Annotated in this window: 47 protein-coding genes, 8 tRNA genes and 3 rRNA genes (1 of these 58 only partly in view); 52 read left to right on the top strand and 6 right to left on the bottom strand. The window is 53.5% G+C overall.

Translation table 11 applies throughout. From position 1 onward, the window contains the following. Nucleotides 1-307 carry the 3' portion of a NusG domain II-containing protein gene (locus P159_RS0117295; RefSeq protein WP_318253621.1) on the top strand. It extends 53 nt beyond the left edge of the window, so the window shows 307 of its 360 coding nt (coding positions 54-360); its start codon lies off the left edge, out of view; it ends in the stop codon at nt 305-307. A gap of 21 nt (nt 308-328) precedes the next feature. On the opposite strand, the gene P159_RS0117290 is transcribed toward P159_RS0117295, so the two are convergent. Beyond that, on the bottom strand, nt 329-1621 hold the full coding sequence (locus P159_RS0117290; protein ID WP_029546106.1) for an LCP family protein: 1293 nt from the start codon (nt 1619-1621) through the stop codon (nt 329-331). A gap of 375 nt (nt 1622-1996) precedes the next feature. On the opposite strand from P159_RS0117290, the gene purB reads away from it, so the two are divergent. The 8 genes from purB to P159_RS0117250 all read left to right on the top strand — a co-directional run bounded on the left by purB (nt 1997) and on the right by P159_RS0117250 (nt 11850). Then, nucleotides 1997-3301, top strand: coding sequence for an adenylosuccinate lyase (gene purB, locus P159_RS0117285; protein ID WP_029546105.1), 1305 nt, complete (start codon nt 1997-1999; stop codon nt 3299-3301). Between the two features lie 185 nt (nt 3302-3486). Further along, the gene (locus P159_RS0117280; protein WP_029546104.1) at nt 3487-4773 is read left to right on the top strand and encodes an adenylosuccinate synthase; all 1287 of its coding nucleotides are present in this window, start codon (nt 3487-3489) and stop codon (nt 4771-4773) included. Between the two features lie 251 nt (nt 4774-5024). Beyond that, complete coding sequence (locus tag P159_RS0117275; protein WP_051650445.1) at nt 5025-6728, top strand: methyl-accepting chemotaxis protein; 1704 nt, start codon at nt 5025-5027, stop codon at nt 6726-6728. Between the two features lie 188 nt (nt 6729-6916). Then, the gene (locus tag P159_RS0117270; protein ID WP_029546102.1) at nt 6917-8602 is read left to right on the top strand and encodes a methyl-accepting chemotaxis protein; all 1686 of its coding nucleotides are present in this window, start codon (nt 6917-6919) and stop codon (nt 8600-8602) included. 239 nt (nt 8603-8841) lie between these two features. Beyond that, nucleotides 8842-9210: a hypothetical protein gene (locus P159_RS0117265; RefSeq protein WP_029546101.1), complete on the top strand. Its 369-nt coding sequence runs from the start codon at nt 8842-8844 to the stop codon at nt 9208-9210. After that, nucleotides 9207-10295, top strand: a complete 1089-nt coding sequence (locus P159_RS0117260; protein ID WP_080706044.1) for a radical SAM protein — start codon at nt 9207-9209, stop codon at nt 10293-10295. Before P159_RS0117265 ends, P159_RS0117260 begins: the two co-directional genes overlap by 4 nt. A 149-nt stretch (nt 10296-10444) precedes the next feature. Further along, entirely contained in the window at nt 10445-11305 is an 861-nt protein-coding gene (locus tag P159_RS0117255; protein ID WP_185753781.1) for a hypothetical protein, read from the top strand. Between the two features lie 35 nt (nt 11306-11340). Beyond that, nucleotides 11341-11850 carry a hypothetical protein gene (locus P159_RS0117250; RefSeq protein ID WP_029546098.1) on the top strand — a complete coding sequence of 170 codons (510 nt, stop codon included), beginning with the start codon at nt 11341-11343 and terminating at the stop codon, nt 11848-11850. 267 nt (nt 11851-12117) lie between these two features. Here P159_RS0117250 and P159_RS0117245 read toward each other — a convergent pair. Next, a tRNA-Gly gene (locus P159_RS0117245) sits at nt 12118-12191 on the bottom strand. 256 nt (nt 12192-12447) lie between these two features. On the opposite strand from P159_RS0117245, the gene P159_RS0117240 reads away from it, so the two are divergent. The 14 genes from P159_RS0117240 (at nt 12448) to P159_RS0117175 (ending at nt 26712) form a co-directional block, all read left to right on the top strand. Then, entirely contained in the window at nt 12448-13254 is an 807-nt protein-coding gene (locus P159_RS0117240; protein ID WP_051650443.1) for a flagellin, read from the top strand. Nucleotides 13255-13366: 112 nt separating this feature from the next. Then, complete coding sequence (locus tag P159_RS0117235; protein WP_029546096.1) at nt 13367-14023, top strand: 3'-5' exonuclease; 657 nt, start codon at nt 13367-13369, stop codon at nt 14021-14023. 141 nt (nt 14024-14164) lie between these two features. Then, on the top strand, nt 14165-15022 hold the full coding sequence (gene pheA / locus P159_RS0117230; protein ID WP_029546095.1) for a prephenate dehydratase: 858 nt from the start codon (nt 14165-14167) through the stop codon (nt 15020-15022). A 30-nt stretch (nt 15023-15052) separates the two neighbouring features. After that, nucleotides 15053-16087: a 3-deoxy-7-phosphoheptulonate synthase gene (gene aroF / locus P159_RS0117225; protein WP_029546094.1), complete on the top strand. Its 1035-nt coding sequence runs from the start codon at nt 15053-15055 to the stop codon at nt 16085-16087. A 308-nt stretch (nt 16088-16395) separates the two neighbouring features. Further along, nucleotides 16396-17682: a sensor domain-containing diguanylate cyclase gene (locus P159_RS0117220; protein WP_185753780.1), complete on the top strand. Its 1287-nt coding sequence runs from the start codon at nt 16396-16398 to the stop codon at nt 17680-17682. Between the two features lie 87 nt (nt 17683-17769). Beyond that, nucleotides 17770-18102: a hypothetical protein gene (locus P159_RS0117215; RefSeq protein ID WP_029546092.1), complete on the top strand. Its 333-nt coding sequence runs from the start codon at nt 17770-17772 to the stop codon at nt 18100-18102. A gap of 261 nt (nt 18103-18363) precedes the next feature. Continuing rightward, a complete protein-coding gene (locus P159_RS0117210; RefSeq protein ID WP_029546091.1) occupies nt 18364-18816 on the top strand; it encodes a YaaR family protein in 453 nt (150 codons plus the stop codon). A gap of 14 nt (nt 18817-18830) precedes the next feature. Beyond that, complete coding sequence (holB, locus tag P159_RS0117205; RefSeq protein ID WP_037377085.1) at nt 18831-19871, top strand: DNA polymerase III subunit delta'; 1041 nt, start codon at nt 18831-18833, stop codon at nt 19869-19871. Between the two features lie 242 nt (nt 19872-20113). Continuing rightward, nucleotides 20114-21364, top strand: a complete 1251-nt coding sequence (gene ricT, locus P159_RS0117200) for a stage 0 sporulation family protein (RefSeq protein ID WP_029546088.1) — start codon at nt 20114-20116, stop codon at nt 21362-21364. Continuing rightward, nucleotides 21361-22101 (top strand): tRNA1(Val) (adenine(37)-N6)-methyltransferase, encoded by a 741-nt coding sequence (locus P159_RS0117195; protein ID WP_029546087.1) that lies wholly within the window; start codon nt 21361-21363, stop codon nt 22099-22101. Before ricT ends, P159_RS0117195 begins: the two co-directional genes overlap by 4 nt. Before the next feature lie 30 nt (nt 22102-22131). Beyond that, on the top strand, nt 22132-22977 hold the full coding sequence (rsmI, locus tag P159_RS0117190) for a 16S rRNA (cytidine(1402)-2'-O)-methyltransferase (protein ID WP_029546086.1): 846 nt from the start codon (nt 22132-22134) through the stop codon (nt 22975-22977). Nucleotides 22978-23050: 73 nt separating this feature from the next. Continuing rightward, nucleotides 23051-24721: a methionine--tRNA ligase gene (gene metG, locus P159_RS0117185; protein WP_029546085.1), complete on the top strand. Its 1671-nt coding sequence runs from the start codon at nt 23051-23053 to the stop codon at nt 24719-24721. A gap of 228 nt (nt 24722-24949) precedes the next feature. Next, nucleotides 24950-25726 (top strand): TatD family hydrolase, encoded by a 777-nt coding sequence (locus P159_RS0117180; protein WP_029546084.1) that lies wholly within the window; start codon nt 24950-24952, stop codon nt 25724-25726. A gap of 182 nt (nt 25727-25908) precedes the next feature. Then, the gene (locus P159_RS0117175) at nt 25909-26712 is read left to right on the top strand and encodes a 3D domain-containing protein (protein ID WP_029546083.1); all 804 of its coding nucleotides are present in this window, start codon (nt 25909-25911) and stop codon (nt 26710-26712) included. 228 nt (nt 26713-26940) lie between these two features. Here P159_RS0117175 and P159_RS0117170 read toward each other — a convergent pair whose 3' ends face one another. Together P159_RS0117170 and P159_RS0117165 are read right to left on the bottom strand one after the other, a co-directional pair. Then, a complete protein-coding gene (locus tag P159_RS0117170) occupies nt 26941-27360 on the bottom strand; it encodes a hypothetical protein (protein WP_029546082.1) in 420 nt (139 codons plus the stop codon). A gap of 65 nt (nt 27361-27425) precedes the next feature. Then, a complete protein-coding gene (locus tag P159_RS0117165; RefSeq protein ID WP_029546081.1) occupies nt 27426-27629 on the bottom strand; it encodes a DUF1858 domain-containing protein in 204 nt (67 codons plus the stop codon). Between the two features lie 205 nt (nt 27630-27834). On the opposite strand from P159_RS0117165, the gene P159_RS0117160 reads away from it, so the two are divergent. The 29 genes from P159_RS0117160 to P159_RS0117010 all read left to right on the top strand — a co-directional run bounded on the left by P159_RS0117160 (nt 27835) and on the right by P159_RS0117010 (nt 55051). Next, entirely contained in the window at nt 27835-28707 is an 873-nt protein-coding gene (locus tag P159_RS0117160) for a polysaccharide deacetylase family protein (protein WP_029546080.1), read from the top strand. Nucleotides 28708-28887: 180 nt separating this feature from the next. Beyond that, the gene (gene mraZ, locus P159_RS0117155) at nt 28888-29328 is read left to right on the top strand and encodes a division/cell wall cluster transcriptional repressor MraZ (protein ID WP_029546079.1); all 441 of its coding nucleotides are present in this window, start codon (nt 28888-28890) and stop codon (nt 29326-29328) included. Nucleotides 29329-29509: 181 nt separating this feature from the next. After that, the gene (gene rsmH / locus P159_RS0117150; protein ID WP_029546078.1) at nt 29510-30448 is read left to right on the top strand and encodes a 16S rRNA (cytosine(1402)-N(4))-methyltransferase RsmH; all 939 of its coding nucleotides are present in this window, start codon (nt 29510-29512) and stop codon (nt 30446-30448) included. Nucleotides 30449-30498: 50 nt separating this feature from the next. Then, nucleotides 30499-30894, top strand: a complete 396-nt coding sequence (locus P159_RS0117145; protein ID WP_029546076.1) for a cell division protein FtsL — start codon at nt 30499-30501, stop codon at nt 30892-30894. 154 nt (nt 30895-31048) lie between these two features. Continuing rightward, the gene (locus P159_RS20835; protein ID WP_029546075.1) at nt 31049-32563 is read left to right on the top strand and encodes a UDP-N-acetylmuramoyl-L-alanyl-D-glutamate--2,6-diaminopimelate ligase; all 1515 of its coding nucleotides are present in this window, start codon (nt 31049-31051) and stop codon (nt 32561-32563) included. Between the two features lie 12 nt (nt 32564-32575). Beyond that, complete coding sequence (gene murF, locus P159_RS20830) at nt 32576-33961, top strand: UDP-N-acetylmuramoyl-tripeptide--D-alanyl-D-alanine ligase (RefSeq protein WP_029546074.1); 1386 nt, start codon at nt 32576-32578, stop codon at nt 33959-33961. Between the two features lie 337 nt (nt 33962-34298). Next, entirely contained in the window at nt 34299-35207 is a 909-nt protein-coding gene (gene mraY, locus P159_RS0117130) for a phospho-N-acetylmuramoyl-pentapeptide-transferase (protein ID WP_080706084.1), read from the top strand. Nucleotides 35208-35221: 14 nt separating this feature from the next. Then, a complete protein-coding gene (murD, locus tag P159_RS0117125; RefSeq protein WP_029546072.1) occupies nt 35222-36604 on the top strand; it encodes a UDP-N-acetylmuramoyl-L-alanine--D-glutamate ligase in 1383 nt (460 codons plus the stop codon). Between the two features lie 283 nt (nt 36605-36887). Then, nucleotides 36888-37997, top strand: a complete 1110-nt coding sequence (murG, locus tag P159_RS0117120; protein ID WP_029546071.1) for an undecaprenyldiphospho-muramoylpentapeptide beta-N-acetylglucosaminyltransferase — start codon at nt 36888-36890, stop codon at nt 37995-37997. Between the two features lie 16 nt (nt 37998-38013). Then, nucleotides 38014-39405, top strand: a complete 1392-nt coding sequence (murC, locus tag P159_RS0117115; RefSeq protein ID WP_029546070.1) for a UDP-N-acetylmuramate--L-alanine ligase — start codon at nt 38014-38016, stop codon at nt 39403-39405. A 14-nt stretch (nt 39406-39419) separates the two neighbouring features. Beyond that, nucleotides 39420-40361 carry a D-alanine--D-alanine ligase gene (locus P159_RS0117110; protein WP_029546069.1) on the top strand — a complete coding sequence of 314 codons (942 nt, stop codon included), beginning with the start codon at nt 39420-39422 and terminating at the stop codon, nt 40359-40361. Nucleotides 40362-40583: 222 nt separating this feature from the next. Next, nucleotides 40584-41357, top strand: coding sequence for an FtsQ-type POTRA domain-containing protein (locus P159_RS0117105; RefSeq protein WP_051650442.1), 774 nt, complete (start codon nt 40584-40586; stop codon nt 41355-41357). Next, nucleotides 41354-42055, top strand: a complete 702-nt coding sequence (locus tag P159_RS0117100; protein ID WP_029546067.1) for a DUF881 domain-containing protein — start codon at nt 41354-41356, stop codon at nt 42053-42055. Before P159_RS0117105 ends, P159_RS0117100 begins: the two co-directional genes overlap by 4 nt. Further along, a complete protein-coding gene (locus P159_RS0117095; protein WP_029546066.1) occupies nt 42052-42414 on the top strand; it encodes a small basic family protein in 363 nt (120 codons plus the stop codon). The genes P159_RS0117100 and P159_RS0117095 overlap by 4 nt, the downstream gene beginning before the upstream one ends. A 138-nt stretch (nt 42415-42552) precedes the next feature. Continuing rightward, nucleotides 42553-43707 (top strand): cell division protein FtsZ, encoded by a 1155-nt coding sequence (gene ftsZ / locus P159_RS0117090; protein WP_029546064.1) that lies wholly within the window; start codon nt 42553-42555, stop codon nt 43705-43707. A 131-nt stretch (nt 43708-43838) separates the two neighbouring features. Beyond that, nucleotides 43839-43924, top strand: a tRNA-Tyr gene (locus tag P159_RS0117085). Between the two features lie 8 nt (nt 43925-43932). Further along, nucleotides 43933-44009: transfer RNA gene (locus tag P159_RS0117080), tRNA-Met, on the top strand. 503 nt (nt 44010-44512) lie between these two features. Beyond that, a 16S ribosomal RNA gene (locus tag P159_RS18885) occupies nt 44513-46168 on the top strand. Nucleotides 46169-46255: 87 nt separating this feature from the next. Further along, nucleotides 46256-46331, top strand: a tRNA-Ala gene (locus P159_RS0117065). 4 nt (nt 46332-46335) lie between these two features. Continuing rightward, nucleotides 46336-46412 (top strand) — tRNA-Ile (locus P159_RS0117060). Nucleotides 46413-46559: 147 nt separating this feature from the next. Continuing rightward, nucleotides 46560-49472 (top strand): 23S ribosomal RNA (locus tag P159_RS0117055). Nucleotides 49473-49539: 67 nt separating this feature from the next. After that, nucleotides 49540-49656: ribosomal RNA gene (gene rrf / locus P159_RS0117050) — 5S ribosomal RNA — on the top strand. Together the 16S, 23S and 5S rRNA genes with 5 tRNA genes alongside form the textbook arrangement of a ribosomal RNA operon. A 409-nt stretch (nt 49657-50065) precedes the next feature. Next, nucleotides 50066-50141: transfer RNA gene (locus tag P159_RS0117040), tRNA-Lys, on the top strand. 5 nt (nt 50142-50146) lie between these two features. Beyond that, nucleotides 50147-50223, top strand: a tRNA-Asp gene (locus P159_RS0117035). Between the two features lie 4 nt (nt 50224-50227). After that, nucleotides 50228-50303: transfer RNA gene (locus P159_RS0117030), tRNA-Phe, on the top strand. A gap of 197 nt (nt 50304-50500) precedes the next feature. Continuing rightward, nucleotides 50501-51067: a TMEM165/GDT1 family protein gene (locus tag P159_RS0117025; protein WP_029546060.1), complete on the top strand. Its 567-nt coding sequence runs from the start codon at nt 50501-50503 to the stop codon at nt 51065-51067. A 103-nt stretch (nt 51068-51170) separates the two neighbouring features. Continuing rightward, on the top strand, nt 51171-52091 hold the full coding sequence (locus P159_RS0117020) for an LPP20 family lipoprotein (protein WP_029546058.1): 921 nt from the start codon (nt 51171-51173) through the stop codon (nt 52089-52091). Nucleotides 52092-52271: 180 nt separating this feature from the next. Beyond that, nucleotides 52272-53039 (top strand): DeoR/GlpR family DNA-binding transcription regulator, encoded by a 768-nt coding sequence (locus P159_RS0117015; RefSeq protein WP_029546056.1) that lies wholly within the window; start codon nt 52272-52274, stop codon nt 53037-53039. A 44-nt stretch (nt 53040-53083) separates the two neighbouring features. Beyond that, nucleotides 53084-55051, top strand: coding sequence for an LTA synthase family protein (locus tag P159_RS0117010; RefSeq protein WP_080706042.1), 1968 nt, complete (start codon nt 53084-53086; stop codon nt 55049-55051). Nucleotides 55052-55093: 42 nt separating this feature from the next. On the opposite strand, the gene P159_RS18880 is transcribed toward P159_RS0117010, so the two are convergent. Both P159_RS18880 and P159_RS0117000 read right to left on the bottom strand, forming a co-directional pair. Beyond that, nucleotides 55094-55645 carry a Uma2 family endonuclease gene (locus P159_RS18880; RefSeq protein ID WP_037377083.1) on the bottom strand — a complete coding sequence of 184 codons (552 nt, stop codon included), beginning with the start codon at nt 55643-55645 and terminating at the stop codon, nt 55094-55096. 80 nt (nt 55646-55725) lie between these two features. After that, nucleotides 55726-57570, bottom strand: a complete 1845-nt coding sequence (locus tag P159_RS0117000) for a phosphoethanolamine transferase (RefSeq protein ID WP_037377082.1) — start codon at nt 57568-57570, stop codon at nt 55726-55728. Nucleotides 57571-57671 lie beyond the last annotated feature (101 nt).

Below are 57671 nucleotides of genomic sequence, written 5' to 3'. Positions count from 1 at the left end.
TTTGCTGGCAGGAGCACTCTTTTTCCGCCTGGAGGGGGAAAATAACCTCTATGGGGAGATTACCCTGGACGGCGAACTCTATCGGCGCATAGAGTTGACGGGGCACAGGGGGAAGGAATCCTTTGAGATTGAAACGCCTAAGGGAAGAAATACCATTCTGATAGAGGATGAAACCATCCGGGTGCTGGAGGCGGACTGCCCGGACAAAATCTGCGTGAAGACGGGGCGCCTTTCCAAAGCCGGGGAAACGGCGGCTTGCCTGCCCCACAAATTGTTGATAGAAATAAAAGCAGGACCACTGCCCTGAGCGGGTGTGGTCCTGCTTTCATTATCTGGTTTTGCCTGCGCTGCTCCTGCCGGGGGCGGGAGCGTCGCTGGTGTTTGTATCGCGGGTGGGAGCTTCCTCCTGCACACTCTGGCGGGGAGCTTCTTCGGCGCGGCTTTCGCGTTCGCGCAGTGCCCGGTTGCGCTCGGGGATTTCTTCTTCTTCGTCATCCCTGTCAGCCTTGACGGTTTCTCTGCGGCTGCTGCTGGTGGAGCGTTCCTCTCTATCGGAACTGCTGCTGCTATGTTTGATGCTGCTGGCCCTGCCTATGCTGGTGTCGCTTTCCGGCACTTCCGTAGCGGTGGAGGGGATGGAACTTTCATACTCCGCCTCGGCCCGCTCGATGCGGGACTTCATGCTGGCATTCATGGTGATGCCTAAAGTATCTACAAGAGCTGTGCGCAGCTCGGAAACCTTGGGAATCCAGTAGGAAATGCCCTCGATGTAGAGGGGGCGCCCCGGCACCATCTCGGTCTTGAGGCCGTTGCCCTTGGCTTTGTTCAGGGAGCCGGCGAATTCCAAAAGCTGGCGCACAGAAAGGTCGGTCTTGACGGACTCGAAGACCTCGGCAATGACAGAGGGGAGTTTCGGGATGATGGCGGGGGAAGTGACCTTCTCCATGCAGGCCTTCATGAACGCCTGCTGGCGCTTGATGCGGCCGATGTCTCCCTCTTCGTCACGGTAGCGCACATAGGTGACGGCGGTTTTGCCGTCCATGTGCTGCAGGCCCGGCCGCAGATCGATGAGCAGGCCGCCGTCATCGTCCCAGGGGTCTTCGTAGTACATGCGTTTTTCCACATCGATGTCCACGCCGCCCAGAGCATCGATGATGCGCTGGAAAGCTTTGACATTGACGATGATGTAGTGGTCCATGTTCACCCCCAGGAATTCCTCTACGGTATCCTGGGTCAGGCGCTCCCCGCCATAGGCGTAGGCGGCGTTGATTTTGTCGTAGCCGTGTCCCTTGATCTTCACCCGGGTATCGCGGGGAATGGAAAGGAGGGCTGCCTGGTCAAGTTTCGGGTCGATGGTGGCAATCATCAGAGTGTCGGAGCGGCCTACATCGTCAGCCCGCTCGTCCACGCCCATGATCATGATGGTGGACTTGTCCTTGGCGGTGAGGAGTTCTTCCTTTTTTTCCTTAGCCACGGTAGGCTTGTCCTCCAGGCTGGAGGAAGCAAAATAGGCTCCGGCCAGGGCTGCGCCGAGGAAGACGAGCGCTGCCAGCACCCAGGGCCAAATACTTTTTTTATGCTTGTTTTTTCTGGGGGGGATACTGGAGTTTGAAGCTGCCAATAGATAACCTCTTCTTTCTTATTATAATGTAATCAGAATCACTAAAAGTCCTAGAAATAGTCATGCAGGACAATTATACATAGTACAGCACAATTATATATAGTATGGTAGCACTGTGCAATTAAAATTTTATGAAAGCAGGATAATTTTTTCATTAAAAATAAAAGACAGAATGGCTCATTGCCTGGTAAACAGATTGACAGGTGCAGCGTAAAAATGCTATCATTGTCAAGGGATATGTAAATAAGGTATCTTCCAGACTCAAAATGAGGCCGTTGGCTGAAAGTGTTGGCACGGTCAATTTGAGTTTTTTCGTTGTGTTGTTTTCACTTCTGCGGTGCAGTGACGCCGCAAGGGCATTAGGGAGGAAAACTAATGATCGCACGTTACACGAATCCTGAGATGGGCGCTATTTGGACGGATACGGCCAAGTGGCAGCGGGTACTGGAGGTAGAGCTGGCTGCCTGTGATGCAGCTGCAGAGCTGGGATATATCCCGAAAGACGCTGTGCAGCGCATTCGTGAGAAAGTAAATGCCGGCCCTGTCTTCACCGTAGAGCGCATCCTTGAGATCGAGGCTGTTACTCACCATGATCTCATCGCTTTTCTGACCACTGTGGCAGAGAATGTGGGCGAGGATTCCAAGTACATCCACATGGGACTCACTTCCTCTGACGTGGAGGATACTGCTACCTGCCTGCAGCTGAAGGATGCTGCAGACATCATCCTGGAGGATCTGAAGAAGTTCCGCGAGGTAGTACGCCGCCGTGCCTCTGAGTTCAAGCACACTCCCTGCATCGGCAGGACCCACGGCATCCATGCCGAGCCCATGACCCTGGGCCTGAAGTTCCTCCTGTGGAGCGCAGAGGTGGATCGCTGCATCGACCGTCTGGAGCACGCCAAGAAGACTATTTCCGTGGGCAAGCTTTCCGGTGCTGTGGGCACCTACTCCAACATCGACCCGAAAATAGAGGAGATGGCCTGCAAGGCTCTGGGCCTTGAACCCACGCCGCTGGCTACCCAGGTTATCCAGCGTGACCGTCATGCAGAGTTCATCACCACTCTTGCCCTTATTGCCAGCTCCTTCGAGAAGTTCGCTACTGAGGTTCGCAACTGGCAGCGCACGGATATCCGCGAGGCTGAGGAGTTCTTCTCCAAGGGCCAGAAGGGTTCCTCTGCCATGCCCCACAAGCGCAACCCCATCAACTGCGAGCGCATTTCCGGCATGGCCCGTCTGGTGCGTGGCAATGCCCAGGCAGCCATGGAGAACATCACTCTCTGGCATGAGCGTGATATTTCCCACTCTTCCGTGGAGCGCGTGATCCTGCCGGACAGCACCATCAACGTGGATTACTGCGTGCAGAAGTTCACCAATATTATAGATAAGCTTTTGGTTTATCCTGAAGCCATGTTGGAGAATCTCAACCGCACCGGCGGCCTGATTTACAGCCAGCGCCTGCTGCTGACTATCGTAGGCAAGGGCGTATTGCGCGAGGATGCCTACAAGTGGGTGCAGAGGAATGCCATGAAGCGTTGGCTGGAAGGGGAAGACTTCAAGGCTAACGTCGAGAAAGATGAGGATATTACCAAATATCTTACTAAAGAGGAAATTGACGGATGCTTCGATTATAATTATTTCCTCCGCCATGTTGATACCATCTTTGAGAGGTTTGGGCTCTAAGTTAGGTTTCGGCTGTTCATTTTCTTTGGCGCAAAGAAAACGAACCAAAAGAAACAGCGGCCGCGATTTCGTCCGTAAAATCGGACGGCCGCGGAACGCCCATCCATGGGCTGAAGTTTGAGTGGTCTTTGGGTGTTGCAAAGTATTTTAGTTAGTATTCTCGCTTTACAAGAGGAGCGATTTTTATGTCTACTGTTGTTATTACTGGTACCCAGTGGGGCGATGAGGGCAAGGGGAAGATTGTTGACTACCTGGCCCAGCAGGCTGAGACTGTGGTGCGTTTCCAGGGGGGCAGTAATGCCGGGCACACCGTCATGGTTGATGGCGAGGCTTATAAGCTGCGCCTGCTTCCTTCCGGTATCCTTTATAAGGGGACACATAACATCATTGCTAATGGCGTGGTGGTGAATCCTGAGGTTATGCTGCAGGAAATGGATGCTATGGAAGCCCGTGGCATTGATGTGTCTGGCATCCGCTTGTCGGACCGGGCACACGTGGTCATGCCCTACCACCGTCTCATGGACGGCCTGGGTGATGAGCAGAAGGGTGAGGGCAAGATTGGCACTACCAAGAACGGCATCGGTCCCTGCTACATCGACCGTGATGACCGCATTGGCATCCGTGTCTGCGACTGGATGGATCCCGAGGTCTTCGCTGAGAAGCTGAAGGTGAATCTGGAAAAGAAGAACAAGGAACTGCAGGCTATCTATAACCATGAGCCCCTTGACTACGATGAGATCTACAAGGAGTACATGGGCTATGCTGACAGGCTCCGTCCCTATGTGTGCGATGCCATCACCCTGCTGAACGATGAAATCGACTCTGGCCGCAAGGTGCTCTTCGAGGGCGCCCAGGCTACCATGCTGGACATCGACTACGGCACTTATCCTTACTGCACTGCTTCCCACCCCATTTCTGGCGGCGTGGCTGTAGGCGCAGGGGTTTCTCCCAAGAAGATTGGCAAGGTCTATGGCGTGGTGAAGGCTTATTGCACCCGTGTGGGCGAAGGTCCCTTCCCCACTGAGCAGCTGAACGAGATCGGCGAGAAGCTCCGTGAGGCAGGCCATGAGTACGGCGTGGTCACTGGCCGTCCCCGCCGCACGGGCTGGCTGGATGCTGTGGTAGTGCGTTATGCAGGGGTTATCTCCGGCATCGACTACATGGCCATCACCCGTCTGGACATTCTGGACGGCTTTGACGAAATCAAGATGTGCACGGGCTACAAGTACAAGGGCGAGATCCTGAAGCTGGTGCCTGCCAGCTTGAAGGTAGTGGCCGAGTGCGAGCCTGTGTACGAGACCTTTGAGGGCTGGAAGACGGACATCAGCGGCATTCGCAAATACGAAGATCTGCCGGAGAAGGCCAGGAAGTATGTGGAGCGCATGGCTGAGGTCACGGGCATCGACATCGGCATCGTCTCCGTGGGTCCCAACCGCGACCAGACCATCGTGGTGACAAAAAATATTTTCTGATTTTCGCAGTAAAATATTAAAATTTCACATTACAGATTAACACACGAGGAAGCCTTATGTTGCAAGGCTTCCTCGTATTTTTTACCCTGATTGATTAGCTTTCTAACAGTCAACTTAGGTTTACCATCTGAGAAAAATTTTCAAATTTCCTCTTGCAATTGTGAAACCAGTTTGTTATTATGGGCCTGTAAGCGGGACTGAGGTCCCAAATCAGTAATTTTATTCGTCAGTTTGACTAGAAAGGAAGCATTATGAACCTCAAGAACATCCCTATCGGTTCCAAGATTCTCTCCCTGGTGATAGTAGCCCTGCTGGGCATGGCTTTTATCGGTTTCAACGGCTATCGCGGCCTGTCCAATGCCAGTGATGACATTGACAATATGTACAGCCGCAAGCTTCAGGCCACCAAGCTTTTAGGAAATGAAATCAACTATATGCGCATGGTGCAGGTACGCATTGTAAAGCACGTGCTTGATCCCAAAGATGCAAAGGTAAAGGCCTCCATCCACGATGCTATGGACAGCTTCGAGAAGGAATGGCCTGCCTACAGAGACCTGGGCGCCCGGGTGCCTGAGACAGCTAATGATATAGCTCAGGCCGAGGCCAACTGGAAGAAATTCAAAGAAGGTGTTCTTGAGGCAGAGCGCCTGGCAGACAAGGGCGAAACCCAGGCTGCCTGGAACTACTACCAGGGGGTAGAGGCCGGGGTAACCCAGGATTTGTTGAAGAACCTCACTGCCCTGCAGAAGATTGCCAATGACAATGCAGACAAGCTGAATGAGGAAGTTTCCTCCTCCATGTCTTCCAACCTGTGGTTCATGACCGTGGTTACCCTGGTTTGCCTTACACTCCTGGGACTTATGTCCTTCTTCATCATCCGCGAGATCATCACCAGCATCCGCCAGATGATTGATAACTGCCGCAACATGGGCGAGGGCGATTTCCGCCACAAGCCCCTGCTGGGCCGTGGCGATGAGCTGGGTGAGATGGATGCGGCGCTTCACGAGATGCGCACGAAGATGAACAAGCTCATGCGTGAAGTCCATGACAGCTCCCAGCAGCTGGCTGCCGCTTCCGAGGAACTCACCGCTTCTTCCGGCCAGGCCGCCCAGGTTTCCACCCAGGTCGCCCAGTCTGCTACCGATGTGGTTGGCTCCGTGGAGCGTCAGGAGCGCTCTGTGGTGAACACCAACAATGCTGTGGAAAGCCTGCAGGCTTCCATGGAGGGCATCCGTCAGGAGTCCGCCCGCGTGGCAGAGCGCAGCGGTGCTGCCTCCAACCATGCTACTGTTGGCTCCGCTGCCATTGACGGCTCCGTGGCTCAGATGAAGGAAGTAGAGGAAACCGTCCTTGGCACTGCCAGACTGGTTGACCGTCTGGGCAGCCGTTCCAAGGAAATCGGCGAGATCGTGGATACTATTTCCTCCATTGCCGAGCAGACCAATCTGCTGGCTCTCAATGCTTCTATCGAGGCTGCCCGTGCCGGCGAGCAGGGCCGCGGTTTCAATGTGGTGGCAGGCGAGGTGGCCAAGCTGGCCAGCGAGTCCCAGGAAAGCGCCAAGAAGATTGCCGAGCTTATCGCAGCTATCCAGGAGGATACTTCCGCTGCTGTGGCTTCCATGGATGCAGGCCGTGAGGCTGTGAAGGCTGGTGTGGACTCCGTAGAGGGCCTGCGCGCCACCTTCGAGGACATAAACTGCCTGGTGCAGGAAGTATCTGATGAGATTCAGGCTGTGTCCGGCTCCATCACCAAGATGACCCGTGAGACTGAAACCATTACCGAGGATATCACCCACATCAGCTCCGCTTCTACCCAGGTTTCCGGGGAAATGCAGGCTGTCTCCGCCGCCACTGAGCAGCAGAGCGCCTCTGCCCAGGAAATCGCAGCTGCCAGCGACGCTCTGGCAGTCCTGGCCCAGAAACAGCAGGCATCTTTAGCAGGCTTCAGTTTCTAAGAAGACTTTAATATACATTTAATAAATCATTCGGCCCTTGCAGGAATTTTCTTGCAAGGGTCGAATTTTTTGCGCTAGGGAGTATCCCTTAATTTTCAATCTCGCAAAAATCTTCCAAGGAGGGAAAGTCGGGTGCGGAATGTCTATTCCGTACAGAATTTTTTAAATTTTAGGAAAGAGGAGTTTTTATGAAACTGCAAACCAAGGCGATAATTTTGCTGGATATCTTCATTGTCGTGGCCTGTGTATGCATGGGGGTGCTGGGATACCGCAGTGCCAACGAGGGCTTTGACGAAGCGCTGCAGATGAAGGCCTATTCCAATGCAGTCTCCTTCCAGGAGGTCATGGAGCACCGCCATCCCGGGGTGTGGCAGGTGAAGGGCAATGAACTTTACAAAGGAGATTACAAGGTCAATGGGGCCGAGGAGCTGGTAGATTCTCTGGGGAAGGTTTGCAAAGGTCATGTGACTTTCTTCCTGGGGGATACCCGCATTGCCACCACCGTCAAGGGTGAGGGCGGCGGCAGGGCCGTGGGCACCAAGTGCTCGGCACCTGTAGCTGAGTCAGTGCTGAAGAAGGGCGAGTTCTTCGTGGGTCCGGCTAATGTGCTGGGAGAGGAATTCCAGAGTGCTTATGAACCCATCAAGGACGCGAACGGTCAGATTATTGGCATGCTCTTCGTAGGGCTTTCCAACAGTGAGTTTGACGGCATACGCAGCAGCTTTATGACCTCTGTCATCGTCGCCATGCTGCTCATCATGATCCTGGCAGGGGTGCTTTCCTATGTGGTGGTGGGCAAAGCGCTGCGGCCTATGATGGCCCTCACCTCAGGCATGGAGCGCATTGCCGAAGGCGACCTTACGGGGCAGCCTGTGCCTGTGGAATCAGAGGACGAAATAGGCAAGCTGGCTTTCTGCGGCAACAACATGCAGAAAAAGCTGAGGAATCTTGTCGGAAATGTGTCAGACTCTGCCCAGACTGTGTCTGCTGCAGCCGAGGAGCTCACTGCCAGCGCCATGCAGACGGCAGAAGCGGTGAACAGCGTGGCTGAGAGTACAGTCACCCTGAGCCGGGGGGCTGCCACCCAGGCAGAGGTCATCAGCCAGGTGGAATACGAGGCCAGAGGCATGTCCGAGAAGGTTACTGCCCTGGCAGGCAGCGCCCAGACCATGCGTGATGCTTCCCTGCAGAGCCGTGAACTGGCCAGAGTGGGCGGCCAGTCCGTGGATCAGGCCGTGGCCCAGATCCAGCAGATAGCCAGCCAGGTGGCAAGTTCCGCCCAGGTGGTGGCTTCCCTGGGCAAGCGTTCCGACCAGATTGGGGAAATCGTGGACACCATTTCCAACATCTCTGCCCAGACCAACCTGCTGGCTTTGAATGCCGCCATTGAGGCTGCCCGGGCCGGCGAGGCAGGACGGGGATTCTCCGTAGTGGCAGACGAGGTGAGGAAGCTGGCGGAGCAGTCCAGCGAGGCTGCAGGCAATATAGCCAATCTCATCGTGGACATTCAGAAGGACACCCAGGAGGCGGTCAATGCCATAGAAGAAGGCAACCGCAATGTGTCCGAAGGAGCCAACGCCGTGGCTTCCACCGGCGAGGCTTTCCGGGATATCGAGCGGCAGGTGAATCTCCTGGGAGACCATATCAAGGAATCCCTGGAGCATATCCGGGTGGTGGAGGACACCAGCAAGAACATCCTGACTTCCATGTCCCACCTCCAGGCTCAGAGCCGCAAGTTCGAAGAGGAGTCCCAGAATATCTCTGCCGCCACCCAGCAGCAGAGCGCTACCATGCACGAGGTTACTGACTCCAGCCATCAGCTGGCCACCATGGCCCAGAATCTGCAGAACGAAGTGCAGAAGTTCAAGGTGTAGGCTTTGTCGGGATAAGAAGTACATCTCAATGAGAATTTTAACAGAATAAAGGATTTGGGCACGTTTGTTTCACATAGGGCCGCTGGTGAGGTTTTCCCACCGGCGGCCTTTGAATTTAGTTATAGGAGCCGTAGTTACGAGTGAAAATAATCATTGACAAGAACATTTGTTCTGTTATATAATAAAACAAACGTTCGTAATAGCTGTATTTACGGCTGTGACTAGAAAGGATGGTCAAGATGAAATTCACAAGTGACTACGTGACGAATTCCAGTTCGGCAAATTTTATCCTGGCGAGAAAGGGCAAACTGAGTGAGAAGCAGATCAAGCGTCTGATCAAGGCAATTGAATCAGAATATTTTGGTGAGGTAGTTTTACGTCATGATGCCACGGAAGAAGAAGTACAAAGCTTTTTGGATGATACATATTTGACTAATGAGCAGGAACAGGAAATCAGGGCTGAGCTGAAGGCTGGCAAGGATATTTATGAAGGGAGCGTTTCTTTTGAAGAGGCCGAATATAGCATAGGAGATATGTACGAAAAAATATGGGATGCCGTAAAAGGTGAAGAGAACATCAGTTTCATCAAGGAGGATCTGGACTATTGAGCTTGTACAGAAGAGTGGCCCGGGACTATGTGTCAATGTTTGACCCTGATACGGGGCAAGGGCTGAGAATAAAAAGAGATGCTGTTACGGGAAAACTTTTGGCAGAAGATCCGTTCATGGCCGATTTCCCTGAACTGCTGGATGTGGGCATTATGGGGCATTGCAAGCATGGACGCTCGGGGCTGTGCAATAAGGCCGGGATTGGCTGCTACCAGAATGGCTTTACCAAGGACAAGCCGAATATGACCTTGCTGGATTTTGCCAGGCTGGCAGAGGAATGTGAAGGCAGGACATGCCAGTTTGCTTTGGGAGGCTGCGGGGATCCTGATGAGCATGAAAATTTCAAAGAGATACTAAAAATTTCCAGAAAACATAGAATTATTCCCAACTTCACTACATCAGGGCTGGGCATGACCAGGGAAAAGGCTGAGATATGCGCGGAATATTGCGGAGCAGTGGCTGTCAGCTGGTATAGGAGCGATTATACCTTGAAGGCCATAGAGTGCCTGACTAAGTGCGGCGTCAAGACCAATATTCACTATGTGCTGTCAAAAAATACAGTGGCTGAGGCGTTGCAGAGATTGCAGGAGCAGACGTTTCCTGCGGAAGTGAATGCCGTCATTTTCCTTCTGCACAAGCCTGTGGGCCAAGGCCGCAGGGAAGATGTCGTTCGCTGGAACGAGAAAGAAAAGCTGTGGGAACTTCTAGGCTATATTTCCGAAAACATGGAAAAACTGCCTTGGAGGATTGGGTTTGATTCCTGTACTGCTCCCGCTTTGCTCCGGGATGAATTCAACTTTCCCAGTGAAAGCATTGATACCTGCGAGGGGGCAAGATGGGGAGCGTACGTTTCGCCGGATATGAAACTTATTCCCTGCAGTTTTGCAAATGATATGAGCCAATGGGAGGTGGAGTTAAAGGATAGCACAATTGCAGAGGCATGGAAAAGCCCTATCTTCGAAAAATTTCGTGCCCATTTGCGTAATTCCTGCAAAGGCGGAAGTGGCTGCCATACCGGAAAGCGGGACTTGTGCATGGGCGGCTGCCCCCTTACGCCTGAAATAGTACTGTGTGGAAAAGATTAAAGGGAAATTTTGGACAACAGAGTTACAATGAGTATAGAGTTTTGCTTATTGTAACTCTGTTAGGCATATTTTATCTGTGGTAAAATTTGAATAATTGCGTTATAATCTAGATGAAAGCGGCGATCTTTATGGGCGACGATGCAAACTGGATGGAAGATAAAGCCAAGGCTAGGCGCAACGGCAAGGATTCTGTATTCATAGACCTCTTCCATATTCCTGCTAATGCTGTGGAGTTGGTGAAGGCTCTCAGTCCGGGGATGGAAGTGAATGAAGATGATATAGAGTTCGTAACATTGCACTCTGTGCTGATGGTACGTCCCTACAATGATTTGGGACTGCTGGTGAAGGACAAGATGATTTTCTGTACAGAGGCCCAGTCTACCTGGTCAGTGAATGTGTTGGTTAGGATGTTTCTATATCTGGCAGAGACATATAATCGCTATATACAGAATCACAAGGAAATGAACATATATGGAACAAAAAAGATAATCATTCCTAAACCTGTTTGCTTTATGATCTATACAGGAGATAAGAAGAAACTGCCGGAGTTCTTGCATTTGGCTGAAGAATTCTTTGAAGAAGACTCTACTCTGGATTTAAAGGTAAAGGTACTTGCTACCCCAGGTACCGGGGATATAGTCCAGCAGTACATCCGCTTCTGCCACCTGTTTAATGAGCAGGTTAAGGCACATGGAAAAACGAAACTGGCTATAGAAGAGACTATACGTCTTTGTAAGGATGAAAAAGTGTTAGCCAAATATCTTGAGGAACGTGAAGGGGAGGTCGAGGATATCATGATGACGCTGTTCAGTCAGGAAGAGGTCAATGAGAGGTATGGATATGAATGCCGTGAGGAAGGACGCTCAGAGGGACGCACGGAAGGCACAAATTTGGCTACCATAAACCATTTAAAGAAGATTATGAAAAAGATGCATATAACGCCAGAAGAAGCAATGGATATGCTTGACATTCCTACAACAGACCGTTCACGGTATGTTGAATCGCTTTGATTGAGGAGCAGGCAGCCTGGTAAGGAGGGGAACTCATGAACTTGAAAGAAGCTCGCATACTTCAAGCTCGTTTGAAGAAGGAGCTGGCGGAGCTGCGCAGCCAGAGGGAGGAGGTTTCTGTGGTGGAGATGCTGCCCACAGAGGACTTCCATGACTACATCAATGATACGCCGGAAGAGTTGTGTGAGAAAATTGATGCTGCCATAGACAAGCTGATTGCCGTGGAGGACTGCATCCGCAAGGTGAATACACGGCAGTTGGACATACCTGAGTACCCGGAGATTCATTCCATAGGCGAATTGGTGGCCAGAGTGATACAGCTCCGCCAGGAGGCGAAGTATTACCGCTCTATGGCGGCAAAGCCCAAACGTGAGAAAGCTTCCTCCGGCTTTCGCAGCGTGTCGGATGGCACAGTGATGGTGACTACGATTGCTCATGACCTGGCGGTGGAGAAAAGCCAGCAGCTTACGCTGGCATGTGAGAAGATGTCCCTGCTGATTGAGAGAATCGACATGGAGACAGAGGTTGACTGCCGGGTCGAGTAACACAGGTATGGACAGACTTGCCGGTACTTTTAAGAATGAGGCAGGATGGAGCCTTGGCTAAAGAACGCGGGACAGAGTACGCTATTATGGTAATCACGGTACATAGCACATCTCAAAGAGCAATCTTTTGAACAGATTAAAGAAAATCCTGGCAAGTTTGTTTCATATAGGGCTGCCGATGGGAGTGTTCCTGTCGGCGGCCTTTTTGAGTTTGCTTATTTTTGAATGCAAAAAAGGAGCTGCAAAAGCAACTCCTGCAACCTCATATGGAGCGGGCAATGGGAATCGAACCCACCTCTAAAGCTTGGGAAGCTTTCATTCTACCGATGAACTATGCCCGCAATTCAACTGACTTGCTCATTCTACCATAAGTATCACAAAAATGCAAGTTGTCCACTGAGAAAGTTCTTGCTGACAGGGGAGAGGCTGCGGTATAATTATAGTAGGAAAGTGTCTTTGCTAGCAGGCAGAGGGCGGGGCTTTTCTGCCATGGCATTTTCCTAGGGTGCATGGGTTGGGCGATTCGTCCCGCAGGGACGTGGCGACGCATTAGCCTGTGCCAGGATATGACTTATAAGCGAAGAAAGGATGATGCTTATGACTATCGGAGGCGTTAACAGCCTCAGCACCCTGAACAGCACCCATAAGGCCATGCAGTCCAGCATGGCTAAGATCGCTACGGGGTCAAAATTCCCCAGTGCGGCAAATGGGCCAGCTGAGTATGGAATACTGCAGCGTATGTATTCCAATGCAGGAGCCATCAGCCAATCCAATGCCAACACCCAGACGGCCAGTTCCATGCTGAAGACGGCAAGCGGGGCCACGGATAATGTGGTCAATGCTCTCTCAGGCCTTCGGGAGAAACTGCTTCAGGCAGCAAACGGCACCAATGGGGATTCGGACCTGGCTACCCTGCAGAAATCCGTGGATCAGACCATCGCTTCCATTGATGATACGGTCAGCTCTGCTACCTACAATGGCAAGCAGCTTCTGAATGGTGAGCAGACCGTCACTGTGGCCGGTGCAGACGGCTACAAGAATGTCCAGCTTGGTGACCTTAGTTCCAAGGGGTTGGGCCTGACGGACAGTGAAGGCAAGTCCACTATCAACCTGACGGATTCAAAATCCATTGCTTCGGCTCTGGATAAAGTGGATGCGGCTCTTAACACTGCCCTTGACCAGGCTGCTACCCTGGGCTCGGAGGAGCAGGGGCTGGATTACCAGTCTGCCAACTACACCACTCAGGAAACCAGCCTGTATGATTCTGCTTCCACCATGGGAGACACGGATATCGCGGCTGAGGTGACAAAACTGAAGAGCGCTGATGTGCAGAACCAGTTGGCACTCTTCGCCACGAAGATGCAGAACCACAATCGTGCCAGCGTTCTCTCACTTTTAAGCTGAAGTGAACCTTCTGCCCTCGCCCTGTGCGGGGGCTTTTTTCTATTGAAGGATTCTCTCCAATCAAGTAAAATATATGTAGCAGATAAATGAACGAAACAGAAGGGGTAACACAATGAAGCATGTGGTAGTGGATTTGGAAATGAATCCCGTGGACAGGGAATACAAGGAAATCAGGAAGCGGCTCAGCGGGGAGATCATCGAGATTGGGGCCGTGCGGCTGGATGAGAACTATCAGCAGGAGGACAAGTTCCGCTGCTATGTGGCGCCGGAGTACGGCTCCATCAGAAAACACATCACTGAGCTCACGGGCATCACTCAGGAAATGGTGGCCGGCAGTGCCCACTTTGGCGAGGCTTTCAAGTCCTTTGTGGATTGGATTGGAGAAGGGGACACAAAAATCTATTCCTGGAGCATGTCTGATATCAAGCAGCTCAGGAAGGAATGCCGCCTGAAGCTGGAGGATTTCGACACGAATTGGCTGGACAGCCGCTGGGTGGATTTGCAGAAGGCCTTTGATGACCGCATCGGCCTGCACAACAGCCTGGCACTGAAGCACGCTTTGGGAGCCATGAACAAGGACTTTGAAGGTACGGCTCATACGGCTTTAGATGATGCCATCAACACCAGTGCCATTCTCACCCTTATGCAGGATGATGAAGAATTCCAGCGGGTAATGAAGCCCGTCATAGATGTGCTGAGTCCCAAGTCAGAGCTGGAAACCTCCATTGCCGATCTTTGTCCGGAACTGGCTAATTTTCAGGTGGATTGATTTGCAGTTGTACGCCCTGCAAATACTTTTTGAAATAAAATCTAAATAATTCTTGTTAAATATGAAAGCCTGTGTTAAGATAAATGTACTTTATCAGCAGGCTTATTCTATTGCCTGCAAGGAGGGGATAGCTTGGCAACTATGGGCGTTTTAGGCCCCCGGGGAACCCACAGCGAGGCGGCGGGCTTCTATCTGTCGGAACAGATGCAGGATGTGGAACTGGTTATGGAGCCTGACATCTTTGACTGCCTGCAGGCGGTGGAAGATGGCGAGGTGGATATGGCCCTGGTGCCGGTGGAAAATTCCCTGGAGGGAGTCATCAGCATCACTTTGGACACTCTGGCGGGAAGTTCTTCCCTTACGGTGACCAGGGAGCTTATCTGGCCGGTGCACAACCAGCTGATGGCAAAATGCAAGCCGGAAGAGGTCAGCCGCATCTATTCCCATCCCCAGCCTATTTCCCAGTGCCGCAATTTCCTGCGGCAGCACTATCCCCAGGCGGAAATCATCAAGACCACCAGCACCGCCAGAGCCGCAGAGCTGGTGGGAGAGGAGCCGGCTTTCCTGGGCTGGGCTGCTATCTGCCCTGCCCGGGCAGGGCAGCTTTACGGCCTCACGCCTTTGGCTCGGGAGATACAGGACAATATGGCCAACTGCACCCGCTTTTTCCTGGTGGAGAAGCAGGGGGAAGCAAGTGAAAAGATGACAGTACCTGAAGATGTGGAGCAAAAGATGCTGGTTATCTGCCAGATAGATGGTTCCAAATCAGGTGCCCTTTACGAGGTATTGGGAGAATTTGCCCGTCGGGGGGTCAACATGACTCGCATTGAGTCCCGTCCTGCCCGCACAGTGCTGGGAGCATATATCTTCTTCTTCGATCTGGAAGTGGATACCTGCAGTCCGGCAGCCCTGCTGGAATCTCTGTATGAGGTAGAAAAAAAGAGCATCTGGCTGAAGAAGCTGGGGCCCTTTCCGGTGTTTTCAGCAGCAAACAAGTAATAGAGAAATAAATGAGGGGGAAATAAATAAATGGTCATTATCATGAATCCGGAGGCAACCGCCGAGCATATCAAAGGCGTCATTGAAGCCATCGAAGGAGCAGGCCTTGAGGCCAAAGTGATGGAGGGGGCCCAGCAGAAAATCGTGGGCGTTATCGGCGATAAGAGCCGGCTGGCCTCTGTGCCTGTGGATGCACTGCCTGGGGTGGAGACCAGCGTGTCCATTTCCAAGAGCTACAAGCTGGCCAGCCGTGAGTTCCACCCCAAGTCCAGCAGCGTGATGGTAGGAGACGTGGAAATCGGCGGGGAAGTGCCTGTGGTCATGGCAGGACCCTGTGCCGTGGAGTCCAAGGAGCAGCTTTTTGAGGCTGCGGAAATAGTGAAAAAGGGCGGTGCCCAGTTCCTGCGGGGGGGCGCCTACAAGCCCCGCACTTCCCCCTATTCCTTCCAAGGGCTGGAGGAAAAGGGGCTGGAGTATCTGGCTGAGGCCCGGGAGCGCACCGGCCTCAAGGTGGTTACCGAGGTCACAGTGGTAGAAGCTGTGGAAAGGGTGGCTCATTATGCAGATGTGCTGCAGGTGGGGGCCCGCAATATGCAGAACTTCGGCCTGCTGAAGGCTGTGGGCAAGTGCGACAAGCCGGTGCTGCTGAAGCGCGGCCTGGCGGCTACCCTTGAAGAGTGGCTCAATGCCGCCGAGTACATCATGAACGAGGGCAACCCCAACGTGGTGCTCTGTGAGCGCGGCATCCGCACTTATGAGACTTATACCAGGAATACCCTTGACCTCAGCGCTGTGGCTGCAGTGAAGCATCTTTCCCATCTGCCCATCATCGTTGACCCCAGCCACGGCACAGGCAAGTGGCGCATGGTGAAGCCCATGGCCTTTGCCTCGATTGCGGCAGGAGCTGACGGCCTCATGATGGAAGTGCATCCGAATCCTGCCAAGGCTCTGTCTGATGGCCCCCAGTCTCTGACCCCGGAGAACTATTATGAGGTCATGGCAGGGGTGAAGAAACTCTCCGGCTTTATGACCCGCGAAGGCATCGAGCCTATGAATCTGCAGTGAATTGCTAAGGCGTTCGGGGCACAGGCATAGCAACGCTTCACTTGGAAATTTACCATAGAATCTAAGCTCCCACTGCACCGCCTGCGGCGGTTTGTGCTCGCTAAGATTTATGGTAAATTTCCACACGTTTCGCTTATGCTATGCCTGTGCCCCTCACTTGGTTGGCATCAGGTTGGAAAGGACCCTCTCTATATGCTAAAATTATGGCATAGTAGGGAGGGTTTTTCTTGTGTTGAATAGAAATAAGCAAAGATTAGGTATAGTATATCAAGCTCGAATAAATATATTGGTGAAGAGGTGAGCAACCAGTGTATGAAGTAAACCTGCGAATCATGTTGGCGGGGCTGTCGCCTGAGGCAGCTGAAGCCATTCAGCAGATACCTGCCCGGGAGCGATTCAGCCATGGTTTTGCCCTGGCCAGCCGGTTTTCCGAATGCCCCTTGCAGAGCGGTGCTTTTGATGTGGTGATATTTACAGAAGAAGCCATGGAGAGACTGAGCCTGCCTCTGGTCTGCCAAAGTGCAGGGGAAAAGGCCCGCTGCATACTGGTGACCTCCCACCCCCAGAACATAGCCAAAGAGGAACTGGAACTGCTGGACGAAATCTGGCCTGCTCCTTTGACGGAAACCATAGCGGCCCATTACTTTGACCGCTTTGCGCAAAAGCTCAAAGACATCAAGGAGGCCTGGCTCTGCAGGACTTACTGGCAGACCACCATCAACACTTCTCCTGACCTTATCTGGTACAAGGACAAGGTGGGGGCGCATCTGGAGGTAAATGATGCTTTCTGTGAGGCCGTGGGCAGGGAGAAGAATGATATCCGGGGTCGGGGGCACTACTATATCTGGGGACTGACCAAAGACCAGTATGAAAAGGGCGAATTTGTCTGCAACGAGACGGAAGAGGCAGTGATGAAGGCAGGCCGGGCCATGTGCTTCAACGAACATGTCCTTTCCAAGCGCAACGGTATGCGGCGGCTTCGCACCTTCAAATGTCCATTGTTTGACGAAGATGGCACCATCATGGGCACCGTGGGGGTGGCCATGGATGTGACCCGGGAGAGGGAGTACCAGAAGAAAATCATCGCCCTCACCCGCCATGACCCGCTGACGGACTTGCCCAACCGCCGCTATTTCTACGACTATGTGGAAGACCATTTTGACGAGCCCAAGCATCTGGTGGAGTTTGATATAGACAATTTCAAGCTCTTCAATGACCGCTTTGGCCATCAGGTGGGGGATGAAGTGCTGCTGGCTTTTTCCAGGACTTTGGAGCAGGCCTTCAAGCAGGGCTTTGTGGCCCGCTTCGGCGGGGACGAGTTCCTGGCTCTGTTCTGCGGGGATTACACCCGGGAACAGGTACGCCAGGGCATCAGCAGGTTCCAGCATTTGCTGAAGGAAAAATCTCTTTCCCTGCAGACTGGCAGGGTGAATTCAAGCATAGGCATTGCCTATGATGCCACCGGAGTGGTGCCTATTGATGACCTTTATCAGCGGGCAGACCAGGCCCTTTATGCTGCCAAGAGCAGGGGGAAGAACTGCGTGGTGGAGTGGTCGCCGGAATTGAAGAAGGAATTGGCTGAGTTGAAAAAATAAAATAATCGTTGTGCTCACAGGGATTTCTAATCTTTTGACTGTATACTGGCAGCTGTAAGAAAAACAAGGATTTGAGGAGGAAAGAGAATGAAATCCAGCGTGAAAAAAATTGCAAGTCTGGCTTTAGCAGGCGTTTTTGCCATTGGTGCGGCAGGCGTTTTTGTGCCTGCAATGGATAATGTGACCTATGCACATGAGCGCTATGAAGATGGCAGCTCTAACGCTTACAGCCATCGCGTAAAGGAAGAACAGCAGCGCCATGACAGCGCTGTCCGTGCCATCCGCCATGAGTATCGCAAGGATGGTGACGAGAAGCGTTACAAGCGCCGCATGAAGGAGGAGCAGGAACGGCATGACCGGGCCATGGAGGAGATCCGCCATGACTATGACAGGCATGCCCGTCATGGACATCATTATTGAAAGAAAGTTGGCCGCTGGATGAATCCGGCGGTTTTGTTTTTATGGCATAACCAGTGTAATTGCGTTATAACTCGGAAGAAGATGTCCTCTACCTCCATAGGTGGTGGTGGCGAATATCATAACATACGGTGAGATAATATCTCCCGCCTCGTTGAAACGCCAAGTGGAAGTTTTGCCTATGGCAAAACTGGAACAACGGCGTTATAATAGAATAGAGTTATTGTGTACAGTGGTTAGATTCCAGGAAGCAGGTGAGAGATTATGCCCATTAAGATAGATGGTATGTCCACCTCCGGGCCGTCGGTTTCCGTTTTGCGCATGAATGACGAGCGCACCAGGGAGGCGGACTGGGATTTTAGCTCGGAACTTTTGGACCAGGAAGAGGCGTTGTCTGCAGAGCAGCTGGACAAGCTCATGCGGCAGATTGACGATCAGGGGGCCAGGCTTTCCCGCACTCCCACTTATGAGGAACTGCGTTCCTATAGGAGCCTGATCCAGCGCTTTGTGGGCGAGGCCGTCAACAATATGTACGAGCTCAAGAGCCAGTCGGGCTGGGACAGGATGGGCCGCCGCAAGGTCTATACCACCGTGCGGAAAATCGACAAGAAGCTGGAGGAAATGGCCGAGCAGATACGCCTGGGCCAGGCCACCCAGCTTTCCATCATTGAAAGCCATGATGCCATCAGGGGTCTGCTGGTGGATTTGTATATGTGATATAGGAGCAGGTTTTGGCAGAGGAAATAGCAGCGCCACAGCATTTTCATATCCGCTGGGAGGAGGTCCTGGGACACGGGCGACAGAAGGAAGAACTGCGCCGCCTGCTGGCCCAGGGACGGCTTCCTCATGCCCTGCTTTTGACAGGCCCCGAGGGTGTGGGCAAGAAGCTGCTGGGGCGGGTGCTGGCGGCAGCGGTGCTTTGCCAGCAGCCGGTGGAAGGTGCTCCCTGCGGACTGTGCCCTTCCTGCCTGGCCATGGAGTCGGCCTCCCATCCTGATTATTATGAGCTTACGCCGGAGGTGCGGGGCAAGGGCACGAAGATCATCCGCATCGAAGCCATCCGGGAACTGACAGAATTGGCTGCACGCTATCCTGTCATGTCCGACAGGCGGGTGCTGCTGCTTGACGAAGTGGACTTGATGAATGAGCCTGCCGCCAACAGCCTGCTGAAGACTTTGGAGGAGCCCCCGGGGGAAGTTACCTTCATACTGGTGACTTCTGCCAGAAGTGCTTTGCTGGACACCATTATTTCCCGCTGCATGCCGCTGGCCTTTGGCGTGCTTTCCAAAGAAGATATTGTCTCTGCTCTCGTCAGACAGGGGGCGGCAGGGCCTCAGGCGGCAGAGCTGGCTGCCCTGTCTGACGGCAGTCTGGGCCGGGCCTTGCAGCTTTATGCAAGCGGAGGCCTTGAGCGCCGGGACTGCGCCCTGAAGTTCCTGGAGGGGCTGCCGGGGCTGAAGATGACTGCTGTATGGCGCGAAGCAGAGTCCATGGGGAACTGGAGCAGGGAGGAGCTCTCTGAGTGGATGCTCTACTTCAATATGTGCCTCAGGGATATGCTGGTGCTCTATGAGGACGGCGGAAGTTCCCTGATTTATCAGGAAGACTGCCGGGAGCGGCTGGCAGCTTTGCTGCCCTCATTCCCGGAGCGAAAGGTCTTCGCTCTTTTGGGCTGCGTGAGGGAAATGCAGAAGCGACTGGGGGCAAATGTGAATTTGCGCCTGCAGCTGGAAGGTTTTTTCATCCGTCTCAGGGATGTTATGCAAATGTAAGTGAGAGATAGGGGATGCGTTGGCAAGGCGTTCGGGACATGGGCATGGCAACGCTGCACTTGGAATTTTACCATAGAATCTAAGCTCCCACTGCGCTTTGCTCTGCTTCGCAGAGCGAAGCTTGTGCTCGCTAAGATTTATGGTAAAATTCCACACGTTCCGCTTATGCCATGCCCATGTCCCTCACTTACGTGGCTGTGATTGATGAGCAGACGGATTGCTATAGATACAGGAGGATTATTTTGCAGACGATTATAGGTGTCCGCTTCAAGAAGGCGGGCAAGATATTTTACTTCTCTCCGGGCAATCTCACCATTGCTCAGGGGGATGATGTAGTGGTGGAGACTTCCCGGGGAGTGGAGTGCGGCAAGGCTGTGGTAGGCCCCCGGGAGGTGGAGGACAGCGAGATCAAGGCACCCTTGAAGGTGGTGCTGCGCATCGCTACCCCTCAGGACCATCAGCGCATTGAGGACAACAAGAAAAGCCAGCAGGAGGCTTTTGGCATCTGCGAGGCCAAGATTGCCGAGCACGGCCTGCCCATGAAGCTGGTGGAGGTGGAGTACACCTTCGACCTGTCGAAAATCATCTTTTACTTCACCGCAGACGGACGCATCGACTTCCGCGACCTGGTGAAGGACCTGGCCTCTGTCTTCCGCACCCGCATCGAGCTGCGGCAGATTGGCGTGAGGGATGAGGCCAAGCTCATGGGGGGCATCGGCTGCTGCGGCAGGCCTCTTTGCTGTGCTTCTTTCCTGGGGGATTTCGAGCCTGTGTCCATCCGCATGGCCAAGGAACAGAATCTTTCCCTCAACCCCACCAAGATTTCCGGCATCTGCGGCCGCCTTATGTGCTGCCTGAAGTATGAGAATGACTGCTATGAAAGCGGCGTCTGCGGCGGCTGTCACAAGAGCCGCGCTGTGCAGGAGCCGGAGCAGGGCAGCCGGGTGATTTCTGCTGAGGGCGAGGGCAAGGTGATCTCTGTCAATCAGCAGAAGCGCACCGCTACTGTGCTTTTGGATAACAGCCGCACCATTGTGGTCTCCTGGGAAGACATTGTGAACAAGGACGAGGATGAGGCGGAGAACACCGCTCCTTCCCGTGTTTTCAGACGCCCTCTGCCGGAGGACGATGAGGACGAGGCCGATGCCAGCCTTATTGCAGCTATTACAGAGCGTTCTGCCAGGAATGAGTCTCTGGGAGGCGAAGAGGAAGAAGGCGGGCAGGGCGGTCACGGCAGGAGCCGTGAGCGCAGGAACAAGGACAGGAAGCCCCATGACAATAAGCCCAGGGAACGGCGCAAGCGCCCCGAGGGTGGCAGGGATAACCGCAATGCCAGCCGGGGAGAGCGTCGCAATCGGGATAATGAGGGAAGCGGGCGCCGTGAGCATAGCGAAAGAAGCAGCCGGAACCGCAACCGCCGCCCCAGACGTGACAGGAATGACAAAAGTGACCGCAGGGGCCGTGAGGACAGGAATCAGGAGCGTGGCGAGTGAGCACTGTGGAACTGCGGGAGCATGAGCGCCTTGACGATTTGATGTTCCGGGGGCGGAAGATCATCCAGAACACGGAGGAATTCTGCTTTTCTCTGGATGCGGTACTTTTGGCCCACTTTCCCAAAGTACATAAGAAAGACCGGGTGTTGGAGCTGGGCACCGGCACGGGGGTCATTCCCCTGCTGATAGCTGACTGCGCCGCCAAAGTGGAGGCGGTGGAGATAAGCCCTGTCATGGCAGAGCTGGCCCAGCGGAATATGGTGCTGAACCAGCTCACAGAGAAAGTCAATGTGCAGCAGGGGGATTACCGCTCCATTGAGGATCTGTACCGCCCTGAGTCATTTGACCTGGTGCTGGCCAATCCTCCCTATCGTCCCGTAGGGGAGGGGCAGCTATCCAAGCTCTCCGGGGTGGCCAGGGCCCGCCATGAGGTGACGGCCACTTTGAAAGATGTGGTGCGGGCGGCCCGCTGGGCTTTGCGCTTCGGCGGCCATTTCGCCATTGTGCATCTGCCGGAGCGGCTGGGTGAAATCATCGTGGCCCTCCATGAGGCCCAGATGGAAGTGAAGCGCCTGCAGATGGTGCAGCCCAAGGAGGGCAAGGCTCCCAATATGATGCTCCTGGAAGCAGTAGTGGGGGCGGCCCCCGGCGGCCTGAAAGTCCTGCCGCCGCTGATTGTCCATGAGGCGGACGGGGGATATACGGAAGAAATCAAGAAGATTTACGGCCTGGCCTGATAGGTCAGGCTTTTTCATGGGAGAAATATTATGGAAGAAGCAACGAAAGGCACCCTGTATCTCTGTGCCACCCCTATCGGCAATCTTGAGGACATGACCTACAGGGCAGTGCGTATGCTGGGGGAAGTGGAACTCATCGCCGCTGAGGATACAAGGCATACCAGGCAGCTGCTGACCCACTTCGACATTCACACGAAACTTACCAGCTACCATGAGCACAACAAGTTCGAGAAGGGACCGGAACTGATCGATTACATGCTGGAAGGCCATGACCTCATCTGTGTCAGCGATGCGGGCCTGCCGGGCATCTGCGACCCGGGCAGCCATCTGGCGCAGTTAGCCATCGAAGCAGGCATCACAGTTTCCCCTCTGCCGGGAGCAAATGCAGGGCTTTCTGCACTTATCTGTTCAGGCCTGGATACAACTGCCTTCACCTTCATAGGCTTCCTGCCCAAAACCGCCAAGAAGCAGCAGGAGGTATTGGAAGGAGCAAGGAGCCATAAGGAAACCTTGATTTTCTACGAGGCGCCCCACCATCTGAAGGGTACGCTGAAAGTCATGGGCAAGGTCCTGGGCGGGCAGCGCAGGGCCGTCCTGGGCCGTGAGCTCACCAAGAAATTCGAGGAATTCCGCAGGGGCACCATCGCTGAATTGATGGCATATTACGAAGAAAATGAACCGAGAGGCGAGTACGTTATCATTGTGGAAGGGGCTGGGGAAGAAGCTGCTGCCGAAGAGCAGGAAGAAGCCCTCTCCCCGGCTGAACTTTGCCATAAGCTGATGGAAGAAGGCATGGCCAAGAAGGAAGCCATGCGGGAAACGGCTAAGAGATTAGGGCTTTCAAGGCGTGACGTTTATCAGGCAATGCTTGAATAACTGTTTATAATGTGTAATAATATTTTCTATCTGAAAATGTTTCATTCGCATTGGTAGGAGGATTTGCTTTAAAATGACTGCTGAAAAGAAACCATTCTATATTACCACCCCGATTTACTATCCCAGCGCCAAGCTGCATATTGGTCATGCTTACTGCACTACGCTGGCTGATACCATTGCCCGCTACAAGCGGCTGACGGGGCATGATGTCTTCTTCCTGACGGGCTCTGACGAGCATGGCCAGAAAATCCAGCAGAAGGCTGAGGAGGCAGGGGTTACGCCTCAGGCTTATGTGGACAAGATTGTGGCTGGGTTCCAGTTCCTTTGGGAGAAGCTGGGCATTTCCAACGACGACTTCATCCGCACCACTGAGAAGCGCCATGAGAAGGTGGTGCAGGAAATCTTCCGCCGCATCTATGCCAAGGGCGACATCTACAAGGGCGAGTACAAGGGCCTTTACTGCACCCCCTGCGAGAGCTATTGGACGGAGCATCAGCTGGACGAGAATGGCTGCTGCCCTGACTGCCACCGTCCTGTGCAGGAGGTCACTGAGGAAGCCTACTTCTTCAAGATGAGCAACTATGCTGACAGGATCCTGGCCCATATTGAGAACCATCCAGAGTTCCTGCAACCTGAGTCCCGTCGCAACGAGATGATCAACTTCATCAAGCAGGGCCTTGAGGACCTGTGCATTTCCCGCACCTCCTTTGATTGGGGCGTGCCTGTGCCCATGGATGACGGGGACAAGAAGCATGTCATCTACGTGTGGTTCGATGCCCTGTCTAACTACCTGACCCCCATTGGCTTCCTGGACAATGAGGAGATGTTCAAGAAGTTCTGGCCTGCGGACCTGCATCTGGTGGGCAAGGAAATCGTGCGTTTCCACACCATTATCTGGCCCTGCATCCTGATGGCCCTTGACCTGCCGCTGCCCAAGAAGGTTTACGGCCACGGCTGGCTCATTGTGGACGGTGACAAGATGAGCAAGTCCAAGGGCAATGTGGTGGACCCCATCGCCCTGATTGACGAGTTTGGCGCTGACACCATCCGCTACTTCCTGTTGAGGGAAATCAACCTGGGCCAGGATGGCAATTTCTCTCGCGATGCCCTCATTGAGCGCATCAATTCCGATCTGGCCAATGACCTGGGCAACCTCTTGCACCGCACCCTGTCCATGGCCAAGAAGTTCCAGGGGGGCGTGCTGACGGCTCCTGTGGGCGAGTCCGACATTGACAAGTCCCTGAAGGCTGACGCGGCTGAGACGGTGAAGTTCTACCGTGAGAATATGGACAAGATGGAGCTTTCCGCAGCGCTCAAGAAGGCTTGGGCTTTCGTCAGCCGTTCCAACAAGTACATTGACGAGACGGCTCCCTGGGCCCTGGCCAAGGACGAGACCAAGAAGCAGGAACTGGCCAATGTGCTTTACAATCTTTCCGAGTCCCTGCGCACCATCGCTGTGCTCATTTCTCCTTATATGCCCTTCACGGCTCCGAAGATCTGGAACCAGTTGAACCTTGAGGGCCTGAAGCCCTTCGCTGAAGTGCAGCTGACGGATGTGGAGAACTGGGGCGGCATTCCTGCCGGCCATCAGCTGGGAGAGGCAGAGCAGCTCTTCCCCCGCATCGAAGTGGAGAAGGAAGGGGCCGACGACAAGGCCGCCAAAGCTGCCCAGGCCAAAGCCAACAAGCTGGCTAAGCAGAAGAAGCGCGAGGAGCAGAGGAAGCTCAACGCCAAGAATGGCTAACTAAATAGGTCGCTTCGGGCAGGGGCAGGTCAACGCTTCGTAGTGTTGCTTTGCTAAAAATATTTTTTGCCTGTAATTAAGCATACGCGCTCAGAACAACGCACTTCGTTTGGACGTATTCTTCGCGCATAAGAGTGCTTGATGGCAAAAAATATTTTCTTAACGCAAATCAACAAAAGCTACGCTTTTGACCTGCCCCTGCCCTTCGCTTACGTTACGGAGGCTAGTATGGAATTAGTAGATACCCACACCCATCTAAATGATAAAAAGTTCTTTGGACAGGAAAAAGAAGTGCTAGACCGAGCACAGGCGGCAGGTGTCACCCGTCTTATCAACTTCGGTGACACCATGGCCTCTTCGGAGCGGGCTGTGGAGCTGTCCCGGGAGTTCGAGGGAGTCTTTGCCGGGGTGGGCATCCACCCGGAGGAAGCCTTTCCCATGACCTCTGCAGATGATGACCGGCTGGCGGCCTGGACAGAGGAGGAGCGGGTTATCGCCATTGGCGAGATTGGCCTTGATTACTACTGGGAAAAAGATCAGGACAAGCGCCTGCTGCAGCAGGAAATCTTCATCCGCCAGCTTGATTTGGCCCGCCAGCTGCACCTGCCCGTCTGCATCCATGACCGTGATGCCCACGGCGACACCATGGCCATCCTCAAGAAGGAGGGCAGGGGCCTCAGGGGGGTGCTCCACTGCTTTTCGGGTAGCCTGGAAATGGCCAGGGAAGTGCTGAAAATGGATTGGTTCCTGGGGGTAGACGGCCCCCTGACCTACAAGAACGCCGCCAAGCTCCCCGAAATCGTCCAGGCTGTGCCCCTGGAGCGCTTGCTGCTAGAAACAGATGCGCCATATCTGGCTCCCGTCCCCATGCGGGGCAAGCAGAATGAGCCTGCATTTGTCACTTATGTGGCGGAGAAAATCGCAGGATTAAGGGGGATTTCTGTGGAAGACGTAGCTTATCAGACCACAGCCAACGCCTGTGAGTTATACGGCCTGAAATCATAAAATAGCAAAAGTGGTGGAGGATTTCACGAAAAGTGCCTCCACCACTTTGCTTTTCCCATTTTCCAGCCTTTTTTCAGGTTAAAGTGGGAGAATAAGACCTGACAGATTTGACAGGTCTAAATCTGTCATGGTAAACTCTTATATGTTCTTCACAGTTCCTCTTTTTTTCAAGGGGGAATTGAATGAGTTTAAAGGGAAATCAAAGACTTACCGAAATCAAGAAAATCATCGTGTGCTCTATGCTGGTAGCCATGATGATGCTGAACACGGGCTTTACCCATGTCAGCCTGCCTGAAAACCTGCATCAGGTGACGGTGAATGCCGATGGCAAGACCATCACCTTTGACACCAACCGCACAAGCCCGCAGCTTTTATTAGCTAAGGCCGGCGTGAAACTTAGCGCCAAAGACGAATACGTAATGCACAAGATCGACGAAGCAAGAACCGAAATCAATGTTTATCGTGCTGTCCCGGTGACTATCACTTATCAGGGACAAAAAAAGGAAGTTCTGACTAGCAAGCAGACAGTTGGGGACGCCCTTATCGAGTCGGGCTACAATCTGGAGATGGTGGAGGCCAATCCAGGGCTGGATACGAAAATTCGAGCCAATCTCGACATAGCAGTAAGCGACAGTGCCGCTAAACTCGAGGCACTTCGCAGGGAACGTGAAGAACAAGTTCAGACCTCACGAGGCATGCAGCGTTACAGCGCTGTGTACAATATGGAAGCTACTGCCTACCTTCCTACGGATGGTGGCGGAAGCGGCATCACGGCATCGGGCATGGTTGCCCGCCGGGGTGTGGTGGCTGTGGATACGGATGTGATTCCTCTGGGAACCCGCCTTTATATCCCTGGCTACGGTGAGGCTATCGCCGGTGACACCGGCGGCGCCATCTACGGCGAGCGCATAGACCTTTGCATGGAAAGTTACGGCGAAGCCATGGAGTTTGGCCGCCGCGATGTGACGGTTTACGTACTGGACTAAGAGAAAAACGGGCTGGGACAGATGCGAAAGCATTTGTTTCAGCCCGTTTTTTGCAGTGCTAAGGCGTGAGGGGCAGGGGCATGGCAACGCTTCACTTGGAATTTTACCATAGAATCTAAGCTCCCACTGCGTGCACTTCTGCTTCGCAGAATTGCACTTGTGCTCTCTAAGATTTATGGTAAAATTCCACACGTTCCGCTTATGCCATGCCCCTGCCCCTCACTTACGTTATTTCTCCATTATCAGTTCTTTGTGGTCGGCTTTGGCGCGGATAATCATTTCTTCCAGTCTTTTGATGTTCTTCTTGTGCCTGTCCACGGCGAAGCCGATGCGGATGTGTTCTTCTTCCGTGAAGTCCGGGCTGTTGAAGGCTTCCTGTATGCGCAGGAGCCGCGCCTTCACGTCTCTGAGTTCATCTTCCATGGGCTTTACATGCTGCAGGGCAAAGCCGTAGACGGAGCGTATCTGCTCGTCCACATACTGGGCGTAGCCGTTCTCCCCCGATTCCTTCTCCAGCCACTTGGCCACATGGGAGATGACGTCATAGGGGCTCTCGCCGCCGTGAATCATGCCCACGATTTCCATCTTGATAAGCTCTTCCCTGCCGTGGGGCATGGTGACAAGGGAATCTTTTTCTTCTTCTGCCATCGAATTTTCCTCCAATAGAAAAAAGCAAGGAACCACATCAGTGATTCCCTGCCCTTAATATCAGCTTATGCCTCTGCGCCGATGGCGTTGTTCAGACCCTCAACCAGAGCATCAACGTCAATGCCGTGAGCCATGCAGCCCTGCTCGATGTTCTCGAAGCGGGCGGCAGCGCAGCCCAGGCAGCCCATGCCGGAGTTCACGAAGACGTCAACGGTGTCGGGGTACTTCTGTACAACTTCCAGAATGCTCATATCTTTAGTGATAGCCATTTTCTTACCTCCTGAAATATAGCCATTAACATCAATTATTATCAGTTGGACTCAACCAATGAGGAAATTATACAGCCTATAGTCGAGTTTTGCAATAGGTAAAAAAGTCCCTGGCAGAGCATATTTTTTCAGTCAGGGCTGGTTTTTTCCATAAAATAGAGATACAATATCTTCTATCGTGATTTCATGCGTGTGGAGGAAAGAAATGCGGGAACGGCAGGTAAAGCAGGGCTCCGGTGGCAAGTATTTCTTGCTGCTGATGATGCTCATCATGGGCGTGGGGGCATGGCTGTTTTTGGGCAATGGCAAAGAGAGTGAGGCTCAGGAAACTGTGCCAGTGCAGGAGGCGGAAGTTGTGCCTGCTGCTGAGGCAGCTGTCGATGGTGTGAAGGTGCTGGTGCTTAACTACCATAAAATAGACAACAAGCATCACTCTCTGGCGGTAAAGCCTGAGGACTTCGAGAGCCAGCTCAAGTATCTTTCTGACCACGGCTACCACAGCATTTCTCCCGATGAGCTCTATGAGGGGCTGGCGGGGACGAAGCCCCTGCCGGAGAATCCTGTGCTGATTACTTTCGATGACGGGTACAAGGACAACTACACCACGGCCTTTCCCTTGTTGAAGAAGTACGGCTTCAAGGCAACTATTTTTGCAGTCACCAGCTTCCTGGGCAAGCAGCCTCAGTATTTCACCTGGGAGCAGGCCCGGGAAATGGAGCAGCATGGCATTTCTATCCAGTCCCATACTGCTACCCACCGTTCTATGACGGATTTGTCTGATGAGGAGCTGCGCTCAGAGCTGGCAGATTCCAAGAGAAAGGCGGAGGAGGAACTGGGGCATCCGGTGGAGTATATGGCCTATCCCACGGGGACTTATAACCTGCACATTGCGGAAATGGTAAAGGAAGCAGGGTACAAGGCGGCTTTTACCATCAAGTATGGGAATGTGGACGAGGCCAGCAATATCTACGCGCTGGAAAGGGTGCCGGTGTTCCATACGGCGCATACCAATAGAGATTTTTTGGAGCGCATAAGATATACGCCTATCTTTGAGAAGTTTGGCTGGACAAAGAGTTGATGACACGAATTGCATAGTTTTAGACGGGTTCTTGGGCTTTTTTTGCTGGAACCTGTCTTTTTGTGCTGAAATCAAGCTGAAAGGGGCTTTTTGCTTGCCAAAGCAGGAGATTTTTGATATAAATTGAATAGGTAAAGTGGGGCAAAGTGGAGGTTTGTGGTTCTAAGGTGGTGAGGCAGGATGTTCATGGGGGAGTACCGCCATGCCATTGATGCCAAAGGGCGCATCATCCTGCCGGCTGATTTCCGCCAGGAATTGGGTGTTTCCTTCATCATCACCAAGGGGCTGGATAAATGCCTTTTCCTTTACGGCCAGCAGGCCTGGGAAGAGATGGCGGCGAAGCTTCGCGCCCTGCCGCTGGCCAAGGCTGAGGCCCGGGCCATAGTGAGGTTCTTCTTTGCAGGAGCACGTACTATGGAGTGTGACAAGCAAGGGCGCTTCCTGGTGCCTGCCAACTTGCGCAATTATGCGGGGATTGCCCTGAAGGAGGATGTGATTCTCACAGGGGCGGATAACCGCATAGAGGTTTGGAGCAAGAATCAGTGGAATGAATACACAGGCGAGGTTGAGCCTGATGTGACTTCCATTGCGGCGTCACTTTCAGAATTAGGTATTCTATAGTCAAGTTTAGTCTGTTCATTTTCTTTGGCGCAAAGAAAACGAACCAAAAGAGTAAACATGCCGGTGGCATGTTTACGTGGACTGAAATCACATCGTGTGATTTCCGCGTCCACGGGGCCCATCCATGGGCCCTGGGGTTCGTGGGATTCGGGAGTTCTAGTGTTTCGGGGAGTTTTGGAGTATGGAGTTTCATCACGTTAGTGTTATGCTGGAAGAGACGGTGCAGGGGGTTGTTACCGATCCGGCTGGAACTTATGTGGATTGTACTCTGGGCGGTGGGGGGCATTCTCATCGCATTACTGAATTGCTGGCTCCTGAGGGACGGTTGATTGGGCTTGATCAGGATGAGGCGGCTATCAAAGCGGCTTCTGAGCGCCTTGCTGATGCTTCCTGCAGAGTGGATATCGTGCATAGCAATTTCCGCCATCTGGAAAAGGTTCTGCATGATTTGGGCATTGAGCAGGTTGATGGTGTTGTTTTCGACCTGGGGGTTTCTTCCCATCAGATTGATACTGCCGAGCGGGGCTTTTCCTACATGCAGGATGCGCCGCTGGATATGCGCATGGACCCGGAGGCCAGCCTTTCCGCCTATGAAGTGGTGAATACTTACAGCCAGGAGGAACTGGCACGGATTTTCCACGATTACGGGGAGGAGCGCTGGGGCAAGCGCATTGCAGAATTTATCGTGAAAGAGCGGGAAACTGCTCCTATCAAAACCACTGGTGAACTGGTGGAGGTCATTTGCAAGGCGGTGCCCAAAGCCGTGCGCCGGGCAGCCACAGGACATCCTGCCAAGAGGATTTTTCAGGCCATCCGCATCGAGGTCAATGACGAGCTGGGGATTTTGGAGAACGCCTTCAAGACAGCGGTGAAATTCCTGAAGCCCGGAGGTCATCTGGCTATCATCACTTTCCATTCACTTGAGGACAGGATAGCCAAGCAGACTTTGAAGGAATTGGCAAGAGGGTGTATCTGCCCGCCTGAGCTGCCGGTTTGCACTTGCAACCATAAGCCGGAGATCAAGCTCTTGGGAAAGCCCAGGCAGGCCACAAAAGAGGAACTGAGGGATAATTCCCGTTCAAAGAGCGCAAAATTGCGCATAGCCGTGAAATTGGGGTAATGAATCGAAAGGGATTTTCAGGGGAATCAATGCAAGGGGGGAAATACAGGATGTCAGCTCAGAGAAAATACTATGAGTATGAAGAGGAGTTCTATGAAGAGCAGGTTCCTCTTTCGCGTGAGGACGAAATCAAGACCTTGAAGGTGCGCTCCAAAGAGCCGCTTTTCAAGACCGTGGTGGATACGGCCACCCGCTCCCATTGCCAGATACTCTTTCTGGTGGCAGCGGTGATGGCACTCTTGGTGACGGTGGGCAGCGGTGTTTCAGCCAGCCGGGGATATGCTTTGGTGGCAACCCAGAACCAGGCAGAGCAGCTGGAGCAGGAGAATGAACGGCTGCGCATTGAGAACGCCAAGTTGAAAGCACCGCAGCGCATCAAGGATATTGCTGAGGGCGAGCTGGGAATGACTGTTCCCAAGAAAATCTACTTTGCACATGAGAATTAACTGATGGAATCGCAGAGTGGATTCTCGGCCGTCAGTTGAGAAAAAGAAGCTGGCCAGGTCAGCTTCTTTTCTTTTGCGGATTTTTCATTGTAAAATATGCGCTATAGCGTTAAAATATTTTACGGCTTAAGGCCCTAGCCGAAGGAGGACATATATGAAACTTGTGAAAGAACTGGCTGCCCTTGTCAAGGGGGCCGTCATCAAAGGCGATAAAGAGACGAAAGTAACCGGCATCGAGCATGATTCCCGCAAAGTAGAGCATGGGACTATGTTCGTGTGCATTCCTGGTGCCCATGTGGACGGCCATGATTTCATTCCCCAGGCAGAAAAGGCAGGAGCCAAGGCCATCCTCACCACCCGTGAGGACATCGATCCTCCTTTTGGCGGGGCAGTGCTGGTGGTGCCGGACCTGCAGGAAGCACTGGATACCATCGTGCCCTTCTTCCATGATTACCCGGCCCGCAATCTGCGCGTCATCGGCATCACGGGCACCAATGGCAAGACCACTACCAGCTATCTGACCCGCGCCATTCTGCGGGCTGCAGGCTACAAGGTGGGGCTTATCGGCACCATCCAGATCATGATGGAAGACGAAGTCTTCCCCATTCACAATACCACTCCCGATGTGGTGGAGCTGCAACACACGCTGGCCATCATGCGTGACAAGGGCATGGACTATGTGGTAATGGAGGTTTCCTCCCATGCTCTGGACCAGAACCGGGTGGCGGGTATTGAGTTCGACACGGTGGTATTCACCAATCTCACCCAGGACCATCTGGACTACCACAAGACTTTGGAAAACTACAAGCTGGCGAAAGCCAGGCTGTTCGATCTTGTCAGTGCTCCCGGTGTGAAGGAGCGCAAGTGCGCCGTGGTGAATATCGACGACGAGGCCGGCGCCACTATGCTGGAGCACGCCAAGTGCCCCCACATCACCTATGCCATTGACCGTGAGGCAGACCTCAGGGCTCTTGATGTGGAGGTGGAGGCTTCCGGCACCCATGTCATGCTGGAGAATGAGAAATTCTGCAACGAGAAATTCTGCATGATGCCTCTGCGCCTGCATCTGGCAGGTCGTTTCAACGTCTACAACGTCATGAGCGCTGTTGGTGCTGCCATTGCAGAGAATATCGAGCCTGCCATCATTCAGAAGGTGCTGGAGTCCTTTACGGCTGTGTCTGGCCGCTTCGAGCTGGTGCGCACTGGCAATGAAAGCCAGGACTTCTCCATTATCGTGGACTATGCCCATACTCCTGACGGGGTGGAAAATGTGCTGAAGACTGCCCGCCAGATTGCCAAGGCAAAAATCATCTCTGTCTTTGGCTGCGGCGGCGACCGCGACCGCACCAAGCGCCCAATTATGGGCCGCCTGGCAGCAGAGCTTTCCGATGTGGTGATTGCCACCTCTGACAACCCCCGCACTGAGGATCCGGAATTCATCCTGTCCCAGGTAGAGGAGGGGGTGCTGGAGAAAATCGGCTCCAAGCACCATGAGAAGATCATCGACCGCAGGGAGGCCATCTTCCGGGCGGTGGAGCTGGCTCAGAAGGACGATATCGTGGTCATCCTGGGCAAGGGCCATGAGGACTATCAGATACTGAAGGACAAGACCATTCACTTTGATGATAAGGAAGTGGCCCGGGCTGCCGTGGCTGCCAAGTTTGCGTAAGGGGGAGCATTGATGCCTGCATTTACTCTTGAGGAAGTGCTGAAAGCTACTGGTGCTAAGGTTGTTTGCGAGGCGGCCAGGGCTTTTGCCGATGTAGTGACGGATACCCGCAAGATTGCGGAGAAGGTGCTCTTTGTGGCCCTGAAGGGGGAGCGCTTCAACGGCGAGGATTTCGCCGCCGAGGCTCTGAAGCAGGGGGCGGCTGGCGTTATCGTGGGCAGCGGCTGCACCAGGGAGAATCTTGAGGCAGCGCAAAAGGAGCAGGGCACTGTCCTGCAGGTGGAGGATACTCTGGCTGCTTATCAGCAGCTGGCCCATCTGCACCGCATGAGATTTGACCTGCCTGTAGTGGCCATCACTGGTTCCAATGGCAAGACTACCACCAAGGATCTGACGGCGGCAGTGCTGTCCGCCCGCGGCCCGGTGCAGAAGACCCAGGCCAACTTCAACAACGAGATTGGCCTGCCTTTGACTCTGCTGGGAATAGAAGAACATCATACGGCAGCTGTGGTGGAAATCGGCATGCGGGGCCTGCATCAGATTGAGGCTCTGGCCCCTGTGGCGGCGCCCCAGGTGGGTATCGTCACCAATGTGGGTGAGACCCATATGGAACTGCTGGGCTCTCTTGAGAATATTGCCAGGGCTAAGGCAGAGCTGGTGGAAGCTATTCCTGCTGGCGGCACGGTGATTCTGAATGCAGATAATCCCTATGTGGCAGGTATGCGCGACAAGGCCAAAGAGGGTGTCAGGGTCATTACCTTTGGCGTTGAGAATCCTGCTGAGGTGAAGGCTGAGGCCGTACGCACTGAAGGAAGCAAGACCCTCTTTATGGTGGAATACGCCAAGGAGCGCCATGAGTATGTCCTGCCCATGGTGGGCAGGCACAATGTAGAGAATGCCCTGGCGGCAATCTCTGTCGGGTTCGCTCTGGGCATGAAGGCTGAGGAAATCCGTGAGGGCCTGCTGAATCTGGAAGCCACCAAAATGCGCTTTGAGTGCCAGGAGGTTGGACCGTGGCATGTGGTGAACGATGCCTACAATGCCAGCCCTATGTCCATGAAGGCGGCTATTGAGACTCTGTCCGAGCTGGTGAAGGATGGCCGCAAGATTGCGGTGATGGGGGATATGCTGGAACTTGGCAGCGTTGAAGAAGAAGCCCATCGTCAGGTAGGACGGGAGCTGGGTGAGCATAAGTTTGCGGCTGTGGTCACCCGCGGGAAACTTGGGGCTTTGATTGCTGAAGGGGCAAAGGGTTCCGGGATTGCGGAGGCTTATTGCTGCGAGTCTCATGAGGAGGCTGCGGCGAAGCTTAAAGAAATTCTCCAGCCGGGAGATACGGTGCTCTTTAAGGGCTCCCGGGGTATGCAGATGGAGAAAATTATCGATTTATTGAAGTAAGGCTTCGGCTGTTCATTTTCTTTGGCGCAAAGAAAACGAACCAAAAGAAAACGTGGACTGAAATCACATCGTGTGATTTCCGCGTCCACGGGGCCCATCCTTGGGCCCTGGGGTTCGGGAGTTCGTGGGATTCGAGAGTCACCCTTTGAGTTGGCTTTACCTCCACCGCTTGCGGGGGAGGGGGACCACCGAAGGTGGTGGAAGGGGGGCTCGGAGGGTTACGTGTGATTTACGCGTCCATGGGCTTTGGGGTTCTTAGTTAGATTTTAGAAAGAGGCATCAAATCGTGGATAATAGCCTGATTGTGGCTGCGGCGGTGGCTGCTGGTTTTGTACTTATGACGGGGCCGTTTTTTATTCCCTGGCTGCATAAGCTGAAATTTGGTCAGAGCATTCGTGAGGAGGGGCCTCAGAGCCATCAGGCCAAGAGCGGCACTCCTACCATGGGGGGCATCATGATTATCCTGGGGATAGTCATAGGCACTTTGGCGGGGGCTCCCTGGACTGCGGAGATACTTTTGGCCCTGTTCATCACTTTGGGGCATTTTGCTTTGGGATTCCTGGATGACTATATCAAAGTAGTGAAGAAGAGGAATCTGGGACTTAAGGCAAAGCAGAAGCTTTTGGGGCAGATTATCATTGCTCTGGTGACCATCTATATCGGTACTAAGGAGCTGGGCATTGATACTTCCATCTGGCTGCCGGTGCTCAATGCCAATGTCGATATCGGCTTTGGCTATTATCTGCTGGTGCTCTTTGTGCTGGTGGGCACTTCCAATGCGGTGAACCTCACGGACGGCCTGGACGGACTGGCTTCCGGCACCATGGCGGTGGCGGCCAGCTGCTATGGGGTGGTCTGCGCTCTCACCGGTCACAGCGACCTGGCGATTTTCTGCGTGGCCATTGTGGCGGCCTGCCTGGCTTTCCTGCGGTTCAACGCCCATCCTGCCAAGGTCTTTATGGGGGACACTGGGTCCCTGGCCCTGGGGGGCGCGCTGGCGGCGGTGGGCATCCTCACTCATACGGAAATCCTGCTGGTGATCATCGGTCTGGTTTTCGTGTGCGAGGCCCTGTCCGTCATCATGCAGGTCACTTACTTCAAGGCCACCGGCGGCAAGCGCATCTTCCGCATGAGCCCCATCCACCATCATTTTGAGCTGGGTGGCTGGTCCGAGACAAAGGTGGTCCTGGTGTTCTGGAGTGTAGGGCTGCTGGCTGGTATGGCAGGATTGATGTTGGTTAAATAACGAGGTGCATAACAATGGAGCTGGAGTTAGCAGGGAAAAAGGTACTGGTCATCGGTGCAGGCATCAGCGGCTTTGCCGCTGCCAAGGTTGCTAAGCGGTTTGGTGCTGAGGTCACTTTGAGTGATGCCAAGCAGGAAGCTGACCTGAAGTACGATTTTGCAGAGCTTAGGACGCTGGGCGTAGAGCTGGCTTTCGGTCCCCAGCAGGAGGAGATGCTGGCCGGGGTGGATATGGTCATCGTGTCCCCGGCTGTGCCCGTGCGGGTGCCTATTATCAAGGCTGCCTATGACAAGGGCATCAGGGTGCTTTCTGAGGTGGAGATGGCCTATGAACTTGCCCAATCTCCTTTTGCTTCTGTTACCGGTACCAATGGCAAGACCACCACGGTTACCCTGCTGGGTGAGCTGCTGGCTGCCCATTTCCCTGCTGGCAAGACCGGCGTAGGCGGCAATATTGGCATTCCCTTGGTGGAAGAAGCCTTGCGGGTAGGGGAGGGCGGTGCCATCGCTGCTGAGATTTCCAGCTACCAGATGGAGGCCACCGAGGACTTCCATCCCCATGTGGCGGCGGTGCTGAATGTCACGCCCGACCACATTGTGCGCCACGGCTCCATGGAGGTCTATCAGGCCATGAAGGAGCGCATGTTTGCCCAGCAGACGGCTGAGGACTTTTTGGTGCTGAATTACGATGACAGCCACACCCGTGGCATGGCAGAGCGTGCCCATGGCAAGGTCTGTTATTTCAGCCGCAAAGAGGAACTGCAGGAGGGCGCTTATGTGCGCCAGGCTGACAACCGTCTGGTTATCATTTGGGCTGGCAATGTCCATGAGCTTTGCACTGTGGAGGAGCTGGGCATCAAGGGCGGCCACAATGTGGAAAATGCCCTGGCAGCGGCTGCTTCTGCTTTCCTGATGGGAGCCACGGTGGAGGAAATGGTGCCGGTGCTGAAAGCCTTCAAGGGGGTGGAGCACCGCATCGAGCCGGTGCGGGAGCTGGATGGGGTGGCCTATTACAATGACTCAAAGGCCACCAATACGGATTCTGCCATCAAGGCGCTGGAGACTTTCCCGGGGCATATCATCCTGCTGGCTGGCGGTGATGACAAGCTGACTGACCTGACGGAGTTCATGGGGCTGGTGAAGGAGCGCTGCGACGAGCTGATTCTCTTGGGAGCTGCCGCTGAGCGTTTTCAGGAAGAAGCCATCAAGAACGGTTATCCTAAGGAGCATATCCACATGGTGGGCTTCAGCATGGAGGAAGCCGTGGCCACGGCGCACAAGCTGGCCAAGGCACCCCAGGTGGTGCTGCTTTCTCCTGCCTGCGCCAGCTTCGATATGTACGAAGGGTTCGAGGCCCGGGGCAGGGATTTCAAGAGACTGGTGAATGACTTGCGCTAAGGCGTTCGGGAACCCTTTCAAATAAAGGGGATGTGACATTATTTTCTTTAGTATGCATAATGAAATTACAGGTCTTACCTGTCCCGTTTACGGGGAAGGTGGCAGCCCGAAGGGCTGACGGAAGGGGGGCTAGGGGTCGAACAAGTATCTTCGAAGTGAATTGTTCGGCTGCTCCTCCCCCTTCCACCACCTTCGGTGGTCCCCCTCCCCCGCAAGCGGTGGAGGTCAGGCAACACCTTTCAGTGCGATTACTATTATACTCATAGGCAAGGGGAGCGGTATTTTGCGGATTATTGTTTCGGGGGGCGGCACGGGGGGCCATATCTACCCGGCCATCACCATCATCAATACCATCAGGGAAAAGTGCCCGGAGGCGGAGTTCCTTTATGTGGGGACTCCTCATGGGCTGGAGGCGGATATTGTGCCCAAGGAGGGGCTGCCCTTTGCCACTGTGGACCTGCAGGGCTTTGAGCGCCGCCTGACTCCCAGGAATCTCCTGCGGGCAGGCAGGGCCATGGCGGCGGTGGCGAAGGCTGCCAAAATCGTGCGGGACTTCAGGCCCGATGTGGTGATTGGCACCGGGGGGTACGTCTGCGGGCCTATCCTCATGGCGGCCAGTCTCAAGCATATCCCCACCATGGTGCAGGAGCAGAATGTGCTGCCGGGGATTACCAACAAGCTGCTCTCCCGCTTTGTGAGCCGCATTGCGGTGGGCTCCGAGGCGGCCCTGCCTTATTTCCCCTCAGAGAAGACCGTTTATACGGGCAACCCCATCCGCCGGGCGGTGATGGAGGCTGAACGTGAAGAGGGGGCCAAGGCTTTCGGCTTTGATCCAGGGAAAAAGACGGTGCTCATTTCCGGGGGCAGCCGGGGGGCGCGGGCTATCAACAGGGCCATGATTGAGGTGCTGGTGAAGGCAGCGGAGAATCCCCAGGTGCAGATGCTCCATGCCACCGGGGCCAAGGAGTACGATGATGTGATAAGCCGCCTGAAGGAAGCGGGGCTTGCCAAACTGCCGGAGCATATCAAGGTGGTTCCTTACCTTTACAATATGCCCCAGGCTCAGGCTATGGCGGATCTGGCGGTGTTCAGGGCCGGGGCTACGGGGCTGTCGGAGCTGACAGCCCGGGGGATTCCCTCCATCCTGGTGCCTTACCCCTATGCGGCGGAGAATCATCAGGAGTTCAACGCCCGGGCACTGGAGAAGAAGGGAGCGGCCAGGGTGATCCTCAACAAGGATCTGACTGCCGAGACTCTGGGGGCGGCTCTGGAGGAGCTGCTGGCTGATGAGGAAGGGCTCAAAGCCATGTCAGAAGCCAGCCGCAAGTTGGGAAAGCCGGAGGCCGCAGAGGAGATTGCCGATATGGTGTTGACTTTGGCGCAGAATAGCTAAGAAAGGGATAGTGGTCATGAAGCAGCTCAAGGAGCTTAAAGATATCAAAAAAATTCATTTCGTAGGCATTGGGGGCGCTGGCATGAGTCCTCTGGCCAAAGTCATGTGCGAGCTGGGCTATGAGGTCACCGGCTCTGACAGGGATAACAGCGGCGTCATTGAGAATCTGGTCAGGCTGGGCGCCAAAGTCACTCTTGGTGGCCAGAAGGCGGAGAATGTTCGCGGCGCTGATGCCATCGTGGTTTCCTCCGCTATTCCTCACGACAATCCGGAGGTGCTGGCAGCCAAGGATCTGCACATCACCCGCCTGCACCGCTCCGATATCAATGCGGCTCTGGTAAACGAATACAAGGGCATTGCTGTGGCAGGTGCCCACGGCAAGACCACTACTTCCGCCATGCTGGGGGTGACCCTGGACAGGGCTGGGATTTCCCCTACGGTCATAGTAGGCGGCGAGGTGCCTGACCTGGGTACCAATGCCAAGCTGGGCCAGGGGGATTATCTGGTGTCCGAGGCTGACGAGAGCGATGGCTCCTTCCTGAAGCTCCATCCCCATATCGCCGTGGTCACCAATGTGGAAGATGACCACATGGACCACTATGGCACCATGGAGAACATCATCAAGGCCTTCACCCAGTTCCTGGAGAATGTGGACAAGGAAACGGGCTATGCTGTGCTCTGCTTCGAGAACGAGAATCTGCGCAATATCGCCAAGAACCTTGACCGCAAGGTGATTTCCTACGCCATCGAGGAGAAGGCTGACTACAACGCTAAAAACATCACCACCGGCGGCAGGGGCATTGCCTTTGATGTGTTCAAGGACGGGGAGAAGCTGGGCCATGTGGAGCTGAATATTCCGGGCCGCCACAATGTGCTTGATGCCATGGCCTGCATCGTCACGGGCCTTTCTGTGGGAGTTTCCTTTGAAAAGATGGCCGAGGGCCTGGCTAACTTCCACGGGGCCAAGCGCCGTTTCCAGACCAAGGGCCGGGAGCGGGGAGTCTGGGTGGTGGATGACTATGCCCACCATCCCACGGAGATTGCAGCTACATTGAAGGCTGCCAAGGAGACCAGCCCCCAGCGCCTGATCTGCGTGTTCCAGCCCCACCGCTACAGCCGCACCCAGCTCTTGCATGAGGAGTTCGGCGGGGCGTTCGTTTCCGCTGACAAGCTGGTGCTGACGGACATTTACGGGGCAGGGGAAGCACCAATTCCGGGCATTGACGGGCGTACGGTGCTGGAGGAAGTGCTGCGCCAGTCAGGCCAGGATGTGACCTATGTGCCTGAGCGCGAGAAGCTGGCAGAGTTCCTGTCCAAAGAAGTAAAAGAAGGCGACCTGGTGATTACTATGGGCGCAGGGGATATATACAAGACCAGTGAAGAGCTGGTTGAAATGCTGAAGAAGTAAGGGAGCCATAAGAAATGAATCAGGATAAGATAGTTGTAGTAATGGGCGGCACTTCCACGGAGGCCGAGGTTTCCCGCCGTACCGGCACGGCCATTTTGAACGCCTTGAAGTCCAAGGGATATAATGCCGAAGGCATGGAACTGGTACCCAAAACCTTTGCCAACGATATCCAGAAGACGGGCTGTGCCATTGTCTTCAATGCCCTCCACGGCAAGTTCGGCGAGGACGGCCTGTTGCAGGGCACCCTTGATATGCTGGGCATTCCCTACACCGGCTCCGGGGTGCTGGCTGCGGCTGTCACCATGGACAAGGCCGCTTCCAAGCGGGTCTTCGTGGCTGAGGGAATTTCCACTCCCCGCTCCCGCACTTACTACAGCTATGAGATGAAGCGGGGCCTGGCTGCCGAGATTGAAGCAGAGTTCTCTCTGCCCATGGTGGTGAAGGCTGCTTCCCAGGGCTCCAGCATCGGCGTCTATATCGTGGAGAGCCGCGATGAATTGAAGAACGCATTGGTGCAGGCTTTCAAGTACAACGACGAAGTGCTGGTGGAGGAGTTCATTGAGGGCCGGGAGCTGACGGTGGCTGTATGGGGCAACGAGGAAGAGAAGGAAGCCTTCCCCATCATCGAGATCACTACCCTTACGGGGCGTTATGACTACGACAGCAAGTACACCAAGGGCGCTTCTTCTCACATCATTCCTGCGCCCATGAGCGAGGAAAAGACCAAGGAGATTCAGGACCTGGCCATCAAGACCTTCACCGCCTGCGGCTGCAAGGGCGTGGCCCGGGTGGACATGATGCTGTCCAAAGACGAGGTGCCTTATGTCATCGAGGTCAATTCCGTGCCGGGCATGACGGAGGTTTCCCTGGTGCCGGATGCAGCAAGGGCCAAGGGCATCGAGTTCCCGGAGCTCTGCGAGCGGATGCTGGAGATGGCTGGGTTCAAGATTTCTTAATCATGTTAAAGTGAATATAGTATACACAATGAAATTATAGGTCTTACCTGCCCCGTTTACGGGGAAGGGGGACCGTCGAAGACGGTGGAAGGGGGGACTTGGAGGGCTGACTTTGCGACCCCTGGCTCCCCCTTCCGTCAGCCTTCGGCTGCCACCTCCCCCGCAAGCGGTGGAGGTCAATAGCTGTTAATTACTTTGTCATACTATAGGAGGTGTGAAGATATGGCAGATAATATAAGAGTCAGGAGAAGTCCCAGGCGCATATTTAAGGGATTGTTGTTTCTGATTGTTACCTGTGGTCTGGTAGCCCTCCTGGTCTATTCGCCCATTTTCACTCTCCAGAAGCTGAATGTCAAAGGGGCGGTGTACCTCAGCGAGGACGAGATTGCCTACATTGCCCGGGTGCAGAAGGGGCAGCCGCTCTTCAATCTGGAGACCGCTGAGGTGACGGAGAACCTTTTGAAGGATTTGCGCATTGAATCGGCTACGGTGAAGCGGAACCTGCCTTATAGCCTGGATATCAATATCGTTGAGCGCGTGCCGGTGGCTACGGTGGCTTCAGAATACGGCTATGTGGATCTTGACAGGCAGGGGAAGGTCATTGCGGCTTATCGTAATCTGCGCCATGTGCCTATTCCCCTGATTACCGGGGTTACTGTCCATGACCTTTACATAGGGGATGATGTGCGTGATGCCAATATCAGGAAGGTGCTGTCCCTGCTGCAGGAGCTGAGCCCTGAGGCCCTTAATCAGCTTTCCGAAGTGAATGCAGCCAATCCTGAGTCGCTGGTGGCCTATACAGCCAAGGCAGTGCAGATACGCCTGGGCAATCTGGACAGGTTGGAGGAAGAAGTGAAGCTCACGGAAGATTTCCTCCAGGACCAGCAGACCAGCCCCTATGCCGTGGAGTATGTGGATTTCAGCTATGAGGTGCCTGTGATAAGGCTCAAGGATGTGCTGGTAGAAGAAGTGCATCAGGAAGGGAAGGGTATATGATAAAAATCCGTCAGGGACGCTGGTCTATCGCCTGTGTCTGCATGGTGCTGGGCTTCATGGTAGCTGTGCAGCTGCGCACCACCGCTGACATGAAGGGCAGTGTTTCCTACCAGCGCATTGAGGAAATCACCGAAAGGCTTTTGACTACAGAGCAGGAGCGGGACGGGCTGAAAGAAGAACTTTCCACTTTGCGCAAGCAGAAGGCTTCTGAAGCCGGCGGCACCATCAGTGAGGATATACGTCTCAGGGCTGGCCTTACTCCCGTGGTGGGGGAGGGGGTCATCGTGAAGCTGGAGGACAGCAGCGCTACGGCTAAGGCGGGGGAGAACCCTAACCTCTACATCATCCATGATGATGATTTGCTGAAGGTCATCAATGAGCTTCGTGCCGCAGGGGCAGAGGCTATTTCTATCAATGGCCAGCGCCTGGTTGGCACTTCGGAAATCCGCTGTGCCGGGCCTACCCTGTCGGTGAACAATGTGCGCTCTGCTCCGCCCTTTGAAATCAGGGCCATTGGCGAGTCCAAGAGCCTGGAGAATGCCATCAAAATGCGGGGAGGCGTAGCAGAGACTCTGAAGGTCTGGGGCATCCAGCTGGAGGTTTCCACCAGCCAGTCTGTCTACATTCCCGCTTACAAAGGTTCTACTTCCCATACTTATGCCCATGAGACGGAGGAAAAGGAGGGGGAGACCAAATGATACTGCCTATATTGGGACTTATAGCAGGTTTTGCCATTGGCTATGTTTTCCCCGTGGTGATTCCCCTGGCTTATGCCAAGCTCTTTTCCGTGGCGCTCCTGGCTTCTCTTGATTCCGTCTTCGGCGGTCTCAGGGCTGCTCTTAGCGGCCATTTTGACAATACGGTCTTTATCAGCGGATTCTTCACCAATGCGCTGCTGGCGGCTTTCCTGGTCTTTGTGGGGGACCGCCTGGGCATAGACCTTTACTATGTGGCCCTGCTGACCTTTGGTTTCCGCATATTCAAGAATCTGGCGATACTGCGCCGCCACCTGTTGAAAAAGCACGGCCTTGAAAGGCCTCATTTGCCTGATGAGTGAGGGATTGAGAAGTTTTTCAAAGTGACTACTGGAAAAACGCTCTTAATGATGGTAAAATGGTAAGGCGTAGATAGTGTAATGATTTAAGTGCGCCCCAGGGAGCGCATGGACATATTGGTTCGTATGGGGGTTTGAGTGATGTTTGAGTTGGATGATAACGGCCTGGACCAGCTGGCCAACATTAAGGTAATAGGTGTAGGCGGTGGCGGCAGCAATGCTGTGAACCGCATGATTAATCTGGGACTTCAGGGCGTAGAGTTCATCGCCGTCAATACGGATGCTCAGGCGCTCTTGAAATCTTTGGCACCTAAGCGCATGCAGATTGGCGAGAAGCTGACCCGCGGCCTGGGAGCTGGCGCACAGCCCGAGATCGGTCAGAAAGCGGCCGAGGAGAGCCGTGATGATATCCTCGAGGCGCTGCGCGGCGCAGACATGGTTTTCGTCACCGCTGGTATGGGCGGCGGCACCGGCACAGGTGCTGCTCCTGTGGTAGCTGAATGTGCCCGGGAGATTGGTGCGCTGACTGTTGGTGTTGTGACCCGTCCCTTCAGCTTTGAGGGCATGCGCAGAAAGCGCAACGCTGAGTCCGGCATTGCAACTCTCAAGCAGCATGTGGACACCATCATCACCATTCCCAATGACCGTCTGCTGCAGGTGGTGGACAAGAAGACTTCCATCACCCAGGCTTTCCTGGAGGCAGATGATATCCTGCGCCAGGGCGTCAAGGGTATTTCTGACCTCATCGCTCAGCCGGGCCTTATCAATCTGGACTTTGCAGATGTGCGCTCCATCATGAGCAATGCAGGTACCGCTCTCATGGGTATCGGCGAGGCTACCGGTGAGAACGCTGCTGTGGAGGCAGCCAAGAACGCCATCGCTTCTCCTTTGCTGGAGACTACCATCGATGGCGCAAGAGGCGTGCTTATCAACGTCACCGGTGCCGAGGAGAACCTCAGCATGTACGAGGTCACCGAGGCTTCCAATACCATTCACGAGGCCGTCAACGGCCAGGCCAACATCATCTGGGGTGCCGCTGTGGATAACACTATGGGCGACACTGTCAAGGTCACTGTAGTTGCTACTGGCTTTGACAACCCGGACGAGGTGGGGGCTCCTGCCCCCCAGCAGCCGGCAAAGCCTGCTGTTGCTCCTGCTGCGCCTGTGGCACCTAATCTCTTTGGCCAGCAGCCTGCAGCAACCCCTGCTCAGCAGCCCCAGCAGCAGCCTGCAGCTCCTGTTCAGGAGCCGGTAGAGCCTTTTATTGACATTCCTGTGTGGATGCGCAAGAAGTAATGAGAAGATGTATCTCCTGCCTTTTGGGGCAGGAGATATTTTTTTTATAAATTTAAAAAAGTGATTGACAACAGATGCATAAGAGGGTATAATAATTACTGTTGTTGTCGCTGGTTTTGTTGACAGCAAATGGGTAGGTGCCCGAGTGGTTAAAGGGAGCAGACTGTAAATCTGCCGCCTCACGGCTACGATGGTTCGAATCCATCCCTGCCCACCATTTATTTTGGCGGCATAGCTCAGCTGGCTAGAGCATGCGGTTCATACCCGCAGTGTCCGGAGTTCAAGTCTCTGTGCCGCCACCATTTGAATTTGACAACACCGCTTCGGCGGTGTTTTTTTGTCACCTCCTCAAGTATTGGAAAAAGATCTTAAAAAGTATTGGAAAAAGATCTTAAAAAGTTATTGACAAATGACTTGAAGGCGTGTATCATAATACAAGTCGCTAACGGGAGCGGCAAGCACGAAAGAGTTTCCTACAATATAAAAGAGAGCCTTGATTGGCCAGCAAAAATATTGAAAAAGAAATTCAAAAAAGTGCTTGACACTCCGAAAGAGACAAGATAAAATAAACAAGTCGCTTCAAGCGAGCGACTCTTGAGAAATCAAGTTGTTCCTTGAAAACTAAACAATGCAAACGAAAACAAATTTGTTTTCAAGCCAGATGTTAGTCAAACTTTTAGTTTGAACCAAAACATCGGTTGCACATCTGAAAAGATGAAGCATGGTTATAAAGAAACCATACTGAATAGCAACTGTTAATTTCTTTAACACAAATGAAAGAGCTGAATTAAGCTTTTCCAATGCTTTATTGGAGAGTTTGATCCTGGCTCAGGACGAACGCTGGCGGCGTGCTTAACACATGCAAGTCGAACGGGCTTACGGATTCACCGTTGAGCTTTAAGAGGTAGATGCACTTTGAGCGTCGTGAATGCGAAGCATTCACCACACTATATAAAAGTGCTAACACAACTTAGGGTTGAACGGTGAAGCCGGAAGCTAGTGGCAAACGGGTGAGTAACGCGTAGGCAACCTGCCTCTAAGATGGGGACAACAGTCCGAAAGGACTGCTAATACCGAATGTTGTGAGTTTTCCGCATGGGAAGCTCATTAAAGATGGCCTCTACTTGTAAGCTATCACTTAGAGATGGGCCTGCGTCTGATTAGCTGGTTGGCGGGGTAACGGCCCACCAAGGCGACGATCAGTAGCCGGTCTGAGAGGATGAACGGCCACATTGGGACTGAGACACGGCCCAGACTCCTACGGGAGGCAGCAGTGGGGAATCTTCCGCAATGGGCGAAAGCCTGACGGAGCAACGCCGCGTGAGTGAAGAAGGTCTTCGGATCGTAAAGCTCTGTCGAAGGGGACGAACGTGGGTTCTATCAACAACGGAACCTAATGACGGTACCTTTCAAGAAAGCCACGGCTAACTACGTGCCAGCAGCCGCGGTAATACGTAGGTGGCGAGCGTTGTCCGGAATCATTGGGCGTAAAGGGAGCGCAGGCGGGAAATCAAGTCCATCTTAAAAGTTCGGGGCTCAACCCCGTGATGGGATGGAAACTGGTTTTCTTGAGTGCAGGAGAGGAAAGCGGAATTCCTAGTGTAGCGGTGAAATGCGTAGATATTAGGAGGAACACCAGTGGCGAAGGCGGCTTTCTGGACTGTAACTGACGCTGAGGCTCGAAAGCGTGGGGAGCGAACAGGATTAGATACCCTGGTAGTCCACGCCGTAAACGATGAGTGCTAGGTGTAGGAGGTATCGACCCCTCCTGTGCCGGAGTTAACGCAATAAGCACTCCGCCTGGGGAGTACGGCCGCAAGGCTGAAACTCAAAGGAATTGACGGGGGCCCGCACAAGCGGTGGAGTATGTGGTTTAATTCGACGCAACGCGAAGAACCTTACCAGGGCTTGACATTGAGTGAAACATCCAGAGATGGATGCCTCTCTTCGGAGACACGAAAACAGGTGGTGCATGGCTGTCGTCAGCTCGTGTCGTGAGATGTTGGGTTAAGTCCCGCAACGAGCGCAACCCCTATCATTTGTTGCCAGCACGTTATGGTGGGAACTCAAATGAGACTGCCGCGGACAACGCGGAGGAAGGCGGGGATGACGTCAAGTCATCATGCCCCTTATGTCCTGGGCTACACACGTACTACAATGGGACGGACAGAGAGCAGCGAACCCGCGAGGGCAAGCGAACCCCATAAACCGTCTCCCAGTTCGGATTGCAGGCTGCAACCCGCCTGCATGAAGTCGGAATCGCTAGTAATCGCTGGTCAGCATACAGCGGTGAATACGTTCCCGGGCCTTGTACACACCGCCCGTCACACCACGGAAGTCATTCACACCCGAAGCCGGTGGGTTAACCGCAAGGAAACAGCCGTCTAAGGTGGGGGCGATGACTGGGGTGAAGTCGTAACAAGGTAGCCGTATCGGAAGGTGCGGCTGGATCACCTCCTTTCTAAGGATTACAATTCCTAGGTCGTGGCATTTGGCTTTTGCATTGTCTAGTTTTGAAGGTACAACCTTCAAACTTAATAACCATAATGGGGGCGTAGCTCAGCTGGGAGAGCACCTGCCTTGCAAGCAGGGGGTCAGGAGTTCGATTCTCCTCGTCTCCACCATTATGGGCCTATAGCTCAGCTGGTTAGAGCGCACGCCTGATAAGCGTGAGGTCAGTAGTTCAAGTCTACTTAGGCCCACCATTAAAATTGATCTTTGAAAACTACACAGAAGAATGAAATGTATCAATTTCAAATCCGGAAACAGTAATGTTAAAGGTTTGAACGAACATTTTAGGATTCAAAAGCATAGACATCTGAAACAGATGAACTTAGTTGCTTTTAACTTTAAGTTAAGCTACCAAGGGCATATGGTGGATGCCTAGGCGTTCCGAGTCGATGAAGGACGCGATAAGCTGCGATAAGCTGAGGCGAGCTGCAAGTAAGCTTTGACCCTCAGATTTCCGAATGGGGCAACCCAGTGCGAGTTATGTTGCACTATCCGAAAGGAAGACACACCTGGTGAACTGAAACATCTAAGTAGCCAGAGGAAAAGTAATCAAAAGAGATTCCCCCAGTAGCGGCGAGCGAAAAGGGAAGAGCCCAAACCGGGAGACTTCGGTCACCCGGGGTTGAGGACCGGCATAAAAGGAAGAGATTCTAGCTGAAGCTTCTGGGAAGGAGCGGCGCAGAAGGTGAAACCCCCGTAAGCAAAAGAACCTCCAATGGGCCGGTATCCAGAGTACCACGAGACACGTGAAACCTTGTGGGAAGCAGGGTGGACCACCATCCAAGGCAAAATACTACGGAACGACCGATAGCGCATAGTACCGTGAGGGAAAGGTGAAAAGGACCCCGGGAGGGGAGTGAAATAGAACCTGAAACCGTATGTCTACAAGCAGTCGAAGCACTTTATACGTGCGACGGCGTGCCTATTGAAGAATGAACCGGCGAGTTAATCTATGTGGCAAGGTTAAGCGGAAGACGCGGAGCCGAAGCGAAAGCGAGTCTTAACAGGGCGCAAGTCACATGGATTAGACCCGAAACCACAGTGATCTATGCATGGCCAGGCTGAAGCTCAGGTAAAAATGAGTGGAGGGCCGAACCCGTGAGTGTTGAAAAACTTTGGGATGAGCTGTGCATAGGGGTGAAATGCCAATCGAACGTGGAGATAGCTGGTTCTCCCCGAAATAGCTTTAGGGCTAGCCTCAGGCGACACATACAGACGGTAGAGCACTGATCGGACGCGGGTCTGTAATGGATACCAACTCCAGTCAAACTGCGAATGGCTGTATGAGAAGAACCTGGGAGTCAGAGTGCGAGTGATAAGACCCGTACTCAAGAGGGAAACAGCCCAGACCGCCGACTAAGGTCCCCAATGCTGTACTAAGTGGAAAAGGATGTAGGACTTCATAAACAACCAGGATGTTGGCTCAGAAGCAGCCACCATTCAAAGAGTGCGTAATAGCTCACTGGTCGAGAGGCCCTGCGCCGAAAATATCCGGGGCTCAAGTACAGAACCGAAGTCGCGGCAGACGCAAGTCTGGGTAGGGGAGCGTTCCAAGGGCGTTGAAGGTTGACCGCAAGGACAGCTGGAGCGCTTGGAAGTGAGAATGCTGGTATGAGTAGCGAAACGGTCAGTGAGAATCTGACCCACCGAAAGCCTAAGGGATCCTGGGCAACGCTCGTCGTCCCAGGGTAAGTCGGGACCTAAGCCGAGGCAGCAAGCATAGGCGATGGACAACAGGCAAAAATTCCTGTACCGCATGGAACCGTTTGAGGATGGAGTGACGCAGCAAGGAGCTTGAGCCGGCGATTGGAAATGCCGGTCGAAGGCGGTAGGCTGGTGAGGAGGCAAATCCCCTCACTGCAAGGCCGAGAACTGACAGATAGGGATTCCTACGGGATGAACGAATTCAAGCGTACTACACTGCCGAGAAAAGCTTCTAACGAGGTGAAATGCGCCCGTACCAAAACCGACACAGGTAGGCGGGGAGAGAATCCTAAGGTGCGCGGGAGAACCCTCGTTAAGGAACTCGGCAAAATGCATCCGTAACTTCGGGAGAAGGATGGCCGGAGCTGGTGAAGTGACTTGCTCATGGAGCTGGAGCCGGCGACAGAAGAGAAGCCCAAGCGACTGTTTACCACAAACACAGGTGCCTGCTAAAGAGAAATCTGACGTATAGGTGCTGACACCTGCCCGGTGCTGGAAGGTTAAGAGGAAGGGTCAGGCGCAAGCTGAAGCTCTGAATTGAAGCCCCAGTAAACGGCGGCCGTAACTATAACGGTCCTAAGGTAGCGAAATTCCTTGTCGGGTAAGTTCCGACCCGCACGAAAGGTGTAACGATTTGGGCACTGTCTCAACGAGGGACCCGGTGAAATTGAAATACCTGTGAAGATGCAGGTTACCCGCGACTGGACAGAAAGACCCCATGGAGCTTTACTGCAGCCTGACATTGATTTTTGGCATGTAACGTACAGGATAGCTGGGAGACGGAGAACCCTGATCGCCAGATTAGGGGGAGTCATTGTTGGGATACCAGCCTTTGCGTGTTAGGAATCTAACTCCGGGATTAACAAAACCGAGGACAGTATCAGGTGGGCAGTTTGACTGGGGCGGTCGCCTCCGAAAGAGTAACGGAGGCGTCCAAAGGTTCCCTCAGCGCGGACAGAAATCGCGCGAAGAGTATAAAGGCAGAAGGGAGCTTGACTGCGAGACATACAGGTCGAGCAGGTACGAAAGTAGGGCTTAGTGATCCGGTGGAATGAGAGTGGAATTGCCATCGCTCAACGGATAAAAGCTACCCTGGGGATAACAGGCTAATCTCTCCCAAGAGTCCATATCGACGGGGAGGTTTGGCACCTCGATGTCGGCTCATCACATCCTGGGGCTGAAGCAGGTCCCAAGGGTTGGGCTGTTCGCCCATTAAAGTGGTACGTGAGCTGGGTTCAGAACGTCGTGAGACAGTTCGGTCCATATCCATCGCGGGCGCAAGATACATGAGGGAGACTGCTCCTAGTACGAGAGGACCGGAGTGGACGGACCGCCGGTGAACCAGTCATGCCGCCAGGTGTGCAGCTGGGCAGCTGCGTCCGGAAGGGATAAACGCTGAAAGCATCTAAGCGTGAAGCCCGTCCCGAGATGAAGTATCTCATAGCATAAGCTAGTAAGACACCTTGAAGAAGACAAGGTTGATAGGGTAGGTGTGGAAGTGCCGTGAGGCATGAAGCTAACTACTACTAATATGTCGAGGGCTTAACTTAATCTAAGATGTTCAACACAAAGTAATTCTTCTGTATAGTTTTGAAAGAGCAATCTTTCAACTGAATATCTGGTGGCGATGCCTGAATGGATCCACCTGTTCCCATTCCGAACACAGTAGTTAAGCATTCAGAGGCCGAAAGTACTTGCCTGGAGACGGGCTGGGAGGATAGGAAGCTGCCAGTTAAGCGAAGGCACCCTGCGGGGTGCTTTTTTGTTGCTGGCACTGCTGGTGGGCGTTCGGGGCATGGGCATGGCAACGCTTCACTTGGAATTTTACCATAGAATCTAAGCTCCCACTGCGCTTTGCTCTGCTTCGCAGAGCGAAGCTTGTGCTCACTAAGATTTATGGTAAAATTCCACACGTTCCGCTTATGCCATACCCATGCCCCTCACTTACTGGCGAGTGAAAATTTCAGTGTCAGGTGATTGCCGAGTTGCAGGCTGAGGGAAGCAGTAACCTCACTTACTGGCGAGAGAAAAAAATCCATGTCAAAGCATTGACAGGTAGGGGCAAACCCTCTATAATAATTACCTGTGAGTGACGTACTACCTGATTCAGTTTAGATCTACCAGCTTTCCTAGATGCTCACATGGTTCACTAGCTCAGTTGGTAGAGCACCTGACTTTTAATCAGGTTGTCCCGGGTTCGACCCCCGGGTGAGCCACCAAATATGGCCCGGTAGTTTAGTTGGTTAGAACGCCGCCCTGTCACGGCGGAGGTCAGGGGTTCAAGTCCCCTTCGGGTCGCCATTATGCCTCGGTAGCTCAGTTGGTAGAGCAGGGGACTGAAAATCCCCGTGTCAGTGGTTCGATTCCGCTCTGAGGCACCACTTTTTAAAGATAATCCGCTTAGGCGGATTTTTTTTATTATGAAAACCCAAGAAATCAAATCCGAAGGACGCAGATTGATTGGCTGTTTTCGTTTAAGGGCAGAGCGACACGAAGTTAGTCCCTTTAGGGATGCAAAACTTTGTTTTGCACGAAGTTTGTATGTGTATTTATTTAGGAAAGCAGAGGTAAGGCAAGAGTGGAAGCATTGTTATCTTCTTTTGGGGTGGTGTTCCTGGCCGAGATGGGGGATAAGACCCAGTTTTTGGTGATGGCCTTTGCGGCCAAGTATCACTGGCGACCTGTACTTGGGGGAATGTTTTTGGGCATACTGGCTGTTCATTCCCTGGCGGTGGCAGCGGGTAATGTGGTGGGCAGTTACCTGAGCCCGGAGCTGATGCAGGGGGTGGCAGGAGCAGCTTTCCTCTTATTTGGCTTCTGGACTCTGCGGGCTGAGGATGAGGATGAAGAAGCTCACGACTCTGTGCACAGCCCCCTATGGACCGTGGCAGCAGCTTTCTTTGTGGGGGAGATGGGGGACAAGACCCAGTTTGCCGCTATGACCATGGCGGCGGCCTATCCCAGTTGGCAGCTGGTACTTCTGGGAGCTGTGCTGGGCATGGTGCTGGCTGATCTCATGGGGGTTATCTGTGGGGCTATTCTCCATAAGAAGCTTCCTGCCAAGAAGTTGCAGATTCTGTCTGGCGGCATCTTCCTTTTCTTTGGTGCAGCAACCCTGTTTCAGTTAGCATGGACAACCTTTTGAAATTTTAATCGAATTTTAATTTACTTTTTTGAAAAAATGCACGATAATATAAATGTAAGGAGAATGTTATCTTAATCAACTATTTGAAATGGGGTTGAAAAGGATGAAGAAGTTCAGGCATATCTTTGGCATGATGAGTATGATGGCGCTGATGCTGGTGATGTTGACAGCTTCGGCTTTTGCTGCAACTAACTGGGATAGTGCTGTAGTGACGGCAGAGGGGACTGGCGTAGCTCCTGCCAATGCCTACAACTCTGTACAAGCCCGCATGCTGGCCCGCAGGGCAGCTATCGTGGATGCTTATCGTCAATTGGCTGAGCAAATCAAAGGTGTCAATGTAGATGCTGATACCACGGTGGAAAACATGATGGTCACCAGCGATGTGGTACGCACTCATGTAAGTGCCCTGGTGCAAGGCGCCCGCATAGTGGAGGAAAAGACCCTGTCTGAAGGCGGCTACAGCGTTACCCTGCAGGTGCCTATGTTTGGCGTTTCCAACTCGCTGGCTAGCGCAGTGATCGAGCGTCCTCAGACGAAGGCGGCCTTCCCCGATGTGGTGGGGGGGGTAGAGCCTTCTGTGCCCCGTCCTGCTACTGACTATGGTTATCCTTCCCTGCCATCCACGACCGTACATTCTACCCAGCCTGTTTATGGCAAAGGCAGCTCTGCTTCTGCCGCTCCTTCCGGCCGCGCCATTGGCGGCTATACGGGGCTGATTGTTGACTGCCGTGGTTTGGGGCTGAAGCCCGTCATGAGCCCGGTGATCAAGAACGCTGAGGGCACTCCCATCTATGGTTACAAGAATCTCGATTATGATAAGGTCATTTCCAATGGCATGGCTGGCTATACTACTGATATTGCCAGGGCTTCCCGTGCTGGCAGCAATCCGTTGGTTGTGCGTGCAGTGAGCCTTGATAACCACAATGGCAATCCTGTCCTTTCCGTGGCAGATGCCAATCGCGTTCTCATTGAGAACGGTGCCACCGGCTTCCTTGATACTGCCAGCGTTGTCTTCCTGCGCTGAGTTTATTTCACTAAATATGAGAGCATCCTGCGGGGTGCTCTTTTTGTGTTGAGGATAATTTTCTCTCAGGTCTTGCGAAGTTGACTGACGTTTAGTACAATATTGATACAACAAGAGAGAATAAGAACTCCCTTACTTCTAAATGAGCGATTAGAAACTATAGAACAGGAGCGTGCAAGCATGTTTTTGGAAGAACGTCAGGAAATCATACTACAGATGCTGGCTCAGGATGGCAAGGTCCGGGTCAGGGAACTCAGCGAGAAATTCAAGGTCACTGAGGATTGTATCCGCAAAGACCTTGGCTCCCTTGAGAAGCAGGGCAAGCTGAAGCGCACCTACGGCGGCGCTGTGCGTCTGCGCGAGAACAGCCACATGGTGGAGGTGAGCAAGCACCGCCACACAGATGTAGAGGCCAAGCAGCGCATTGCCCAGGCGGCTGTGCGTCTGATTCATGAGCATGATATGGTGTTCCTGGACATTTCCACCAGCAATTTGGCTATTGCAGAGCTTCTGGTGAAGTCCGAGCGTGATATCACCGTGGTCACCAATATGATTGACATTCTGGTGGTACTGGCCCGCAATCCCAAGATTCGCGTGGTGTTCGCCGGCGGCAAGATCAACAAGAGCCGCGATGGCTTCTGGGGCGGCATGACTCTGGATTTCATCTCCCGCCTGAAGCCGGATATTGCCTTTGTGGGCGCCGTAGGGGTGGATGTGAAGGAGAACAGCGTCTCCACTTACGATATTGACGACGGCATCAACAAGGCCGCCATTATCCGTCACAGCAAGAAGGCTTATGTGGTGGCAGAGGCCCGCAAGCTCTCCACTGATGGCAATTACAACTATACCACCCTGGACACCCTCTCAGGCCTGATAACTGACTCTCTGCCGGATAAGGATATTCAGGAGGCTGCTGATTCCTATGGCGTGGAGATTATCCTGCCGTGAAAATACCAGCTTTCTTAAGCTGGAGGGAATTTCATAGCGTTACTATGAAGGGACTGAAGGTATTTTTCTTTTACCTGGCAGTCCTTTCCCTTTTTCGGCTTATCTTTATGGCAGGGCTTCATGAATATCTGGGAGAAGGCTCAGGAATCAGCGATGTCTATGCGGCTCTTTTGCGTGGCACAAGGCTCAGCATGCAGACGGCAGGGGGGCTGACTTTGGTCAGTCTGGTGCCTGCTCTCACTGCCCATTATCTCCTGCCCTTTTGGAAGAAAGCAGAGTGGGGGCTGTGGCTCTCTCTGAACGGCCTGTTGCTTACGGCCCTGTCCATTCTCTTTGTGGCGGTGTTCCCCTATTACCGCCTGTTCCACGCCAACTACAATCAGATGGTCTTCAACGGGGTAAATGATGATATAGAGGCCCTGTTCTGGACTTTCGTGCAGCAGTATAATCTGCCCGTGCGCCTGACAGGGGCGCTGCTGCTGGCCTATGCTCTCTACCGTGTCTTGAAGTGGCTGCTGGAGACCAGGGAAGAACTGATTCAGCCGCAAGGCTGGCCCCTGCCTCTGCGGTATCTTCTGCGGACGGCTTATTTGGGGCTGTTGTATTTGGTGAGTCTCTTGGGCATCTTTGGCGGCAGCTTGGGGTGGCAGACGGCAGTGGACTGGGAAAACGCCGGTGTCACCAAGGATGAGTTTTTGAACGAAGCCATCCTGGACAGCCCTCAGGCCATCTATCGGGCTTATGAATTGAATCGCAGGATGCTGGCCTGCAACGGACTGAACTTCACTACGGAGGATATCCGCCTGCTGGCGGCTTATATTTCGGGGCGGCCTGCAGATTCTGACAATCTGGACGACTATTTGCATAGAAAAGCTCAAGGCGCAACGGTGGCCAAACCACGGCAGGTGTTCGTCATTCTGTCCGAGAGCCTGGCCAACTGGCCCTTGCTGCCGGAGTATGACTATCTGCCTGTTGCATCGGATTTGCGGGCTTTGATGAAGCAGGAGGACGCGGACTACTGCCCTGCTTTCCTGCCCAATGGTGCCAGCACCGTTTCGGCAGTGACGGGGGTGGTGACAGGCTTTGCTGATGCCAATCTCTACCTCACCACCATGCCAGAGTCTTTTGCTGCTCCTTATCCCACGGCGGCGGCGCCTCAGATGGAGAAAATGGGCTACGAGACAAATTTCTGGTATGCAGGCCCTGCCACTTGGGAGAGAATCGGTGCCTTTACCAAGGCACAGGGCTTCAGCCATTTCTACAGCCGGGGGGATTTCGGTGAAGTTCCCGGCAGCGTCTGGGGCTGTGAGGACGAGTGCCTTTATGCCAAGGTGCTGGAGGGAGTGGCCAGCGACAAGCCCTCCTTCCATGTGATTCTCAACGCTTCCAACCATTCCCCTTACGATGTGGATGTGGAGGCCAAGGGCTTTCCCAAGGAAAAGGTGAGAGAGGCCCTGCCGGAGAATCTGAGTCAGGATGAGGAGCTTTTGCGGGAGCTGGGCCACTATTGGTACGCTCAGCGGGAATTGGCAAAGTTTGTCAAAGAGGCAAAAGAGAAATTCCCGGACAGCCTTTTCATCATCGTGGGTGACCACGGGGACAGATACAATCTGGAAAAACAGCCAAAGACATATGAAAGGTATGGGATTCCTTTCATTGTGGTGGGCAGAGGAATACACAAGGGCACCCTGTTGAAGGATTCCGCAGGCAGCCAGATAGACATCATGCCCACTATCTATGAACTGATTGCACCGCAAGGTTTTGAGTATATGGCGTTAGGTTCAAGCCTTACTACTACCAATAAAAAGGGCGTGAACTACGGCTTCTTCATAACCAGAAATGCCATCGGCAAAGCCGATACCGTGCCTTTGGTGCCAGAGCCGCTGGTGGATAGCCTGCCGCAGATAGACGACCAGGCCATGCAGGATTACTGCAACGCTATCAGGGCGATATCTTGGTACAGGCCGAAATATGGGGCAATACTTGACGAGGAAAAATTAAAGGACAGATAAAAAATAGCTTTCGCACGTTTGGTAATGTGCGAAAGCTATTTTTTAGATTTCAAATATATCCTTGACAGGAATTTCCAAGTCACTATACAGGCTTATCTTCAAGCTCAGCTGTTGCTGGGCTTTTTCGTCTTCGTCCATGTAGCTCCATTCTTCCTCGGTGAAGTTGTGGTAGACGTTGTCGAGTTCGTACTTGCCGTCTTTGAGGAGATATGTTTCGATTGACTCGTCTTTGGGGTTGATAATCCAGTATTCCCTAACACCGAATCTTTCGTAAGTCTGCTTTTTGATGGCGATGTCGCGCTTGCGGGTGCTGGTGGATAGGACTTCCACTACGAAGTCAGGGGCACCCTTGATACCGCGATGGGTAATTTTGTTTGGGTCGCAGACCACAATCAGATCGGGGATAAAGTAGTTGTCTTCATCGAAATCAACGCCGATTTCGGTGAACAGCTTGCAACGTTTGCCTTTGAGAAAGTTGAAGATGATAGCAGAAAGGTTTCTTTGTATGGCGATGTGTTTGGTATTGGCAGGACTCATATCATAGACAGTACCGTTTATGAGTTCGCTTTTCTGGTAATCCGCTAAGGCTCGCATTTTAGTCACCTCTTAACTTCTTTGAGTGAAACTGTCAGAATTATCCTTGCCTATATCATATCCTAATTGAACATATCCAGTCAAGGTGCCTGTATTGGCGGTGCGGGGGGCATATCGGTCATGTCCTCTGTCAGCTTTCTCTGCCCCAGCATGGTGGTGAGATTATCTCTGTTGTATGCGTAGCTGCGGCTGGCGAAGTCCTGGTATGGTTCGTAGCGGTCGGAGGGGGCGTTCAGGAGGCCGCTGACGGTGTCGTAGAGCATGTCATTGGTGAAATATTCATTCTGGTGTTCCCTGAGGGCCTGGGTGCGGCCCGGCAGGGCCTGCTGGTAGGCGGGGGAGAGGTAGATGAACATGGGGATGCGTACCATGTCGAAGCTGAAGACATCCGGGTTGTGGGAAATCTCCAGATTTTCCCCGTGGTCGGAGAAGTAGACCATGGCCTGCAGGTTCAGGTTCTTCTGGGCATAGGCAAAGACCTGGGAGAGGATGTGGTCGGTGTAGAGGATGCTGTTGGCATAGGACTCAGTGGAAGTCACGGTGGACTGACCTTCTGCGGTCTGGAATTTGCTGAAGGCAGAAGGATAGCGGTTGTTGTAGTAGATATGGCTGCCCATGACATGGAGCACCACGAAATTGTTCTTGGTGGGGTCCAGCTGGGAAAGGTACGGCAGCAGTGCCTCATCGTACTTGTCCGTGAAGGTGTAGGAGTCATCTGTCCATTCGGCATGGTCGGCAGTCTTGGCCACCAAAGTGATGGCGCTGTCGTACTGGCCGTAGCGGCCCTGATTGCTGAACCACCAGGTTTCATAGCCAGCCTTTTTAGCCACGTCGATGATGGAAGCAGAATTGAAGAACTCCTTGCCGTTGTACTGGCTCTGCTCTGTGAGGGCCCGCTGCAATACGGGCACCGTCTGGGACCAGGAGGCGTAGACATTGCGGAATAGCAGGAAATTGTCATTCTCTGCCATGGAGGAAAGCCAGGGGGTGTCTTCATAGGGGAAGGCAGGAGTGTAGGCTTTCATATAGTTGCGGGAGGCGGATTCGCCGATGACGAAAATCACGGTGCCGGGGGCTTTGGCAGCCAGGGTCATGCTCTGGTCGATGGAAAGGCTGTTCAGCCTTTCGTCATGGCCCAGCCCGTATTCCTGGGTCTGCTTCACATAGGTGTCCACATCAAACCAGAGGCTGGCGATGGAGGACTGGGGCAGGTAGACGGACAGAACCCACATGGCACCAATCACCAGGAAGGCCAAAGCTCCCATGCGGCCTGCTGTAGTGTCCTCCTCCAGCTCCCTTGCCAGCCGCAGATGGCATTTGTAGCAGAAATAAAGGAAGGCAAAGAGGGCGGCGAGGATGGCGAGAGCCGGCAGCACGCCGATATTGGACTGGATATAGTCCAGGCTCTCATGGTAGTTGGTGAGATAGAGGGCCATCAGGGAAGCGGGGGACAGGCAGTGCCAGACTGTGCAGTAGTAGATATACTGAATCAGGGGCACCACGATGCCCACGAAATTCAGCAGGGACATGAAAACGGCAATGGTCTTGTGCCAGCCCAGCCGGAAAAGAGAACTCTCCAGGGAGGTCAGCAGGACAAAGAGGGCGGTGCCAATCAGGAAGTCGAAGCAGATCATGGACATATACCAGCCCTGATTGTAAGTCCAGGTGTAGAGCAGGGGGAAAGCCGAGCACCATAAGAGCCCTGTCAATAGATTGGGCAGGGCGGCTTTGGAGAACAGGGGAATGCGGCTGCCGTACTGCATCAGAATCAGGACGGCTATGACGGGAATCAGTATGGGCATAAAATACTGGGCGCCCATATCCTGGCCAATGTCGATGTAGAAGGCGATGAGGCAGAGGAAATAGGCTCCGGCGGCCAGGGTCCAGCGGATGAAATTGTCCTGGCCGGTGGTGGTAATCTGCATAATATATCTTCCTTTTTGTCGAGTTATTTTCATAGGAAATAATCCAGATTTTATTGTACTGTAAAAGTGTGAGAAGTCAAGCCATAGAAGCTGATTCAGGA

It is taken from the genome of Selenomonas sp. AB3002 (genome assembly GCF_000702545.1).
Taxonomy (GTDB): Bacteria; Bacillota; Negativicutes; order Selenomonadales; family Selenomonadaceae; genus Selenomonas_B; species Selenomonas_B ruminantium_A.
Note: the sequence above shows the minus strand (reverse complement) of the source record. Positions and strands in the feature narration are given on the sequence as shown.

Coding starts and splice junctions, on each gene's coding strand:
- purB (WP_029546105.1), top strand. CDS start 1,997: ATGATCGCACGTTACACGAATCCTGAGATGGGCGCTATTTGGACGGAT.
- P159_RS0117280 (WP_029546104.1), top strand. CDS start 3,487: ATGTCTACTGTTGTTATTACTGGTACCCAGTGGGGCGATGAGGGCAAG.
- P159_RS0117275 (WP_051650445.1), top strand. CDS start 5,025: ATGAACCTCAAGAACATCCCTATCGGTTCCAAGATTCTCTCCCTGGTG.
- P159_RS0117270 (WP_029546102.1), top strand. CDS start 6,917: ATGAAACTGCAAACCAAGGCGATAATTTTGCTGGATATCTTCATTGTC.
- P159_RS0117265 (WP_029546101.1), top strand. CDS start 8,842: ATGAAATTCACAAGTGACTACGTGACGAATTCCAGTTCGGCAAATTTT.
- P159_RS0117255 (WP_185753781.1), top strand. CDS start 10,445: ATGGAAGATAAAGCCAAGGCTAGGCGCAACGGCAAGGATTCTGTATTC.
- P159_RS0117250 (WP_029546098.1), top strand. CDS start 11,341: ATGAACTTGAAAGAAGCTCGCATACTTCAAGCTCGTTTGAAGAAGGAG.
- P159_RS0117240 (WP_051650443.1), top strand. CDS start 12,448: ATGACTATCGGAGGCGTTAACAGCCTCAGCACCCTGAACAGCACCCAT.
- P159_RS0117235 (WP_029546096.1), top strand. CDS start 13,367: ATGAAGCATGTGGTAGTGGATTTGGAAATGAATCCCGTGGACAGGGAA.
- pheA (WP_029546095.1), top strand. CDS start 14,165: ATGGGCGTTTTAGGCCCCCGGGGAACCCACAGCGAGGCGGCGGGCTTC.
- aroF (WP_029546094.1), top strand. CDS start 15,053: ATGGTCATTATCATGAATCCGGAGGCAACCGCCGAGCATATCAAAGGC.
- P159_RS0117215 (WP_029546092.1), top strand. CDS start 17,770: ATGAAATCCAGCGTGAAAAAAATTGCAAGTCTGGCTTTAGCAGGCGTT.
- P159_RS0117210 (WP_029546091.1), top strand. CDS start 18,364: ATGCCCATTAAGATAGATGGTATGTCCACCTCCGGGCCGTCGGTTTCC.
- rsmI (WP_029546086.1), top strand. CDS start 22,132: ATGGAAGAAGCAACGAAAGGCACCCTGTATCTCTGTGCCACCCCTATC.
- metG (WP_029546085.1), top strand. CDS start 23,051: ATGACTGCTGAAAAGAAACCATTCTATATTACCACCCCGATTTACTAT.
- P159_RS0117180 (WP_029546084.1), top strand. CDS start 24,950: ATGGAATTAGTAGATACCCACACCCATCTAAATGATAAAAAGTTCTTT.
- P159_RS0117175 (WP_029546083.1), top strand. CDS start 25,909: ATGAGTTTAAAGGGAAATCAAAGACTTACCGAAATCAAGAAAATCATC.
- P159_RS0117170 (WP_029546082.1), bottom strand. CDS start 27,360: ATGGCAGAAGAAGAAAAAGATTCCCTTGTCACCATGCCCCACGGCAGG.
- P159_RS0117165 (WP_029546081.1), bottom strand. CDS start 27,629: ATGGCTATCACTAAAGATATGAGCATTCTGGAAGTTGTACAGAAGTAC.
- P159_RS0117160 (WP_029546080.1), top strand. CDS start 27,835: ATGCGGGAACGGCAGGTAAAGCAGGGCTCCGGTGGCAAGTATTTCTTG.
- mraZ (WP_029546079.1), top strand. CDS start 28,888: ATGTTCATGGGGGAGTACCGCCATGCCATTGATGCCAAAGGGCGCATC.
- rsmH (WP_029546078.1), top strand. CDS start 29,510: ATGGAGTTTCATCACGTTAGTGTTATGCTGGAAGAGACGGTGCAGGGG.
- P159_RS0117145 (WP_029546076.1), top strand. CDS start 30,499: ATGTCAGCTCAGAGAAAATACTATGAGTATGAAGAGGAGTTCTATGAA.
- P159_RS20835 (WP_029546075.1), top strand. CDS start 31,049: ATGAAACTTGTGAAAGAACTGGCTGCCCTTGTCAAGGGGGCCGTCATC.
- murF (WP_029546074.1), top strand. CDS start 32,576: ATGCCTGCATTTACTCTTGAGGAAGTGCTGAAAGCTACTGGTGCTAAG.
- mraY (WP_080706084.1), top strand. CDS start 34,299: ATGACGGGGCCGTTTTTTATTCCCTGGCTGCATAAGCTGAAATTTGGT.
- murD (WP_029546072.1), top strand. CDS start 35,222: ATGGAGCTGGAGTTAGCAGGGAAAAAGGTACTGGTCATCGGTGCAGGC.
- murC (WP_029546070.1), top strand. CDS start 38,014: ATGAAGCAGCTCAAGGAGCTTAAAGATATCAAAAAAATTCATTTCGTA.
- P159_RS0117110 (WP_029546069.1), top strand. CDS start 39,420: ATGAATCAGGATAAGATAGTTGTAGTAATGGGCGGCACTTCCACGGAG.
- P159_RS0117105 (WP_051650442.1), top strand. CDS start 40,584: ATGGCAGATAATATAAGAGTCAGGAGAAGTCCCAGGCGCATATTTAAG.
- P159_RS0117100 (WP_029546067.1), top strand. CDS start 41,354: ATGATAAAAATCCGTCAGGGACGCTGGTCTATCGCCTGTGTCTGCATG.
- P159_RS0117095 (WP_029546066.1), top strand. CDS start 42,052: ATGATACTGCCTATATTGGGACTTATAGCAGGTTTTGCCATTGGCTAT.
- ftsZ (WP_029546064.1), top strand. CDS start 42,553: ATGTTTGAGTTGGATGATAACGGCCTGGACCAGCTGGCCAACATTAAG.
- P159_RS0117020 (WP_029546058.1), top strand. CDS start 51,171: ATGAAGAAGTTCAGGCATATCTTTGGCATGATGAGTATGATGGCGCTG.
- P159_RS0117015 (WP_029546056.1), top strand. CDS start 52,272: ATGTTTTTGGAAGAACGTCAGGAAATCATACTACAGATGCTGGCTCAG.
- P159_RS0117010 (WP_080706042.1), top strand. CDS start 53,084: ATGAAGGGACTGAAGGTATTTTTCTTTTACCTGGCAGTCCTTTCCCTT.
- P159_RS18880 (WP_037377083.1), bottom strand. CDS start 55,645: ATGCGAGCCTTAGCGGATTACCAGAAAAGCGAACTCATAAACGGTACT.
- P159_RS0117000 (WP_037377082.1), bottom strand. CDS start 57,570: ATGCAGATTACCACCACCGGCCAGGACAATTTCATCCGCTGGACCCTG.